The organism is Nonomuraea sp. NPDC004702, assembly GCF_053601695.1.
Genome location: NZ_JBSGCE010000006.1, coordinates 1 through 57,048 on the forward strand (window position 1 = coordinate 1; position 57,048 = coordinate 57,048).

48 protein-coding genes (1 of these 48 only partly in view) are annotated in these 57,048 nt (G+C 72.3%); 30 read left to right on the top strand and 18 right to left on the bottom strand.

Annotated elements, in window-relative coordinates:
* Positions 1-1,137, top strand: a 1,137-nt coding sequence (locus ACWEJ6_RS10025; protein ID WP_452422780.1) for an alpha,alpha-trehalose-phosphate synthase (UDP-forming), incomplete at its 5' end; no start/stop codon positions are given.
* Here the strand turns inward: ACWEJ6_RS10025 and ACWEJ6_RS10030 are convergent.
* Positions 1,070-1,354 (bottom strand): DUF4235 domain-containing protein, encoded by a 285-nt coding sequence (locus tag ACWEJ6_RS10030; RefSeq protein ID WP_352324039.1) that lies wholly within the window; start codon positions 1,352-1,354, stop codon positions 1,070-1,072. The two genes, ACWEJ6_RS10025 and ACWEJ6_RS10030, sit on opposite strands and share 68 nt — an antisense overlap.
* 107 nt (positions 1,355-1,461) lie before the next feature.
* Here ACWEJ6_RS10030 and valS point away from each other — a divergent pair, with 107 nt between their 5' ends.
* The 9 genes from valS to ACWEJ6_RS10075 all read left to right on the top strand — a co-directional run bounded on the left by valS (position 1,462) and on the right by ACWEJ6_RS10075 (position 9,450).
* Positions 1,462-3,939 (top strand): valine--tRNA ligase, encoded by a 2,478-nt coding sequence (valS, locus tag ACWEJ6_RS10035; protein WP_452422783.1) that lies wholly within the window; start codon positions 1,462-1,464, stop codon positions 3,937-3,939.
* A gap of 110 nt (positions 3,940-4,049) precedes the next feature.
* Positions 4,050-5,213 (top strand): AI-2E family transporter, encoded by a 1,164-nt coding sequence (locus ACWEJ6_RS10040; RefSeq protein ID WP_452422785.1) that lies wholly within the window; start codon positions 4,050-4,052, stop codon positions 5,211-5,213.
* Positions 5,214-5,288: 75 nt separating this feature from the next.
* Positions 5,289-5,843 (top strand): PaaI family thioesterase, encoded by a 555-nt coding sequence (locus tag ACWEJ6_RS10045; protein WP_352324042.1) that lies wholly within the window; start codon positions 5,289-5,291, stop codon positions 5,841-5,843.
* Positions 5,840-6,280: a dUTP diphosphatase gene (gene dut / locus ACWEJ6_RS10050; protein WP_352324043.1), complete on the top strand. Its 441-nt coding sequence runs from the start codon at positions 5,840-5,842 to the stop codon at positions 6,278-6,280. The genes ACWEJ6_RS10045 and dut overlap by 4 nt, the downstream gene beginning before the upstream one ends.
* 59 nt (positions 6,281-6,339) lie before the next feature.
* The gene (locus ACWEJ6_RS10055; protein WP_387663947.1) at positions 6,340-6,978 is read left to right on the top strand and encodes a DUF3710 domain-containing protein; all 639 of its coding nucleotides are present in this window, start codon (positions 6,340-6,342) and stop codon (positions 6,976-6,978) included.
* Between the two features lie 101 nt (positions 6,979-7,079).
* On the top strand, positions 7,080-7,466 hold the full coding sequence (locus tag ACWEJ6_RS10060) for an OB-fold nucleic acid binding domain-containing protein (protein WP_352324045.1): 387 nt from the start codon (positions 7,080-7,082) through the stop codon (positions 7,464-7,466).
* 4 nt (positions 7,467-7,470) lie between these two features.
* Complete coding sequence (locus tag ACWEJ6_RS10065) at positions 7,471-8,142, top strand: DUF3159 domain-containing protein (protein WP_387663949.1); 672 nt, start codon at positions 7,471-7,473, stop codon at positions 8,140-8,142.
* A 3-nt stretch (positions 8,143-8,145) separates the two neighbouring features.
* Positions 8,146-8,700: a Uma2 family endonuclease gene (locus ACWEJ6_RS10070; protein ID WP_452422788.1), complete on the top strand. Its 555-nt coding sequence runs from the start codon at positions 8,146-8,148 to the stop codon at positions 8,698-8,700.
* Between the two features lie 267 nt (positions 8,701-8,967).
* Positions 8,968-9,450, top strand: coding sequence for an NUDIX domain-containing protein (locus ACWEJ6_RS10075; protein ID WP_387663953.1), 483 nt, complete (start codon positions 8,968-8,970; stop codon positions 9,448-9,450).
* Here ACWEJ6_RS10075 and ACWEJ6_RS10080 read toward each other — a convergent pair.
* The 3 genes from ACWEJ6_RS10080 to ACWEJ6_RS10090 are packed head-to-tail and all read right to left on the bottom strand — an operon-like array spanning position 9,416 to position 11,150.
* Positions 9,416-9,823: a TIGR03668 family PPOX class F420-dependent oxidoreductase gene (locus ACWEJ6_RS10080; protein ID WP_452422790.1), complete on the bottom strand. Its 408-nt coding sequence runs from the start codon at positions 9,821-9,823 to the stop codon at positions 9,416-9,418. The genes ACWEJ6_RS10075 and ACWEJ6_RS10080 overlap by 35 nt on opposite strands.
* 2 nt (positions 9,824-9,825) lie before the next feature.
* Positions 9,826-10,485: a potassium channel family protein gene (locus ACWEJ6_RS10085; RefSeq protein ID WP_352324051.1), complete on the bottom strand. Its 660-nt coding sequence runs from the start codon at positions 10,483-10,485 to the stop codon at positions 9,826-9,828.
* On the bottom strand, positions 10,485-11,150 hold the full coding sequence (locus ACWEJ6_RS10090; protein ID WP_352324052.1) for a potassium channel family protein: 666 nt from the start codon (positions 11,148-11,150) through the stop codon (positions 10,485-10,487). Before ACWEJ6_RS10090 ends, ACWEJ6_RS10085 begins: the two co-directional genes overlap by 1 nt.
* A gap of 101 nt (positions 11,151-11,251) precedes the next feature.
* Here ACWEJ6_RS10090 and ACWEJ6_RS10095 point away from each other — a divergent pair, with 101 nt between their 5' ends.
* Positions 11,252-13,297: an APC family permease gene (locus ACWEJ6_RS10095; protein ID WP_452422793.1), complete on the top strand. Its 2,046-nt coding sequence runs from the start codon at positions 11,252-11,254 to the stop codon at positions 13,295-13,297.
* On the opposite strand, the gene ACWEJ6_RS10100 is transcribed toward ACWEJ6_RS10095, so the two are convergent.
* The gene (locus ACWEJ6_RS10100) at positions 13,284-14,924 is read right to left on the bottom strand and encodes an alpha/beta hydrolase (protein ID WP_452422795.1); all 1,641 of its coding nucleotides are present in this window, start codon (positions 14,922-14,924) and stop codon (positions 13,284-13,286) included. The two genes, ACWEJ6_RS10095 and ACWEJ6_RS10100, sit on opposite strands and share 14 nt — an antisense overlap.
* A gap of 97 nt (positions 14,925-15,021) precedes the next feature.
* On the opposite strand from ACWEJ6_RS10100, the gene ACWEJ6_RS10105 reads away from it, so the two are divergent.
* The 3 genes from ACWEJ6_RS10105 to ACWEJ6_RS10115 all read left to right on the top strand — a co-directional run bounded on the left by ACWEJ6_RS10105 (position 15,022) and on the right by ACWEJ6_RS10115 (position 17,974).
* Positions 15,022-16,272 carry a class I SAM-dependent RNA methyltransferase gene (locus ACWEJ6_RS10105; protein WP_352359183.1) on the top strand — a complete coding sequence of 417 codons (1,251 nt, stop codon included), beginning with the start codon at positions 15,022-15,024 and terminating at the stop codon, positions 16,270-16,272.
* A gap of 82 nt (positions 16,273-16,354) precedes the next feature.
* Positions 16,355-16,762 carry an STAS domain-containing protein gene (locus ACWEJ6_RS10110; protein ID WP_452422797.1) on the top strand — a complete coding sequence of 136 codons (408 nt, stop codon included), beginning with the start codon at positions 16,355-16,357 and terminating at the stop codon, positions 16,760-16,762.
* Between the two features lie 69 nt (positions 16,763-16,831).
* Positions 16,832-17,974 (top strand): DUF418 domain-containing protein, encoded by a 1,143-nt coding sequence (locus ACWEJ6_RS10115; RefSeq protein WP_452422799.1) that lies wholly within the window; start codon positions 16,832-16,834, stop codon positions 17,972-17,974.
* 32 nt (positions 17,975-18,006) lie between these two features.
* Here the strand turns inward: ACWEJ6_RS10115 and ACWEJ6_RS10120 are convergent, their stop codons facing one another.
* From ACWEJ6_RS10120 to ACWEJ6_RS10135, 4 genes are read right to left on the bottom strand one after another with little or no spacing between them, the layout of a single operon-like run.
* Positions 18,007-18,606, bottom strand: coding sequence for a response regulator transcription factor (locus tag ACWEJ6_RS10120; protein WP_125646369.1), 600 nt, complete (start codon positions 18,604-18,606; stop codon positions 18,007-18,009).
* Entirely contained in the window at positions 18,603-19,703 is a 1,101-nt protein-coding gene (locus ACWEJ6_RS10125; protein ID WP_387663965.1) for a sensor histidine kinase, read from the bottom strand. Before ACWEJ6_RS10125 ends, ACWEJ6_RS10120 begins: the two co-directional genes overlap by 4 nt.
* Positions 19,700-20,818, bottom strand: a complete 1,119-nt coding sequence (locus ACWEJ6_RS10130) for a sensor histidine kinase (RefSeq protein ID WP_452422801.1) — start codon at positions 20,816-20,818, stop codon at positions 19,700-19,702. Before ACWEJ6_RS10130 ends, ACWEJ6_RS10125 begins: the two co-directional genes overlap by 4 nt.
* A 38-nt stretch (positions 20,819-20,856) precedes the next feature.
* A complete protein-coding gene (locus tag ACWEJ6_RS10135) occupies positions 20,857-21,855 on the bottom strand; it encodes a hypothetical protein (protein ID WP_452422803.1) in 999 nt (332 codons plus the stop codon).
* A 118-nt stretch (positions 21,856-21,973) separates the two neighbouring features.
* On the opposite strand from ACWEJ6_RS10135, the gene ACWEJ6_RS10140 reads away from it, so the two are divergent.
* The 8 genes from ACWEJ6_RS10140 to ACWEJ6_RS10175 all read left to right on the top strand — a co-directional run bounded on the left by ACWEJ6_RS10140 (position 21,974) and on the right by ACWEJ6_RS10175 (position 41,352).
* Positions 21,974-22,888 (top strand): LLM class F420-dependent oxidoreductase, encoded by a 915-nt coding sequence (locus ACWEJ6_RS10140; protein WP_358284659.1) that lies wholly within the window; start codon positions 21,974-21,976, stop codon positions 22,886-22,888.
* A gap of 42 nt (positions 22,889-22,930) precedes the next feature.
* Positions 22,931-24,508, top strand: a complete 1,578-nt coding sequence (locus ACWEJ6_RS10145) for a 3' terminal RNA ribose 2'-O-methyltransferase Hen1 (protein WP_452422805.1) — start codon at positions 22,931-22,933, stop codon at positions 24,506-24,508.
* Positions 24,492-26,951, top strand: coding sequence for a polynucleotide kinase-phosphatase (locus tag ACWEJ6_RS10150; RefSeq protein ID WP_452422807.1), 2,460 nt, complete (start codon positions 24,492-24,494; stop codon positions 26,949-26,951). The genes ACWEJ6_RS10145 and ACWEJ6_RS10150 overlap by 17 nt, the downstream gene beginning before the upstream one ends.
* A 25-nt stretch (positions 26,952-26,976) precedes the next feature.
* Positions 26,977-27,102 (top strand): hypothetical protein, encoded by a 126-nt coding sequence (locus tag ACWEJ6_RS10155; protein ID WP_452422809.1) that lies wholly within the window; start codon positions 26,977-26,979, stop codon positions 27,100-27,102.
* A gap of 85 nt (positions 27,103-27,187) precedes the next feature.
* Positions 27,188-28,588 (top strand): sugar porter family MFS transporter, encoded by a 1,401-nt coding sequence (locus tag ACWEJ6_RS10160; protein ID WP_387663977.1) that lies wholly within the window; start codon positions 27,188-27,190, stop codon positions 28,586-28,588.
* Between the two features lie 31 nt (positions 28,589-28,619).
* Positions 28,620-29,153: a G/U mismatch-specific DNA glycosylase gene (gene mug, locus ACWEJ6_RS10165; RefSeq protein WP_452422811.1), complete on the top strand. Its 534-nt coding sequence runs from the start codon at positions 28,620-28,622 to the stop codon at positions 29,151-29,153.
* A 112-nt stretch (positions 29,154-29,265) separates the two neighbouring features.
* Positions 29,266-39,099, top strand: a complete 9,834-nt coding sequence (locus ACWEJ6_RS10170; RefSeq protein WP_452422813.1) for a hypothetical protein — start codon at positions 29,266-29,268, stop codon at positions 39,097-39,099.
* Between the two features lie 15 nt (positions 39,100-39,114).
* Positions 39,115-41,352, top strand: a complete 2,238-nt coding sequence (locus ACWEJ6_RS10175) for a hypothetical protein (protein ID WP_452422815.1) — start codon at positions 39,115-39,117, stop codon at positions 41,350-41,352.
* Positions 41,353-41,391: 39 nt separating this feature from the next.
* Here the strand turns inward: ACWEJ6_RS10175 and ACWEJ6_RS10180 are convergent, their stop codons facing one another.
* The 4 genes from ACWEJ6_RS10180 to ACWEJ6_RS10195 all read right to left on the bottom strand — a co-directional run bounded on the left by ACWEJ6_RS10180 (position 41,392) and on the right by ACWEJ6_RS10195 (position 44,474).
* Complete coding sequence (locus ACWEJ6_RS10180; protein ID WP_452422817.1) at positions 41,392-42,261, bottom strand: CAP domain-containing protein; 870 nt, start codon at positions 42,259-42,261, stop codon at positions 41,392-41,394.
* A gap of 166 nt (positions 42,262-42,427) precedes the next feature.
* Entirely contained in the window at positions 42,428-43,108 is a 681-nt protein-coding gene (locus ACWEJ6_RS10185) for a DUF6879 family protein (RefSeq protein WP_352359210.1), read from the bottom strand.
* A gap of 93 nt (positions 43,109-43,201) precedes the next feature.
* Positions 43,202-43,684, bottom strand: a complete 483-nt coding sequence (locus ACWEJ6_RS10190; RefSeq protein WP_358284683.1) for a DUF1707 SHOCT-like domain-containing protein — start codon at positions 43,682-43,684, stop codon at positions 43,202-43,204.
* Positions 43,685-43,739: 55 nt separating this feature from the next.
* Positions 43,740-44,474, bottom strand: coding sequence for a PadR family transcriptional regulator (locus tag ACWEJ6_RS10195; RefSeq protein WP_364328582.1), 735 nt, complete (start codon positions 44,472-44,474; stop codon positions 43,740-43,742).
* 311 nt (positions 44,475-44,785) lie between these two features.
* Between ACWEJ6_RS10195 and ACWEJ6_RS10200 the strand changes: the two genes are divergently transcribed.
* The gene (locus ACWEJ6_RS10200; RefSeq protein ID WP_452422820.1) at positions 44,786-45,514 is read left to right on the top strand and encodes a metal-dependent hydrolase; all 729 of its coding nucleotides are present in this window, start codon (positions 44,786-44,788) and stop codon (positions 45,512-45,514) included.
* A gap of 145 nt (positions 45,515-45,659) precedes the next feature.
* On the top strand, positions 45,660-48,389 hold the full coding sequence (acnA, locus tag ACWEJ6_RS10205; protein ID WP_452422822.1) for an aconitate hydratase AcnA: 2,730 nt from the start codon (positions 45,660-45,662) through the stop codon (positions 48,387-48,389).
* Between the two features lie 153 nt (positions 48,390-48,542).
* On the opposite strand, the gene ACWEJ6_RS10210 is transcribed toward acnA, so the two are convergent.
* Both ACWEJ6_RS10210 and ACWEJ6_RS10215 read right to left on the bottom strand, forming a co-directional pair.
* Positions 48,543-49,337 carry an ABC transporter permease gene (locus tag ACWEJ6_RS10210; RefSeq protein ID WP_387663992.1) on the bottom strand — a complete coding sequence of 265 codons (795 nt, stop codon included), beginning with the start codon at positions 49,335-49,337 and terminating at the stop codon, positions 48,543-48,545.
* A 14-nt stretch (positions 49,338-49,351) separates the two neighbouring features.
* Positions 49,352-50,302: an ATP-binding cassette domain-containing protein gene (locus ACWEJ6_RS10215; RefSeq protein WP_452422824.1), complete on the bottom strand. Its 951-nt coding sequence runs from the start codon at positions 50,300-50,302 to the stop codon at positions 49,352-49,354.
* A gap of 70 nt (positions 50,303-50,372) precedes the next feature.
* On the opposite strand from ACWEJ6_RS10215, the gene ACWEJ6_RS10220 reads away from it, so the two are divergent.
* Positions 50,373-51,053, top strand: a complete 681-nt coding sequence (locus ACWEJ6_RS10220) for a TetR/AcrR family transcriptional regulator C-terminal domain-containing protein (protein ID WP_397163561.1) — start codon at positions 50,373-50,375, stop codon at positions 51,051-51,053.
* Here the strand turns inward: ACWEJ6_RS10220 and ACWEJ6_RS10225 are convergent.
* A complete protein-coding gene (locus tag ACWEJ6_RS10225) occupies positions 50,990-51,712 on the bottom strand; it encodes a neutral zinc metallopeptidase (RefSeq protein WP_452422826.1) in 723 nt (240 codons plus the stop codon). The genes ACWEJ6_RS10220 and ACWEJ6_RS10225 overlap by 64 nt on opposite strands.
* Positions 51,713-51,954: 242 nt before the next feature.
* Here ACWEJ6_RS10225 and ACWEJ6_RS10230 point away from each other — a divergent pair, with 242 nt between their 5' ends.
* Positions 51,955-52,662, top strand: a complete 708-nt coding sequence (locus ACWEJ6_RS10230; RefSeq protein ID WP_452422828.1) for a sulfite exporter TauE/SafE family protein — start codon at positions 51,955-51,957, stop codon at positions 52,660-52,662.
* Positions 52,663-52,683: 21 nt separating this feature from the next.
* Here the strand turns inward: ACWEJ6_RS10230 and ACWEJ6_RS10235 are convergent, their stop codons facing one another.
* Complete coding sequence (locus ACWEJ6_RS10235) at positions 52,684-53,223, bottom strand: DinB family protein (RefSeq protein WP_387664002.1); 540 nt, start codon at positions 53,221-53,223, stop codon at positions 52,684-52,686.
* A 50-nt stretch (positions 53,224-53,273) separates the two neighbouring features.
* Between ACWEJ6_RS10235 and ACWEJ6_RS10240 the strand changes: the two genes are divergently transcribed.
* The gene (locus ACWEJ6_RS10240) at positions 53,274-54,317 is read left to right on the top strand and encodes a hypothetical protein (protein WP_452422830.1); all 1,044 of its coding nucleotides are present in this window, start codon (positions 53,274-53,276) and stop codon (positions 54,315-54,317) included.
* A 27-nt stretch (positions 54,318-54,344) separates the two neighbouring features.
* On the opposite strand, the gene ACWEJ6_RS10245 is transcribed toward ACWEJ6_RS10240, so the two are convergent.
* Positions 54,345-54,659 (bottom strand): hypothetical protein, encoded by a 315-nt coding sequence (locus ACWEJ6_RS10245; RefSeq protein ID WP_452422832.1) that lies wholly within the window; start codon positions 54,657-54,659, stop codon positions 54,345-54,347.
* A gap of 230 nt (positions 54,660-54,889) precedes the next feature.
* On the opposite strand from ACWEJ6_RS10245, the gene ACWEJ6_RS10250 reads away from it, so the two are divergent.
* The 3 genes in view from ACWEJ6_RS10250 to ACWEJ6_RS10260 are tightly spaced (at most 60 nt apart) and all read left to right on the top strand, a layout consistent with a single transcriptional unit that may run on beyond the window.
* On the top strand, positions 54,890-56,008 hold the full coding sequence (locus ACWEJ6_RS10250; RefSeq protein WP_358284711.1) for a sugar ABC transporter substrate-binding protein: 1,119 nt from the start codon (positions 54,890-54,892) through the stop codon (positions 56,006-56,008).
* A 60-nt stretch (positions 56,009-56,068) separates the two neighbouring features.
* Entirely contained in the window at positions 56,069-56,833 is a 765-nt protein-coding gene (locus ACWEJ6_RS10255; protein WP_352365555.1) for an ATP-binding cassette domain-containing protein, read from the top strand.
* On the top strand, positions 56,830-57,048 hold the beginning of the coding sequence (locus tag ACWEJ6_RS10260) for a sugar ABC transporter permease (RefSeq protein WP_358284713.1). Its footprint extends 1,044 nt past the window's final position; only the first 219 of its 1,263 coding nucleotides appear in the window; its start codon is at positions 56,830-56,832; its stop codon lies off the right edge, out of view. Before ACWEJ6_RS10255 ends, ACWEJ6_RS10260 begins: the two co-directional genes overlap by 4 nt.

Here is a 57,048-nt window from a genome sequence, read left to right on the forward strand (position 1 = left end):
GTGGTGGCGCCGCCGGTGTTCGAGCGGGAGATGTGGGAGACCTACCGTTCGGTCAACGAGCGCTTCGCCGCGGCCGCCGCCGAGGCCGCCGAGGAAGGGGCCGTCGTCTGGGTGCAGGACTACCAGCTCCAGCTCGTGCCCGCGATGCTCCGACGGCTGCGGCCCGACCTGCGGATCGGCTTCTTCCTGCACATCCCCTTCCCGCCCGTCGAGCTGTTCTGGCGGCTGCCCTGGCGCAAGGAGCTGGTCGAGGGGCTGCTCGGCGCCGACCTGGTCGGCTTCCAGCTGCCCGGCGGCGCCTCGAACTTCCGCAGGCTGTGCCGGCGGCTGCTCGGGCTGCCGTACAAGGGGAACGAGATCTTCCTGGACGACCGGGTGGTGACCACGCAGGCGTTCCCGATCTCGGTGGACTTCGGGCAGCTCGACACGCTGGTGCGCGAGCCGCACGTCGTGGCGCGGGCCAAGGAGATCAGGGGCGAGCTGGGCGATCCCGAGCACGTGCTGCTCGGCGTGGACCGGCTCGACTACACCAAGGGCATCGGCCAGCGTCTGGAGGCGTTCGGCGAGCTGCTCAAGGACGGCAGCCTGCGCCCGAACGAGGCGGTCTTCGTGCAGATCGCCACCCCGAGCCGCGAGCGCGTGGACGAGTACCGCAAGCTGCGCGACGACATCGAGCTGCAGGTGGGCCGGATCAACGGCGAGCACGCCCAGATCGGGGTGCAGCCGATCCAGTACTTCCACCAGTCCTACGGCCACGACGAGCTGGCCGCGCTCTACCTGGCGGCCGACGTCATGGTCGTCACGCCCCTGCGCGACGGGATGAACCTGGTGGCCAAGGAGTACATCTCCTGCCACCACGACCTGCACGGCGCGCTGGTGCTCAGCGAGTTCACCGGAGCGGCCGACGAGCTGCGGCAGGCGTACCTGGTGAACCCGTACGACATCGAGGACGTCAAGCGGCAGATGATCGCCGCCATGCGGGCCACGCCGCACGAGCTGGCCCGGCGGATGCGCACGATGCGCCGCCGGGTGGCCACCTACGACGTGGACCGCTGGGCGAGCGAGTTCCTCAGTGCCCTTGAGTCACCTGCTTCACAGACTTCCACGCGTCGTAGCGCTTCTTGGCGGTCCGGTTGACCACGATCTGCGCCACGGACATCCCGACGCCGGTGAGGATCGCGTAACCGATCGCCTCACCCATGCTCACCTCGGGCGAGTCGTCGTCGAGGGGCGGCTCCTTGCCGGTCGCCTTGACCCAGACGAACCCGAGGAGCTTCCTCATCCCCCAGGCGGTCGCCATGCCCACCAGACCACCGATGACGCGCCAGGCGATGTCGGGTTTGTCCTCCGCCATGCCAACTCCCTTCCCCTATGTAACGAACACTAGTCTCTAACGCTTGCCGGGCCCCCGAAGCCGTACCATAAGGAGGCATGACTCAACAGCGACTACGCCATGCATCCATGCCGGAAAAGCCGACCCTCGACGGCTTGGAGCAGGTATGGGTAGCTCGCTGGCAGGAGGAGGGCACCTACCGCTTCGACCGGTCCAAGCCGCGCGAGCAGGTCTACTCCATCGACACGCCGCCGCCGACCGTGTCCGGCTCCCTCCACGTCGGTCATGTCTTCTCCTACACCCACAGCGACATCATGGCCCGCTACCAGCGGATGATCGGCAAGTCGGTGTTCTACCCCATCGGCTGGGACGACAACGGCCTGCCTACCGAGCGGCGGGTGCAGAACGTCTACGGGGTGCGCTGCGATCCGTCGCTGCCGTACGATCCTGACTTCGTTCCACCGGACAAGCCGGGCAAACGTGAGATCTCGATTTCGCGGCGCAACTTCGTCGAGCTGTGTCACCAGCTCACCGCCATCGACGAGAAGGCGTTCGAGGAGGTCTGGCGCCGGGTCGGCCTGTCGGTCGACTGGGACCTGCTCTACACCACGATCAGCGACGAGTCGCAGGCGGTCTCCCAGCGGGCGTTCCTGCGCAACCTCGGCCGCGGCGAGGCCTACCTCGCCGAGGCGCCCACGCTGTGGGACGTCACCTACCGCACCGCGGTGGCCCAGGCCGAGCTGGAGGACCGCGAGTGGCCCGGCGCCTTCCACCGCATCTCCTTCTACGGCGAGCGCGGGCCGATCTGGATCGAGACGACCAGGCCCGAGCTGATCCCGGCCTGCGTCGCGCTGGTCGCCCACCCCGACGACGAGCGCTACAAGCCGCTGTTCGGCACGTCCGCGCTCACGCCGCTGTTCGGCGTCGAGGTGCCGATCCTGGCCCACCACCTGGCCGAGCCCGACAAGGGGTCCGGCATCGCGATGATCTGCACGTTCGGCGACGTCACCGACGTCACCTGGTGGCGTGAGCTGCACCTGCCCACCCGGCCGGTCATCGGCTGGGACGGCCGGCTGCTGCCCGAGCCGCCCGACGGCGTGGAGCCGGAGCCGTACAAGGAACTGGCCGGCAAGACCGTCCACAGCGCGCGCGAGCGCATCGTCGAGCTGCTGCGCGAGTCCGGCGACCTCGACGGCGACCCGCGTCCGGTGCAGCGCCCGGTGAAGTTCTACGAGCGCGGCGACAAGCCGCTGGAGATCGTCACCACCCGCCAGTGGTACATCCGCAACGGCGGGCGCGAGCAGGCGCTGCGCGCCCGGCTGCTGGAACGCGGCAGCGAGCTGGCCTGGCACCCGCCGCACATGCGGGTGCGCTACGACAACTGGGTCGAGGGCCTGACCAGCGACTGGCTGATCTCCCGCCAGCGCTTCTTCGGCGTGCCGTTCCCGGTGTGGTATCCGCTGGACGAGGCCGGCAACCCGGTCCACGACGCGCCGATCCTGCCGGCCGAGGAGTCGCTGCCGGTCGACCCGTCCTCCGACGTGCCGCCCGGCTACAGCGAGGAGCAGCGGGGCGTGCCCGGCGGGTTCATGGCCGACCCCGACGTCATGGACACCTGGGCGACCTCGTCCCTGACGCCGCAGATCGCCGGCCGCTGGGCGAGCGACGACGACCTCTACCGGCGCGTGTCCCCCTACGACCTGCGGCCGCAGGCGCACGAGATCATCCGCACCTGGCTGTTCTCCACGGTGGTCCGCTCCCACCTGGAGTTCGACGCGCTGCCGTGGACCGACGTGGCGATCTCCGGCTGGATCCTCGACCCCGACCGCAAGAAGATGTCCAAGTCCAAGGGCAACGTGGTCACCCCACTCGACCTGCTGGAGCAGCACGGCTCCGACGCCGTCCGCTACTGGGCCGCCAACGGCCGCTACGGCGTGGACACCACGTTCGACGTGGGCCAGCTCAAGATCGGCAGGCGGCTGGCGATCAAAATCCTCAACGCCTCGAAGTTCGTGCTCGGGCTGGCCGGCAGCGACGGCGAGGTCACCGAGCCGGTCGACCTGTCGATGCTCGCCGCCCTGTCCGACATGGCCCGCGAGGCCACGCAGGCGTTCGAGTCCTACGACCACACCCGCGCGCTGGAGGCCGTCGAGCGGTTCTTCTGGTCCTTCTGCGACGACTACCTGGAGCTGGTCAAGGCGCGGGCGTACGAGTCCGGGCCGGCCGCCGCCTCGGCGCACGCGGCGCTGCGGCAGGCGCTCGACGTGCTGCTGCGGCTGTTCGCGCCGGTGCTGCCGTTCGTGACCGAGGAGGTGTGGTCCTGGTGGCGCGAGGGCTCGGTCCACCGCGCCGCCTGGCCGGCTCCCGAGCGCGGCACGGGCGACCCGGCGGTGCTGACCGTGGCCTCGGAGGTGCTGCGTCGGATCCGCAAGGCCAAGTCGGAGGCCAAGTTGTCGATGCGGGCCGAGGTGTCCAGGCTGACCGTCACGGGGCCCGAGGCCGATCTCGTCCGGCAGGCCCAAGACGACCTGTGCGCGGCCGGAGTCGTCGAGGAGTTCGTCCTCGACGGCGGCGACGTGCTGACCGTCGAGGTGCACCTGGGCTGAGGCACGGCCGTCCGGCACGGGCGGTGAGGGGCGCCTCCCTCACCGCCCGTCCGGCATCCCGGCGTTTTATCGGTGCGCATCCCCGGCCCGGACGTGCCAGTCTTGAACACGTGCAGATCGACCGCCCCACCACACTCGTACCGCCCGTGCTGGCCAAGATGGCCGCATGGTGCGGGTGCCTGATCCTCGTCGGCGTGGTCGTCTACTTCTTCGTCCAGGCGATCGCCCGGCTCACCTTCGTGGCGCTGCCCGTGGCGATCGCGCTGCTGCTGACCGCGCTGCTGTTCCCGCTGACCAAGAGCCTGCGGCGGGCGGGCCTGCGGCCCATCTACGCCACCTGGCTGACCATGCTGGTCGCGCTCGCCGTCCTGGCCGGCACCGGCTGGCTGGTCGGCGCGCGGGCCAGCGAGGAGTTCCCCAACCTGGTCACGCAGGTGCAGGCCACCGCGCGTTCGGTCCAGGAGTGGCTGATCACCGGCCCGCTGCACCTGAAGCAGGCCCAGATCACCGGCTACGTCGACGAGATCGCCACGATGGTCAACGCCCAGCGCACCGCCATCACCGGCACGGTGCTGTCGGCCAGCGCCGTCGCGATCGAGGTGCTCGCGTCCATCGTGCTGCTGCTGTTCGTGACGTTCTTCCTGCTCAAGGACGGCGACCGCATCTGGTCGTGGTTCCTGCGCGCCTTCGGCTCGATGTCGCCGCGGGTCGACCGGGCGGGCCGGGCGGCCTGGACCACGCTCTCCCACTACGTCCAGGGCACCGTGGCCGTGGCCGCCGTGCACGGCCTCATCATGGGCATCGTGCTGGCCGGCATGGGGGTGCCGCTGTGGGCGCCGCTGGCGGTGCTGATCTTCTTCGCCAGCTTCATCCCCATCGTCGGCATCTTCTTCGCCGGCACCGTCGCCACCCTCGTCACCCTCGGCGCCAAGGGCCTGGTCTACGCACTGATCTTCCTCGGCATCCTCATCGTCGAGCAGCAGCTGGAGAACCACGTGCTCCAGCCGCTGATCGTGGGCAGGGCGCTCAACTTCCACCCGCTGGCGATCATCCTGGTGCTGTCGGTCGGCGGCATCCTGGCCGGCATCGCGGGAGCGGCCGTGGCCGTGCCGGTCGCGGCGGTGATCTACCGGGCGCTGCCCGAGCTGCGCCACAAACCGCCCGCCCTGCCACCACCGCCCCACCACGAGCCGCCGGCGGAGGAACCGCCGTCCGGAGGCGCCCCTCCCGCCGGCGAGCCGCCGTCCGGGGGTGCGGTTGCCGCGGCGGGGTGACGTGAGGCGGGCCGGGTGGTTCCGATCCGGTGTCGAGGGCGAGTCCAGGGGCCGCAGCGAGTAACCTCGTCACCCGTGACGCGTTCCTCCCTCACCACCCCGCCGCCGGACGCCTCGGCGCCCGCGGCCCATCCCGGCGCCCCGGCGCCGGGCAGTTCCCTCGGCTCCCACTACAGCCGCTGCTTCGGCTGCGGCGGCGACCACCCGACCGGCCTGCACCTGAAGGCCGCCACGCCGGACGGCGTCACGGTCGAGGCCGAGTTCACCGTGGGGGAGGCCCACCAGGGCGCGCCGATGCTCGCCCACGGCGGCGTGCTGGCCGCCGCGATGGACGAGGTCATCGGAATGTCGGTCTACCTGTTCCACAAGCCCTATGTGACGGCCCGGCTGGAGACCGACTACCTTCTCCCCGTTCCCGTGGGCACGACACTCCACCTGCGCGCCTGGTGCAACGGGATCACGGGCAGGAAGGCGTACCTTGAGGCTGAGGGGCGCGTCGGCGCCCCCGACGGACCGGTCGCCGTCCGCGCGGCGGCGCTGTTCATCGAGGTGAGCATGGAACACTTCGCTGAGCACGGCGACCTTGCGGCCATCGCCGCCGAACACCAGGACTTCGAGGTGAACCCGTGAGCGACGTGGAGGTCCTCATCCAGCGGCTCGACACCGGGCTGCCGGTGCCGTCCTACGCCCACCCGGGCGACGCCGGCGCCGACCTCTACGCGGCCGAGGACGTCGAGCTGCTGCCCGGCGAGCGGGCCGTGGTCGGCACCGGCGTGGCGATCGCGCTGCCCGACGGCTACGCCGCGTTCGTGCACCCGCGCTCCGGCCTGGCGGCCCGCCACGGCGTCACGCTCGTCAACGCCCCCGGCACCGTCGACGCGGGCTACCGGGGCGAGATCAAGGTGACGCTGATCAACACCGACGCCAAGGAGCCGTTCCGCCTCCAGCGCGGCGACCGGGTGGCCCAGCTCGTGGTCCAGCGGGTCGAGCGCGCGGCCTTCTACGAGGTCGAACGCCTGCCCGGCTCGGTGCGCGGCGCCAACGGATTCGGATCGACGGGCCGCTGAAGCGGCCGGCCCGAAGCAAGCCTGGGGCTCCGGCCCCGCGAACAGGGAGAGTGAGGAACGTGTTCCGACGTCGTCGTCGTGAGCAGCCGGAGACGGTGGCCGAGCAGGAGTCCCCGGCCCCTACCCGCGAGTCCGGCCCGTGGGACGCCGACGAGCCCCACCCCGACACGGACAGGATCGACCTCGGCGGCCTGCGGCTGCCGCACAACCCCGACTTCGACGTGCGCCTGGCCTCGCTCGGCGACCAGCACGTCGGTGTCGTCGTCCTGTACGAGGACAGCTCGCTGCAGCTCCAGGCGCTGGCCGCGCCGCGCTCGGGCGGCCTGTGGGACGACGTCAGGACCAAGATCGTCGCCCAGGCCAAGACGCTGGAGGAGCGGGAGGGCCCGTTCGGCGTCGAGCTGGCCGGCGAGGTCGCCATGGAAGGCGGCAGCCGGGCGGCCCGCTACATCGGCATCGACGGCCCGCGCTGGTTCCTCCTGGCCGCCATCACCGGCCCCGGCGCCCTCGACGAGCGCGTCTCCGGGGCGTTCATCGACTTCGTCAAGGACGTCGTGGTCGTGCGCGGCGACGAGCCGATGGCCCGCGAGGAGCCCATCACGCTGAGCCGTCCGCACGAGCGGCAGGCCGGCGAGCAGGACGAACGCCCGGCGTTCAGCCCCTTCAAGCGCGGCCCGGAAATCAGCGAGACCCGCTGAGCGTCACCTCTCCGGGCCCCGCCCGGCCCAGCCCGGCGACATTCCCAAGACCCCCCATCGGCTATTCGCTGACGGCTTACCATCACATAGGCTGAACCATCATGAGTACGGCAGAGCCTCCGAAACGCGGGGGATTGCGCGGCTTCTTCAGCCGGCTGGCCACGACCCAGTCGGAGATCGAGGCCCAGGAACTGCGGGAAGACGCCGACGAGGTCGGCGCGACGCCCATCGTGTCGTGTGGCGGGCGCCGCAGGTTCTGTGTAGCGGGTACGCTACGTACGGTGACATTGCGCCCGCGGGGCGGCGCCCCCGCCCTGGAGGCCGAGCTGTACGACGGGTCCGACGTGATCGACCTGGTGTGGCTCGGCCGCCGCAAGATCGTCGGCATCGAGCCGGGCCGCACGGTCAAGGCCGAGGGCCTGGTCAGCATGCAGGACGGGCGCAAGGTGATGTTCAATCCGCGATACGAACTGCGCCCAGGGAGTTGATCAGGTGAGTGCTGAGGCGGAAGAGGCCGCGCACGAGACCGTCGAGGCGGCGGTGCGAGCCCAGCTCGCCAAGGCCTTCGGCGGCGTCCGCGGCATCATCGAGGCCGCGGTGCCGACGATCGCCTTCACGGTCTCGTGGATCGTCACCGAAGACCTGAAGACGTCGCTCATCGTCAGCATCTCGCTCTCGGTGGTGCTCCTGCTGGTCAGGGTGGTCCAGCGGTCCACGCCGCAGTTCGTGATCAACAGCCTGATCGGCATCGCCATCGGGGCGTTCTTCGCCAGCCGCACCGGCAACGCGAAAGACTACTTCCTGCCCGGCATCCTGTGGAACGGCGCGTACTCGCTGGGCATGTTGCTGTCCATCGTCACGCGCTGGCCGGTCGTCGGGTTCCTCATCGGCTCGGTCACCAACGACCCGGTGGGCTGGCACAAAGACGCGGGCGTCGTCCGGCTCTGCACGCGGCTGACCTGGCTGCTCATGGTGCCGTGCGTGGTGCGGGTGGCCGTGCAGGGCCCGGTCTACCTGTTCGGCGGCGGTGACGAGGCGGTGGCCGCGCTCGGCTTCGCCAAGATCGTGATGGGCTGGCCCCTGCAGGTGGCGGCCCTGGCCGCGATGCTCTGGCTGCTCGGCCGCGGCCGCACCCCCATCAAGCCCCCGGTCGCCCCGGCCTGACCCGTGCCGGAGGACGGGCGGGTCGCGCCTGGGGGGCTCGTCGCGGAAGACCTCGACCTTCTGCCTGACCTGCCCGCGCGTACGGAACTGATCGACGGAAGGCTGGTCTGCGCGGGCCCCCAGTCGTCCTTCCGCTCGACCGTGGTCGATCTGCTCGTCGCCGGCCTGCGCCGGGCCGTCCCCCTGGAGTTCCGGGTGCGGCGGGGGATGAGCGTCATTCTGGGCGCCCGCCAGCGCCCGCAGCCGGACGTCAGCGTGGTCAGGGCGGGCGCGGTGCGCGACGACGGCGGCGAGACCTTCTATCGTGCCCAGGATCTGCTGCTGGTCGCCGAGGTCGTCCCGGCCGAGTACCGCGACCGTAAGCCGGCTCTCTATGCCGCGGCCGGGATTCCGCACTTCTGGCGGGTCGAGGACGACGGCGGCGAGCCCTTCGTATACGTCTACGAGCGGGACCCCACCACCCGCGCCTACGCGCTCACCGGCATCCACCACGACAGGCTCAAGCTGACCGTCCCCTTCGACCTCGACGTCGACCTTAGCCAGATTCATCGCCTCTGACCTCTCGGCCCGCCATGATGCTCGAACGAGCCATGGACGAGGGTCCCTGGCGGGGCCAGTGGCGGTGGTGACCGGGGTGAGCCGCCGGGCGGGCATCGGGTTCGCGGTGGCGCGCGAGCTGCCGGCGCCCGCCGCGCGGGTTGCGGTGCGGTCCTGCCCCCCGCACGACCCCGGCCCGCCCTGGCGCAGCGACCCGGCGGGCTCGACATGCCAGGCGGGGACGGAGCGGGGGAGCGGGAGGTCGGTGGGCGTGGGAGTCTGGGGGAGATGAGGGGGAATGTGGTGGGCTGGGTGGTGGCGCGGGTGTGGAAGGCGCTGGGCGGGCGGCTTCGCTGGCGGGTGTTGTGGCTGACCCACGCCACCTTCATGGTCGGCGTCACCGGCCTCGTACGCGACTCCGACGGCCGGGTGCTCGTCCTGCGTCACCGTCTGTGGCAGGAGGGGCGGCAGTGGGGCTTCCCCACCGGGTTCGCCAGGCGGGACGAGACGTTCGAGGGCACGGTCGAGCGCGAGGTGTTCGAGGAGACCGGCCTGCGCGTGCGCACCGGCCGGCTGCTGCGCGTGCGCAGCGGGTTCGGGCTGCGGGCCGAGGTGGCCTACGAGGCCAGGCTCGTCGGCGGCACGCTCAGGATCGACCCGCTGGAGATCCTCGAAGCCCGCTGGGTCACCGCCGACGACCTGCCCGAGGGGCTGCAGGGCGCCCACCGCGACCTGCTCATCCCGAGTACGCCCACCCCGACCACCGACTGACCGCGACCACGATCACCGGCCCTTCGGGTGGCCGCCGCCGGTACTGGTCGTACTTGCCGGCCAGCGCCCGCAGGGCGGCGTCGTGGCCGTCCTCGCACACCGTCGCGGTGCCGTCGGCGCGCGCCCACCACAGCCTGGTCCAGTCGTCCTCGTAGTGGTCGGCGAGCAGGCTGACCCGCGGGTTCGCCCGGATGTCGCGCAGCCGCGCCAGGTCGTGGGTGCTCTTCGGCTTGTGGTCGACGGCGGTGACCACGTCGTTCCCGAGGACGGCGAAGGTGACGGGCACCACGCGCGGCACCCCGGCCGCGTCGGCCGTCGCCAGGCGGGCGACGCGGGCGCCCTCGAACAGCGACCGGGCGCGGCCGGCGTCCATGCTCAGCGCTGCGAGAGCAGGTGGGCGAGCTCCTCCTCGACCTCCTGGCTGGCCACGAACAGCAGCTCGTCGCCCGCCTCCAGGGGGTCGTCGGCGGTGGGCACCAGCACCCGGCCCTCGCGCAGGATCGCCACCAGCGCGGAGTCGACCGGCCACGGCACCGACCCGGCGCGCTGGCCCACCACCGGGGCGTCCTCGGCCAGCGTCAGCTCGACCAGGTTGGCCTGGCCCTGGCGGAACGTCATCAGCCGCACCAGGTCGCCGACGCTGACCGCCTCCTCCACCAGCGCGCTCAGCAGCCGCGGCGTCGAGACGGCGACGTCGACGCCCCACGACTCGTTGAACAGCCACTCGTTGTTGGGGTGGTTGATGCGGGCCACCACGCGCGGCACGCCGTACTCGGTCTTGGCCAGCAGCGACACCACGAGGTTGACCTTGTCGTCGCCGGAGGAGGCCACCACGACGTGGCAGTTGCCGAGCCCGGCCTCGTCGAGCGAGGCGATCTCGCACGCGTCGGCGAGCAGCCACTCGGCGCGCGGCACGCTGTCGATCTTGATCGCCCGCGGGTCGACGTCGATGAGCAGGACCTCGTGGCCGTTCTCCAGCAGCTCGGAGGCGATGGAACGGCCCACGGCGCCCGCGCCGGCGATGGCGATGCGCATCAGTCGTCCTGTTCCGGCGCCGCGGCGAGCACCTTGTTGATCCGGTCCATGTCGTTCTCGGCCGCGATGACGTGGAGCAGGTCGCCCTCCTGCACCACGGTCTCGTCCGTGATGGTCAGGGCCTCGCCCATGCGGTTGATGAAGGCCACGCGGGCGCCGGCCCGGCTCTCCAGGTCGACGACGCGGGTGGCGATCCAGGCCTGGTTGGCGGCCACCTCGGCCAGCACGACCGTGCCCGTGGGGTCGCGCCACAGCGGCTCGGCGCCCTCGGGGAGGATGCGGCGCAGGATCTGGTCGGCCGTCCAGCGGACGGTGGCCACCGTGGGGATGCCCAGCCGCTGGTAGACCTCGGCACGCCGGGGGTCGTAGATGCGGGCCACCACGTTGTCGACGCCGAACGTCTCGCGGGCCACGCGCGCGGAGATGATGTTGGAGTTGTCGCCGCTGGAGACGGCGACGTAGGCGGCCGCCGACTCGATGCCGGCCTCGGTGAGCACGTCGCGATCGAAGCCGACGCCCGTCACCCGCCGCCCCCGGAACCCCGCGCGCAGGCGGCGGAACGCCTGCGGGTCACGGTCGATGATGGCGACGGAATGGCCGCTGTCCTCGAGGATGTGGGCGAGGGTCGAACCGACCCTGCCGCATCCCATGATCACAATATGCATACTCCCCCGCACTTCGCGGTCGGCCGGTTGCTCGACACCAGTATGGCCCGATGGGGGAGCGCCGCGTTTAGGGCATCGGCATGCGGCTAGCATCTCGTTACGTGGCGAAGGTAACGGATCTTGTCAAACGCGTGCTCGTGGGACGTGCCCTGCGAAGCGGGCAGCTCCACGAGCAACTCCTGCCCAAACGCATCGCCCTGCCGGTCTTCGCCAGTGACGCGCTGTCCTCGGTGGCCTACGCCCCGCAGGAGATTTTGGTCATCCTGTCGCTGGCGGGCGTCTCGTTCTATTCCTACAGTCCGTGGATCGCCGTCGCCGTCGTGGTGGTGATGCTCACGGTCGTGGCGTCGTACCGGCAGAACGTGCACGCCTATCCGAGCGGCGGCGGCGACTACGAGGTGGCCACCACCAACCTGGGCAAGAACGCGGGGCTCACCGTCGCCAGCGCCCTCATGGTCGACTACGTGCTGACCGTCGCCGTGTCGGTGGCCAACGGCGTCGACTACGTCGGCGCGACCATCCCGTTCGTGGCCGAGCACCGGCCCGCGATCGCCATCATCATCGTGATCCTGCTCACGGTGGTCAACCTGCGCGGCATCCGCGAGTCCGGCGCCGCCTTCGCCGTCCCCACGTACGCGTTCATGTTCGCGGTGATCGGCCTGGTCGCCTGGGGCGGCATCCGGCTGCTGGTGTTCGGCGACGAGCTGAGGGCGCCCAGCGCCGGGTTCACCATCCGGCCCGAGCAGACGAACCTGGCCTCCTTCGCCGCGGCCTTCCTGATCCTGCGCGCCTTCTCCTCCGGCTGCGCCGCGCTGACCGGCGTCGAGGCCATCAGCAACGGCGTGCCCGCCTTCCGCAAGCCCAAGAGCAAGAACGCCGCCACGACCCTGCTCATGATGGGCCTGATCGCCATCACCATGTTCGGCGGCATCATCGCGCTGGGGCTGGCCTCCGGCGTGCGGGTGGCCGAGCCGAGCGTCGTCGCACACGACCTGCTCAGGCCCGACGGCACCCCGGTCGGCGAGGGCTACTACCAGCAGCCGATCATCTCGCAGGTGGCCGACGCGGTGTTCGGCGGCGGCTCGCTGCCGTTCGTGGTGATCTCCGCGGTGACCGCGCTCATCCTGTTCCTGGCCGCGAACACCGCCTTCAACGGCTTCCCCGTGCTCGGCTCGATCCTCGCCCAGGACCGCTACCTGCCGCGCCAGCTCCACACCCGCGGCGACCGCCTGGCCTTCTCCAACGGCATCATCATCCTGGCCCTCGGCGCCTGCCTGCTGCTGTGGGGCTTCCAGGCCGACGTCAGCCGCCTGCTCAACCTCTACATCGTCGGCGTGTTCGTCTCCTTCACGCTCAGCCAGACCGGCATGGTCATCCACTGGACCCGTCACCTGAAGACGGAGACCGACCGCCAGGTCCGCCACCAGATGCACCGCTCGCGCGTGATCAACTTCTTCGGCGCCATCATGACCGGCCTGGTGCTGATCGTCGTGCTGCTGACCAAGTTCCTGGTCGGGGCGTGGATCGTGGTCATCGCGATGCCGGTGCTGTTCCTCATGATGAAGGGCATCCGCCGCCACTACGACAAGGTCGCGACCGAGCTGGAGATCACCGACGACTACGAGCCCGCCATGCTGCCGGCCCGCAACCACGCGATCGTGCTGGTCTCCAAGATCCACAAGCCGACCATGCGGGCGCTCGCCTACGCCCGCGCCACCCGGCCGTCCTCGCTGGAGGCGATCACGGTCGGCGTCGAGGGCGAGGAGGCGCGCCAGCTGCAGGAGGAGTGGGAGCGGCGCGGCATCCCGGTGCCGCTCAAGATGCTCGACTCGCCCTACCGCGAGATCACCCAGCCCATCCTCGACTACGTCAAGACCCTGCGCCGCCGCTCGCCGCGCGACGTGGTCACCGTCTTCATCCCCGAGTACGTCGTCGGCCACTGGTGGGAGCACCTGCTGCACAACCAGAGCGCGCTGCGGCTGAAGGCCAGGCTGCTGTTCAAGCCGGGCGTCATGGTGACCAGCGTGCCCTGGCAGCTCCACTCCTCCGACCGGCTCAAGGGCCGGCCCGAGCCGTACGCGCCGGGCGCGGTGCGCCGTCCCTGGCACCAGACCGTCAAGGACGAGGGAGAGATCAAGGCGCGCTGACCAGCGTCCGCAGCCGCCACGTGTCGGACGCCGTCCAGCCCGGCGGCGCGGCGACGGCGGCCCACCCGTCCACGATGTTGGCGCCGTAGCGGTGGCCGTGGCCGGGCGGCACGGACATCGCCGCCGTCATGTCCACCAGCACCTGCCAGAACGTCACCAGCGGGAACCAGTTCATCTGCGGGTTCACCCCGGGCCCCCGCGGGCCCTCCAGCCAGGCGGGCCGGTGGTAGATCAGCGCGGGCGACCACCACACGACGGGGTCGGTGGCGTTCTGCAGGTAGACCACGCGCGGCGGCGGCCACGGGCTCTGGGGGCGCCACAGGTCGGCCGGGTGCTGGGCGAAGCGGGCCGTCCTGCCGCCCTGGTAGACCGGCCGCCAGACGGGGGTGCCGGGATCGCGGTGGGCGGTGAGGCGGTCCCAGATGTGGTTGGCGTTGGGCGGGCCGACGAACAGCGCGCCGTCGGTCCGGGCGACCAGGTCGGTCAGGTCGCGGAAGGCGTTCTCCAGCTCGTAGGAGCCGAGGCTCTCACCGGCGACCAGCAGCCGGGGCCGGTGGCCGGGCGGGAGCCGGTCCCACCTGGCGCGCACCGCCTCGAACAGGGCCCGCCCGGCGGCCGCCGCCTTGTGCCGGTCGGCCAGGAACGACACCCAGCTCGGCAGGTAGGAGTACTGCACCGCGACCATGGCGGTGTCGCCGTTGTACATGAACTCCAGCGAGTCGGCGATGTGCTGGTCGACCCAGCCGGTGCCGGTCGTGCCGAGCACCGCGAGCACCGGACGGCCGAAGCCGCCCGTCCGTTCCAGCTCCCGTACGGCCACCGCGGCCTGCTGCCGGGGCGAGGAGGTGGCGCCGAGGCCGACGTACACGCGGATGGGCTCGGTCGCCGGCCGGCCGGAGAAGGCGGTCAGCTCGGAGACCGTGGAGGCGGTGCCGGTGAAGCGGCGGCCCTCGCGGCCCAGGGAGTCCCAGGCCACCAGCGACCCGGGCCCGCCGGACACCTTGGCCGAGCCGGGCCGGCGCACGCCCGGATGCGTGCCCTGGTTGGTGACCGAGGAGACGTCGCTCATCGTGTTGAGGAACCCCGAGAACAGCACGTCGTCGGCGAGCACCGCGACCACGGAGGCGACGATCAGCACGCCGGCGATGTGGCCCACGTAGGCGGGGACGTACCGGTCGAGCCAGTCGATCAGTCCGCGCCCGGCCAGCCGGACGAGACGGGCCAGCAGCAGGCACAGCGCGAAGAGCGTGACCGCCACCGCGAGGATCACCGGCGGGAACCAGGTGATGCGGGTGTCCATGCCCATGAGCGCCCGCACGTCGCGCTGCCAGTCGATGCTGTACCAGAGCGCCACGACGGTCAGCCCCGAGCAGCCGCCGATCATGATCTGCCAGGCGGCCCGCCTTCCCCGCTCCGGCAGCCGGTACGGGATCGCCGCCCGGCCCAGCGCGCCCGCCGCGGCCCCCACGCCGTAGCCGAGGATGCCGGTGACCGCGCCCATCACGCCCTGGAACAGCCACGTGCGCGGCAGCAGCGACGGCGTCAGCGAGGCGCAGGCGAACAGCACGGCCAGCAGCGTGCCCCCGAATCCGAGCCGCCGGCGCACCACCCGACCTCTGTCCATCATCACCCACAGTAGTGACTCAAGTCCGGAAAGTGGCTGTCCGGGGCGCGAGGCGGGGGACGAGGACGTCGCCCGTGGCGGCTCACCATAGGGTGGGGGTGTGGAACAGGCATCTCTGGAGCTGACGGTCGGTCCGGTCGCGCATGGCGGCTGGTGTGTGGCACGCCATGAAGGGCGGGTGGTCTTCGTCCGGCACGCGTTGCCCGGCGAGCGGGTGATCGCCGACGTGACCGAGGAGACCAGCCGGTTCCTGCGCGCCGACGCCGTGGAGATCCTGGAGCCCTCGCCCGACCGCGTCGTCCCGCCCTGCCAGTACGCCGGCCCCGGCCGCTGCGGCGGCTGCGACTGGCAGCACGCCACGCTTGAGGCGCAGCGCCGGCTCAAGGCCCAGGTCGTGGCCGAGCAGCTGCACCGCTTGGCGGGCATCGAGCGCGAGGTCGTCGTGGAGGAGGTGCCCGGCGCCAAGGACGGGCTCGGCTGGCGCACCCGCGTGCAGTTCGCCGCCACGCCCGCCGGCGAGCTGGGCTTCCGCCGGCACCGCTCGCACGAGATCGAGGTCGTCGACGCCTGCCTGATCGCCCACCCCGAGGTCGAGGCGGTCGCCGCCGAAGACCACGAGTGGCCCGGCGCGGCCGGCATCGAGGTCATCGCCTCCGCCGGCGGCGACCGTGCCGTGGTGGTCTCGCCGCGCCCGCGGCGCAGTGTGAGCGTGCCCGAGCTCGACGCGCCCGCCTCGATCCTGCTCGACCAGGGCAAGGGCCGCACGGTGCCGCGCCGCGGCTCCGGCGTGCTGCACGAGCACGTGGGCGACCGCGAGTTCCGGGTCGCGGGCAGCGGCTTCTGGCAGGTGCACCCGGGGGCGGCCGAGACGCTGCTCGACGCGGTGCTGGCCTACGCCGCGCCCGAGCCGGGGGAGTGGGCGCTCGACCTCTACTGCGGGGTCGGCCTGTTCGCGGCCGGGCTGGCCGAGGCGGTCGGGCCTGAGGGCGCGGTGTTCGGGCTGGAGTCCGACGCGGCGGCCGTCCGTGACGCCCGCGCCAACCTGCGCGACCTGCCGCAGGCCAGGGTCGAGCGCGGCCGGGTCGAGGAGGCGCTCGACCGGTTCCAGATCGAGCGCGCCGACCTCGTCGTGGTCGACCCGCCGCGGTCGGGCCTCGGGCGCGAGGTGGTGGAGCGCGTCGCGGGGCTGGAGGCGCTGCGCATCGTCTACGTCTCCTGCGACCCGGCGACGCTGGCCAGAGACCTCAAGTGGCTGGGCGAGCTGGGCTACGAGCTGACCGACCTGCGCGCCTTCGACGCCTTCCCGATGACCCACCACGTCGAGTGCGTGGCGCTGCTGGTGAAGCGCTGACCGCCGCCGCCCGGCCAAGGCGTGACCTCATCGTGACGGTTTGCCGGAACCCCGGGCGGGTGAAGCTGTCTATCGTGCATCCATGGTCGCCTCCGGAGGCGCGGGCCGCCCAGGATCGGACAGGCCGCCGATGACGCCGCTGACGATGAGCCATTGGCACCTGCCCGGCGTGACCGTGATCGAGGTGTGCGGTGAGGTCGACGCCACCAACCACACGCGATTACGGGAGCACGTCCGGCAGGCCAGGGCGCGTCCGGCCGATCACGTGGTGTTCGACCTGAGCGCGATGACGTTCATGGACAGCTCGGGGCTGCACGCCCTGCTCGCCTGCCACCAGGAGGCCCGCACGCACGACGCGCGGGTCTACCTCGCGGCCCCGCAGGGCGCCCCGGCCCGGCTGCTGGAGATCACCGGGGTCGACGCTCACCTGCCGGTCTACCCCACCGCCGATGCCGCCGTGGCCGCCGCCGCGGCCGATCCGCCCGGCTGAGCCTTTGGTCACGCCCGTCCAGACCAAGGACGGACGCGCCGCGCGGGGAGGCGTCCCTAGCGTCGGGGCATGACGCAAACCACCCTCGCCGGACGCGTCCAGGAGATCGACGCCGTACGCGGGTTCGCGCTGGCGGGCATCCTGGTCGCGAACATCGGCTTCCTGGCCGACCCGGGGTACGCGCTGTCGGGCGCCATGCCCATCCCCGACGGGCCCGTGGCTCTGGCGATCACGGCGTTCGTGCTGACGAAGTTCTACATCATCTTCTCGTTCCTGTTCGGGTACTCCTTCACGCTGCAGATGCGGGCGGCCGAGCGGGCGGGGGCGAGCGTGCGGGCCAGGACGTTGCGCCGCTGCCTGGTGCTGTTCGTCATCGGGCTGGCCCACGGTCTGCTGCTGTGGATCGGCGACATCCTCACCCTGTACGCCGTGCTCGGCCTGGTCCTGCTGGCCCTGCGCGGGCTCAGACCGAGGACGGCCGTCATCGCCGGCTCCTCGATCATCGGCGTGCTGACCCTGTTCTGGCTGGCCCTCGCCTGGCTGTCCACCCTCGACCCGGCCGCCGGGCAGCCCGCCGCGGCCGACCCGGCGGCGGCCGCCCGCGTGCTGGCCCTGGCCACCGGCGGGCCGCTGGACTTCCTGACGATGCAGACCGAGCTCTACCCGCCGCTGGTGGCGATGATCTGGCTCTTCCAGGGGCCGACCGCGCTGGCCATGTTCCTGTTCGGGCTCGCGGCCGGCAAGTCCAGGCTGCTGGAGGGCCTCGGGCAGCGGCCCCGCCTGCTGGCCCGCGTCCAGTGGGCGGGCTTCGGCGTCGGCCTGCCCGGCGGCCTGCTGTACGCCTGGACGTCCGGCCGGACCGGCGCGGTCGAGCTGCTCGGCGGCGCGGTCAACACGCTCACCTCGATCCTGCTGGCCGCCGCCTACGTCGCCACCCTGCTCCGGCTGATCGGCCGCTTCCCGGCGGCGGGCCGCGTCCTGGCCGCGCCGGGACGGGTGGCCGCCTCCAACTACGTCGGCCAGTCGCTGCTCATCGCCCTGGTCTTCACCGGGTACGGGCTCGCCCTCGCGGGCAGGCTGTCACCGATCGCGGTGATGGGCGTCGCCCTGGTGATCTATACCGTGCTCGTGTGGGCGAGCGGACGCTGGCTGCGCACCCACCGCCACGGCCCGGTGGAGTACGTGCTGCGCCGGATCACCAACTGGCGCTGAGAGGGCCGGGGCTGAGGACGCCGGCGCTGAGGTCAGAGCCAGCCCATGCGCTGGGCGGTGCGGATCGCCTCCAGCCGGTTCTGGGCGTTGAGCTTGGTCATGGCGCTGGACAGGTAGTTGCGCACCGTGCCCTCGGTGAGGTGCAGCTCGCCGGCGATCCTGGAGATCGTCGCCCCGTCGCCCGCCAGGCGCAGCGCGTCGCGCTCCCGTTCGGTCAGCGGGCTGTCGCCGGCGGCCATCGCGGCGGCGGCCAGCTCGGCGTCCAGGTAGCGGCCGCCGGCCATGACCTTGCGGATCGCCATGGCCAGCTCCTCGGCGGAGGCGTCCTTGCCCAGGAAGCCGCTCACGCCGGCGGCCATCGCCCTGCGCAGGTAGCCGGGGCGGCCCAGGCTGGTCAGGATGACGATCTTGCACTGGGCGCTGATCCGCTCGGCGGCGCTCAGGCCGTCCATGCCGGGCATCTCGATGTCCAGCACGGCCACGTCGGGGCGGTGTTCGGCGACCGCGTCCACGACCTCGTCGCCCCGGCCCACCTGGGCCACGACCTCGATGCCGTCCTCCAGGTCGAGCAGGGCGGCGATCGCGCCGCGGATCAGGTGCTCGTCGTCGGCGAGCAGCACGCGGGTGGTCATGCCGGCACCGCCGCGCGCAGCAGGTAGCCGCCGTCGGACGTCGGCTCGGCCCGCAGCACGCCGCCCGCCGCGCCGACCCGCTGGGCCAGCCCCGCCAGCCCGTTGGCCGCGTGCTCGCCCACCGGGCCGCTCACCCCGTCGTTGGACATCTCCAGGACCCCGTTCTCGATCGTGATCGTGCAGCGTTCGGCCTTGCTGTGCTTGAGCACGTTGGTGGCGCCCTCGCGGACGACGGTGGCGAGCAGGGTGCGCGCCTCCGGGGCCAGCGCCGTGGTGTCGGCCCGCACCGTGCAGCGGACCTCGGCCGCCTCCAGCACCGCCCGGACGCCGGCCAGCACCTCGTCCAGGTCGAGCGCCCGGTAGTTCTGCACCACGGTCCGCACCTCGCGCAGCGACCGCCTGGCCAGGTCGCGCACCTCGAACATGGCCCGCTCGGCGGCGGCCGGGTCGCCGGGCAGCGAGCCGGCGGCGCGGGCGGTCCTGGCCGAGACGTCGGCCAGGCTCTGCCCGAGCAGGTCGTTGAGGTCGCGGGCGAAGCGCAGCCGTTCCTCCGAGACCGCCAGCCTGGACCTGGCCTCCTGCCCTTCGTGCGCCTCCTTGGCCACCCGCCACAACCACAGGTTCGCCAGCACGCCGCCCACGCCGATCCCGGTGAACACGGCCAGCACCACGACCGCCGACAACATCTCCACGGGCAGGCCCATGGTCAGCGCGAGGACGACCACCAGGACGGCGATCCAGCCGACCGACAACGTGACGATCGTCCGGCGGCGGACGAAGGGGGCCAGCATCGCCAGCCACACCGGCACGGTGTACAGGATCGTGCCGGCCGCGAGGACCAGGGCGAGCACCCCGGAGACGGCCAGCAGCGCCGTCGGGCGGGGTCCGCCGCGCACGGCGATCCGGAACGGCCGCGTGGCCAGCGCCATGAACACCAGCAGCAGCACGCCGGCGGCCACGAACACCTGCCGGGGCAGGTCGACGTTCTGCCCGAGCAGGTACAGGTTGTAGAAGCCGGTCGCGGACACCAGCAGGATGATGTCGGTGGAGTAGACGATCAGCCAGCGGACCTTGTCCAGCCGGGTCGGCCGCCTCACGCGGGCACCGCCGCGCGCAGCAGGAACTCGCCGGTGGGCGTCGGGGCGGCCGAGAGCGAGCCGCCCGCCGTGGTCAGGCGCTCCGACAGGCCGCGCAGGCCGCTGCCCGGGGCTGCGGAGAGGTCCTTGACGCCGTCGTTGCGCATCTCCAGCACGCCGCCCTCGATCGTGATCGCGCAGGTGGTGGCCGAGCTGTGCTTGAGCACGTTCGTGCCGCCCTCGCGCACGACCCACGCCAGCAGCGCGCGCCCGGCGGGGGACAGGTCGCCGGCCCTGGTCTCGATCAGGCAGCGGGCGCCGGCCGCCTCCAGCGCCGACCGTACGCCGGCCAGCTCGGTGTCCAGGTCGAGCGTGTGGTAGCCGTCCACGGCCAGTTGCACCTCGGCCAGCGAGTCGCGGGCCAGTTCGCGCACCGCGTCCATCTCGGCGAGGGCCCTGGCCTGGTCCTTGGCCGACAACTTGGCCGCCAGCTCGCTCTTCAGCGTGATCACCGACAGGCTGCGGCCGAGCAGGTCGTGCAGGTCGCGGGCGAAGCGCAGGCGCTCCTCGGCGATGGCCAGGCGCGCCTTGGCCTCCTGGCCGTCGTTGGCGTCCCTGATCGTCCACCACAGCCAGCGCCACAGCAGCATGGCCGCGACCATGAGCGCGCAACTGGCCGCCTCGGGGATCAGCGTGCCGGCCCAGGACCGGTCGGTGATCAGCACGACGTACGCGCTGACCAGGACGGTCACGGCGGCGCCCAGGCAGGCCGTGGCCCACAGCGGCAGGTAGAACGCGACCACCGACACCCACAGGACGCCGGTCTCCAGCCAGGTGGCCGTGCTCGCCATCTCGTCGTGCGGCAGCAGCAGCACCGAGCCGGCCGCGCACGCCCCGGACACCAGCAGCTTCGCCGTGGGCCGCGGGCGGTCGTCGAAGGCGGCCCGCAGGACGGAGGGGAACAGCGTGAACTGGCCCGCCAGGAAGGCGATCGCGAGCAGCGCCTGCGGGACGCCCATCAGGCCGCGCGCGGTGTAGATGAGGACGAGGGTGACGAACACCAGGCCCAGCAGGATGATCATGGCGTCCATCCAGTGGATGAGGATCTTGCGCGCGCTCGCGGCACGGCTCGCCATCGTCGTCCTCACCCCCTGGATTCGGGGAAAATCCTATGTCAGGAGTGGGTCTTCCAGAGAATGCGGGATATTTCCGGTTTGGGGGGTGTGCCGCGCAGCGACAACCAGGCCAGTCCGTGCCGGACGGCGTACTCCGACAGCTTGCGGGCCTCCGGCTCGTCCAGATCGCCGGGCCTGGCGAGCACCGGGGTCAGGGCGAGCCGCTCCCAGACCTGCTCCTCGCCGGGCAGGCCGTAGGCCCGCGCGAGCTGCCCGGCCGCCGCCCGCACGGCCGATCCCAGCCTGCGCAGCCGCCCCTGCGGCCCGGTGCGCGGCTCCATCTCGGCCAGCAGCTCGACGGCGTCCACCCGGACGCCCTCCCGCCGGGTCGCGCGCAGTGCCGCCAGGTCGGCCGCGTCGAGGCCGTCCGGTGTCAGGCGCAGGGTGAAGAAGACCCGCAGCGGCCGTTCCCCTTGGAGGGCGTGCAGCGCCCGCGCCCTGCGCAGCGCGGCGGCCGGGTCGGCGTCGCGGATCTCGAACCCCGCCGCGGCGGCCCCGAACGCGCCGACCGCCCTGCGGTAGGCGGTGGCCAGGCCGCCCGGCCTGGTGCACGTGACGGCCGGGTCGTCCCCGCCGGGCCCGCCGAACACCGGGAAGGCGTCGCCGCCCGCCGCCCTCAGCCGCCCGAGCCCCGCGGCCACCGGGTCGCCCGCCGGCCGCGGCGGCCCGGCCCACCGGACGAGGCAGCCGTCGTCGCCGGCGACGAGATGGCCGAGCGCGTACCGGGCGACGCCGGTGGCGCGCGACTCGGCCGCCAGGTCGAAGCCCGGGTCGCGGGCGGTGTCGACGAACCCCACGAACGAACGCGGCGGCTGCCGGACCGCCGCCGGCCGCTCCGGCGGCGCGAAGCGGACGGGAGCGGCGCCCGACGGCGGCGCGGGCTCGGCGCCCGCGGGCAACATCCGGATCGCCAGGGCCGTGGCTCCGGCGAGCGCGAGCGCGGCGAGCACCGCCAGCGGGCGGGGGAGCGTGCCGGACTCTCTTGCTTTCCGCGACATATGCCACCCATCGTGATCGATCGGCTACTTTCAGCGGTTGCTGGTGAAGGTAGCAAGCGTTCGCCGACGGCGCGGGGCTTTTCCGGTCGCCGTCCGATGTGGGCGGATAATGAGCCTCATGAAGCTGCGGATCTTCACCGAGCCCCAGCAGGGCGCCACCTATGACGACCTGCTCGCCGTCGCCCAGGCCGCGGAACGCCTGGGGTTCGACGCCTTCTTCCGGTCCGACCACTACCAGCGCATCGGCCCCGGCGACCCCGGCGCCGGCTCCACCGACGCCTGGGTGACGCTCGGCGCCCTGGCCAGGGAGACCTCCACGATCAGGCTCGGCACGCTGGTGACGCCGGCCACGTTCCGGCTGCCCGGCCCGCTGGCGATCAGCGTGGCCCAGGTCGACCAGATGAGCGGCGGCCGGGTCGAGCTGGGCTTCGGCACCGGCTGGTTCGACGGGGAGCACTCCGCGTACGGCATCCCGTTCCCGCCGCTCGGCGAGCGGTTCGGCCGGTTCGAGGAGCAGCTGGAGATCGTCACCGGTCTGTGGACGGCGAAGGACTCCTACTCCTTCGAGGGCCGCTACTACCGGCTGGTCGACTCGCCGGCGCTGCCCAAGCCGGTCCAGCGGCCCCGTCCGCCGGTGATCATCGGCGGCTTCGGCGCCAAGCGCACGCCCCGGCTGGCGGCCACGTACGCCGACGAGTACAACGTGCCGTTCCGCACCCTGGCCGACACCGGGCAGGCGTTCACGCGGGTCCGGGAGGCGGCCGACGAGGCGGGCCGCGGCCTGATCCTGTCGGCGGCGCAGACCGTCGTCGTGGGCGCCGACCAGGCCGAGATCGAGCGGCGCGCCGCCGCCATCGGCCAGGACCCCGGCGCGCTGAGCGAGGGCGGCCTGTGCGGCACCCCCGACGAGGTGCTGGCCAAGCTGGGCGCCTTCGCCAAGCTCGGGGCCGAGCGCGTCTACCTCCAGGTCCTCGACCTGGCCGACCTGGAGCACCTGGAGCTCATCGCCGCCGAGGTCCTGCCGCACGTGTAATTCCGTTGGCGGTGCTTCGTCCGGCTACGGCACACTTGGGACGTGCTGCTGACGATCACGACCACCGCCACGCCGGCCACCGACCTGGGCTTCCTCCTGCACAAGCATCCCGAGCGCGTGCAGGAGTTCGGCCAATCGTTCGGCACGGCCACGGTGTTCTATCCGGAGGCGGGCGAGGAGCGCTGCACGGCGGCCCTCCTGCTGGAGGTCGACCCGATCGCGCTGGTCCGCTCGCGCGGCCGGAACTCGCCCGACTTCAGCCTGTCGCAGTACGTCAACGACCGCCCGTACGCGGCCTCCTCGCTGCTGGCCGTCGCGCTCGCCGACGTCTTCCGCACCGCGCGGGCGGGCCGCTGCAAGGCCCGTCCGGAGCTGCCCGGCACCCCGCTGCCGCTGGAGATCCAGGTGCCCGCGCTGCCCTGCCGGGGCGGCCCGGAGCTGGCCCGGCGGCTGTTCGAGCCGCTGGGGTGGGCGGTGGAGGCGCAGACGCTGCCGCTCGACGAGGGTTTCCCCGAATGGGGCGAGTCCCGGTACGTGCGGCTGACCCTGCGCGGCACCGTCCTGCTGGCCGACGCGCTCAACCACCTCTACGTGCTGCTCCCCGTGCTCGACGACGGCAAGCACTACTGGATGGCCTCCGACGAGATCGACAAGCTGGTCAGGGCGGGGGCGGGCTGGCTCGGCGGTCATCCGGAGCGCGGCCTGATCGCCCGGCGCTACTTCGGGCGGCGCTGGGCGCTGGCCCGCACCGCGCTGACCAGGCTGGCCGAGCTGGGCGACGAGACCGAGGAGGAGCTGGAGCCGGCGCTCGCCGAGGAGGCCCCCGCCGGGGAGACCGCGGCTGACGAGGCCGCCTTCGCGGAAGCCGCCGCCGAAGCCGAAGCCGTCGCCGGGGCCGCCGCCGAAGCGGGGACCGCCGCATCCGGTGCCGATGGCGAAGGTGCTGCGGAAGGCGGCGTCCAGGGCGACGTCACCGAAGGCGGGGGTGAGGAGGCGGGCGCGGCGCGGAAGGCGCGGCCGCTCAGCACGCTGCGGCGCGAGGCCGTGCTGCGCAGGCTCGAAGAGCTCGGCGCGACGAGCGTGATCGACCTGGGCTGCGGGCAGGGCGAGCTGGTCGCCGCGCTGCTGGCCAGGCCCAGGTTCGCGCGCGTCGCCGGCATGGACGTCTCCTCCCTGGCGCTCACCATCGCCGCCCGCAAGCTGCGCCTGGACCGCATGCCCGACAGCAAGCGGGCCCGGCTCACGCTGTTCCAGGGCGCGCTCACCTACACCGACAAGCGCCTGGCGGGCTACGACGCCGCCGTGCTCATGGAGGTCGTCGAGCACGTCGACCCGCCGCGCCTGGCCGCGCTCGAACGCGTCGTGTTCGGCCGCGCCCGCCCGGGCCATGTGCTCGTCACCACCCCCAACATCGAGCACAACGTGCGCTACGAGTTCCTGACCGGCCTGCGCCACCCCGACCACCGCTTCGAGTGGACGCGGGCCGAGTTCGCCGCCTGGGCCGCCCGGGTGGCCGCCCAGTACGGCTACCACGTCGCCGTCGAACCCGTCGGCGAGGACGACCCCGAGGTCGGCCCGCCCACCCAGATGGGAGTCTTCACCCGTGATCAGCGTTCCTGAGCTGTCCCTCGTGGTGCTCGTCGGCGTCTCCGGCAGCGGAAAGTCCACCTTCGCGCGCCGGCACTTCAAGCCCACGCAGGTCATCTCCTCCGACTTCTGCCGCGGCCTGGTGTCCGACGACGAGAACGACCAGGCCGCCACGCCGGCGGCGTTCGACCTGCTGCACCACATCGTCGGCGTGCGCCTGGCCAGGGGGCTGTTCACCGTCGTGGACGCCACCAACGTCCAGTACCCCGCCCGCAAGAGCCTCATCGAGCTGGCCAGGAAGCACGACGTGCTGGCCGACGCCATCGTGCTGGACACGCCCGAGGAGGTGGCGATCGAGCGCAACGCCGCGCGTCCGGACCGCGACTTCGGCCCCGGCGTGGTGATCCGCCAGCGCAAGGAGCTGCGCCGCTCGCTGTCCAAGATCTCCGCCGACGGCTTCCGGCGGGTGCACGTGCTGCGCGGCCTGGAGGAGATCGACAACGCCGAGATCACCTACGAGAAGGCGTGGTCGGACCGGACCGAGCTGACCGGCCCGTTCGACATCATCGGCGACGTGCACGGCTGCCGCTCGGAGCTGGAGACGCTGCTGGCCAAGCTCGGCTGGCAGGGCCTGACTCACCCCGAGGGCCGCACCGCCGTGTTCGTCGGCGACCTGGTCGACCGCGGGCCCGACACGCCGGGCGTGCTGCGCCTGGTCATGGACATGGTCGAGGCGGGCACCGCGATCTGCGTGGCCGGCAACCACGAGCAGAAGCTCGTGCGGGCGATGAACGGCCGCAAGGTCACCGTCGCCCACGGCCTGCGCGAGTCGCTGGACCAGCTCGCCGCCGGGCCGCCCGAGTTCGCCGAGCGGGCCCGGACGTTCATGGACGGCCTGCTCAGCCACTACCGCCTGGACGGCGGCCGGCTCGTCGTCGCGCACGCCGGGCTGAAGGAGTCCTACCACGGCCGCGCCTCCAAGCGCGTGCGCGCCTTCGCCCTGTACGGCGACACCACCGGCGAGACCGACGAGTACGGCCTGCCGGTCCGCTACCCGTGGGCCGACGAGTACCGCGGCCGGGCCATGGTCGTCTACGGCCACACGCCCACGGTCACCCCCGAGTGGATCAACAACACGATCTGCCTGGACACCGGCTGCGTCTTCGGCGGCCACCTGACCGCGCTGCGCTACCCCGAGCGCGAGATCGTCCAGGTGCCGGCCGAGCAGGTCTGGTACGAGCCGACCAAGCCGCTCGGCGCCCCCGCCCGCGAGCCGGGCATGCTCGACGTCGGCGACGTGATCGGCACCCGGCACGTCGAGACCCGCTTCGGCGGCCGGGTCAAGGTGCTGGAGCAGAACGCGGCCGCCGCGCTGGAGGTCATGAGCCGGTTCGCGGTCGACCCGAGCTGGCTGGTCTACCTGCCGCCGACGATGGCGCCGCCGGAGACGTCCAGGCTCGACGGCTACCTGGAGCACCCGCACGAGGCGTTCGAGGAGTTCGCCGCGGCGGGGGTGAGCGAGGTCGTGTGCGAGGAGAAGCACATGGGCTCGCGGGCCGTGGCCGTGCTGGCCAGGACGCCCGAGGTCGCCGCGGCCCGGTTCGGCGTGGCCGACGGCAGCACCGGCGCGGTCTACACGCGTACCGGGCGGCCGTTCTTCCGGGACATGACGCCGCTGGTCGAGGCGGTGCGCGCGGCCTGCGAGCCGCTGTGGGAGGAGCTGGGCTCCGACTGGGTGGTGCTCGACTGCGAGCTGCTGCCCTGGTCGGCCAAGGCGGGCGAGCTGATCAGGTCGCAGTACGCCTCCGTCGGCGCCGCCGCGCGGGCCGCGCTGCCGGAGGCCGTCACGGCTCTGGAAGCGGCGGCCGGACGCGGGCTGGATGTGGGTGGGTTGTTGACCCGCACCCGACGCCGCTACGACAACGCTGCCCTGTTCCGCGACGCCTATGCGCGCTACTGCTGGCCGTTGGACGGTCTCGACGGGATCAGGCTGGCGCCGTTCCAGATCCTGGCCTGCGAGGGGCGGGCCACCGCGCTGGAGCCGCACGCCTGGCACCTGTCCACGCTGGCGCTGCTCGACTCGCCGCTGATCGCGCCGACCAGGAACGTGACGGTCACCCTCGACTCGCCGGAGTCCAGGGCCGCGGCCACCGCGTGGTGGGAGGCGCTGACCGCCGCCGGGGGAGAGGGCATGGTGGTCAAGCCGGCCGCGTACGTGCCCGGCCGGGTGCAGCCCGGCGTGAAGGTGCGCGGCCGGGAGTACCTGCGGATCATCTACGGGCCCGACTACACCGAGTCCCTCGACGTGCTGCGCCGCCGTTTCCTCGGCAAGAAGCGCTCGCTCGCGCTGCGCGAGTACGCCCTCGGCCTGGAGGCGCTGTCGCGCCTGGCGGACGGCGAGGCGGGCTGGCGGGTGCACGAGCCGGTCTTCGCGGTGCTCGCCCTGGAGTCCGAGCCGGTGGACCCGCGCCTGTGACCCCGTCACTCCGAAGGAGCCTGTGATGACCGCCGACCGTCACCGTCCCGGCTACGTCCGGCGCGCTCTCGGGCGCGCGCTGCTGCGGTACGCCGTGGCGGTGGCGGTGGCGGTCGTCGTGATCGCGGTCTTCTGGCTGACCCGGACCTGACGTCCGGTTTGTGGCAAGGTTGGGTAAGCGCCGCGCTACACAGGTGATCTCCGGGTAGGTCCCCGATCACGGGGAAGGGACCTGTATGGCAACTCGGTACACCCATCAGGAGCATCTGGGCCACGTCGTCTTCATCACCGCGGCGGCGGCCATCGGCGGGTTCCTGTTCGGATACGACAGCTCGGTCATCAACGGCGCGGTCACCGGCATCCAGCGGCACTTCGACGTGGGAGCGGTCCAGATCGGCTTCGTCGTGGCCATCGCGCTGCTCGGGTCCGCGCTCGGGGCCTGGATCGGCGGCGGGCTGGCCGACCGGTGGGGGCGTACCCGGTCGATGCAGGTGGCCGCCGGTCTGTTCACCGTCAGCTCGATCGGGCAGATGTTGCCGTTCGCCATCTGGGACCTGGGGTTGTGGCGGGTCATCGCGGGCTTCGCGATCGGCATGGCCTCGGTGCTCGGGCCGGCCTACATCGCCGAGGTGGCGCCGCCCGCCTACCGGGGGCGGCTGGGCTCGTTCCAGCAGCTCGCCATCGTGCTCGGCATCGCGGTCTCGCAGCTCGTCAACTACCTGATCGCCGAGCTGGCCGGCGGCGACGTCAACAACCACCTGTGGGGGCTGCAGGCGTGGCAGTGGATGCTGGGCGCCTGCGCCGTCCCAGCCCTGCTCTACCTGCTGTTCGCCTCCACCATCCCCGAGTCGCCGCGCTACCTGATCATGTCGGGACGGTCGCGGAAGGCCCGCGAGGTGCTGGCCGAGGTCGAGGGCGAGGACGTGGACCTCGACGCCCGGATCGCCGAGATCCAGCACGTGCTGCGGACCGAACGCGTGCCGGGGCTGAAGGACCTGCGCGGCAGCGCGCTCGGTCTGCTGCCGATCGTCTGGGTCGGCGTCATCCTGTCGGCGTTCCAGCAGCTCGTCGGCATCAACGTGATCTTCTACTACTCGTCGGTGTTGTGGCAGTCGGTGGGCATCAACCAGAGCAACTCGCTGCTGATCAGCTTCTCCAGCTCGATCATCAACATCATCGGCACGTTCATCGCGATCGCGCTGGTCGACCGGATCGGGCGCAAGCCGCTGCTGCTCGTCGGCTCGGCCGGCATGGCGATCGCGCTGGGCACCGCGGCCTGGGCGTTCAGCGCGTCGCGGGAGGTCGGCGGCGTGGTCTCGCTGCCCAGCCCCCAGGGGCCGATCGCGCTCGTCGCGGCCAACGTGTTCGTGCTGTTCTTCGCCCTGTCGTGGGGCGTGGTGGTCTGGGTGCTGCTCGGCGAGATGTTCCCCAACCGCATCCGCGCCGCCGCGCTCGGCGTCGCCGCCGCCGCGCAGTGGATCGCCAACTGGCTGATCACCGTCTCGTTCCCGGCGCTGTCGGAGTGGAACCTGCCGCTCACCTACGCCATGTACGCCCTGTTCGCCGCGCTGTCCTTCTTCTTCGTCAGCAAATGGGTCAAGGAGACCAAGGGCCGCAAGCTGGAAGACATGGGCTGACCACGCCGCGGAGTGGGCTAACCTCCGGCACGTGCTTGTCGACGTGCTCGGTCCCGGCCTGAACGTGCTCTTCTGCGGCATCAACCCCGGCCTGATGTCGGAGGCCACCGGCCACCACTTCGCCCGGCCGGGCAACAGGTTCTGGCCCGCGCTGCACCTGTCCGGCTTCACGCCGCGCCTGCTGGCCCCCGCCGAGCAGCACCTGCTCCCCTCGTACGGGCTGGGCATCACGAACATCGTCCCCCGGGCCAGCGCCAAGGCGGCGGAGCTGACCAGGGACGAGCTGATGGCGGGCGGCCGGCAGCTCGCGGAGAAGGTGGCCGGGCTGGGGCCGCAGGTGCTGGCCGTGCTCGGCATCTCGGCGTACCGGACGGCCTTCGCGCGGCCCAAGGCGGTCATCGGCCCCCAGCCCGAGCAGGTCGGCGGCGCCCGCGTGTGGGTGCTGCCGAACCCGAGCGGGCTCAACGCCCACTGGACCGTCGCCACGATCGCCGAGGAGATGGCCCGCCTGCGCGCCTCGCTGCGCCCGGGCCCGGAACCGACGGTCTCTGACCTGCGCTTGTAGACGGATCCAAGTCACGCACAAGCCTTGATCGCTAGATACGTACCCGGTTCGTTGTGTCTTCGCACTGGGGGGTCTGGTGGCAAGCCGGCGATTGTCGCGCGTGGTCTGCGCATTGGCGTTGTTAGTGGGTCTGGTCGCGGCCGTGCCGCCGCCGGCCGTCGCGTCCGCGGCACCGGACGCCGAGACCGCGGCGCTGCTGTCCGCGGTGGAACGGTTCACGGCCGCCGGCGGCGGCCTGGGCACGCTCGGCCCGATGGGCGAGCAACTGCCGTTCGTCGGCCTGGTGCCCGGCGGCGAGGACGCCCTGGGCCTGGCCGACCTGTTCCAGGTGGCCGTCCACGACAAGCTCAAGGGCCTCACCACCCTGGACGACCTCCAGGACGAGTACGAGCTGTCCGGCCCCCGCGCCGGAAAGCTCCTGGCCAAGGCGAGCACGCAGAACGGGATCAGGCGGCTCGACCTGACCCTGGAGGTCACCAGGACGGCGGCCGGCCGCCCGATCTCCGTCAGCAGCGCCCAGCCCAAGGTCTCGCTGACCACCTCGGGCGGCGTGGACGTCACGCTGAAGCTCACCGCCAAGCTGCCCTTCGCCTACGACCCGGCCACCAAGTCCGCCTGGCTGGCCAAGGACGCCGGGATGACCGTGCGGGCCGAAGGCAGGCTCGCCGCCGGGGCCAGGCCCACCGCCGCCTTCGGCATCCTCGGCGTCGACCTCTCGGCGGCCTCGACGCTCTCCGTCGACGCCGAGTTCGCCGCCACCGCCGCCGACCCGGACGGCAACGGCAGGCTGGACACCTCGGAACTCGGCTCGGAAAACCTGTTCAGCTTCGCCCGCAAGGGCTCGGCCGCCGCCCGGCTGCAGGTCACCGCGCAGCCGTTCGCCGGCGCCCAGGTCGAGGGGGCCGCCGCGACCATCGACGCGAGCTGGCCCGACCTCGCCACCGGCGGGCCCGCCGTCAGCGTGACCCAGGCCGACCTGGACCGGCTCGGCCGCTTCCAGACGCTCACGCCCAAGGACCTGCTCGACGGCCTGACCCACCTGGCCAACGCCGTCACCGCCGCCCAGCGCGCCCGCTGGGACGGGCAGGGCGACCTCGACCTGCCGTTCATGCGCGGCTCGCTGGCCGACGCCGTGCAGGTGTCGGAGGCGATCCACGCCTTCGCCGCCGCCAGCGTGGACCGCAACACCGGCCGGCCCACCTTCACCTCGATCCAGGACCTGTTCGCCGCGCTGGGCAAGGCCCGCGGCCTGCCCGGAGGCGCGATCATCAAGGTCGCCGACGCCGGTTACGACGACGCCGCCAAGAAGATCGCCTTCACCCTCGTCGTGGACCGGACCGTCAACCCGGCCCCCGAGCCGCTCAACCCCGCGGGCCAGACCGTCAGCGGGACGGGCGCGGGCGTCACGTACGCGGCCAGGACGCTGCGGCACGCCGGGCAGAAGTGGACCCCGGGGCAGTTCGCCGGGCGCACGGTCACCGCCGGAGCGTCGAGCGGCATCGTGGCCGACAACACCGCCGACACCGTCACCCTCGCCGAGGAGGGATGGCGCGGGGGCGTGCCCGCCGCGGGCGCGCCGTACCGGATCTCCGCGAACGACCCCATGATCGGGCAGATCGCCTTCGGCGACACGTTCAAGGCCGCCGCCGGGCTCGACCGCGCCAACGCCACCGCCGCCGTGGCGGGCGTCATGCGCGGATACCACGCCTCGGCTACGGTCGTGCTCGACCTGAGCGACCCGGTGACGGGCCAGGGATGCGCGCAGCGGCCGGACGGGCAGCAGAAGGCGTGCCCGTACAAGCACGTCAACGCCGACGGCAGCGCCACCGTGGTGAACGAGCTGCCCAGGGCCGCGGACCGGATCATGTTGCGGACCGGCCGCGACCTGTTCGGCGCCCGCGTGTCGGTGCTCTCCTCGGTCAACGTCAACGCCGTCGCCGGCTACCTGGGCGTCCAGCTCACCGGCGACCTCACCATGGGCAGCAGGAACGGCGGCGACCTGGTCAAGGTCGGCCTCAAGGACCTCGGCGACGTGCCGCTGACCAGGCTGTTCGAGCGGCTGGCGAGCAAGCCGGGCGACGTCCTGACCTCCCAGGTGGACGCGGTGGCCAAGGCGCGGCTCACGCTGGGCGTGCCGGGCTTGGCCGACTTCTTCGGCGGCAGGGTCTCCGGCGAGGTGGAGATGCCGGACCTCGCCAAGCCCGCCACCGTCAGCTTCCGCGGTTTCGACCAGATCGGCCGGGTCAAGGACTTCGCCTTCGACCCCGACAACCCGCAGGCGCTGTTCGGCGCGCTGATCAAGTCCCTGGGCGCGGTGGCCACCTACCTCGACGGCGTCAAGGGCACCGGGCCGGTCAACGATGCGATGACGGCGAAGCTGCCGCTGCTCGGCCGCTCGCTGTCCGACCTGGTGGCCGCGGAGGAGACGGGCTCGGGCCCCGGCGTCGTCTACGGCGACGGCGCCTGCGGCAACGAGAACGCCTACGTCACCGACCCTTCGCGCACGTTCACCCAGGCGCACGTCGGCCGTCGCGTCGCCGTCGGCACCCGGGTGCTGACCGTCGCGACCGCGTGCGGCGAGCACACGTTGTCCTTCGCCGAGAAGTTCGGCCAGGCCGTGCCCGAGGCGGGCGCCGCCTACGCGCTGCGCTCGCCGCTGCGGGACGCGATCGACCGCCTGACCGCCGCGCCGCCGGACACCGTCCAGGCGCTGGTGGCCGAGCTGAACAAGGCGCTGGGCGGCCAGGTGCGCATCGGCTACGAGGACGGCGCCCTGCGGCTGTCGCTGGCCTACGACAAGAAGGCGGCCGTGCAGGAGCCGCTGCGCTTCGCCTTCGGCGACAGCAGCCTGGTCGCCGCCAAGGGCTCGGCCACGCTGGACGCCGCCGTCGAGGGCGAGGTGCGCCTCGGCCTGCGCGTGGCGCTCAAGCGCGGCTTCGACCCGGCCCGCGACCTGCTCATCGAGACCGACTCCGGACTCGACCTCCAGGCGAAGGCGCAGCTCGACGGCACGGTCCAGGCCGACGTCGGCCCGCTGCCGCTGGCGATCGGCAAGGAGGGCGACGACCCGCTGCAGGCCAGGCTCGGATACGGCGTGAGCCTGCGCTACGGCGGCGAGTCCCAGGACGCGGTGACCCCCGCCGCGTTCTTCTCCGGGCTCGACCTGGCGCTGAACGAGACGAGCGAGCCCGTCGCCTGCGACCGCGACCCGCACCGCGACGACACCGACCTCGCCCTGTGCGCCGTCCTGCCCGCCTACCTCAACGGCGCGCCGCTCACCGCGGACGGCAAGCACGCGCTCGTGCTGCGGCTGCCCAGGGCCGCCCCGCTGGCCGAGATGTTCGACCTCACCAAGAAGCTGCCCGGTGACGTGAACCGGCTGGAGCTGCCCTCCTTCGACTTCTCCACCCTGCCTCCGGGCCTGGAGCTGGACTGGGCCAACCTGGGCGACGGCATCGACCGGTACCTCACCGCCCTGGAGACCGGCATGCGCATGGCCTCCGGCAAGGGCAGGTTGCCCATGGTCGGCGCCGACCTCCAGCAGGGGGCCGACTTCGTCGGCGCCAAGCGTCAGGAGATCAAGGCCGCCCTCGCCAAGCTGCCGAACGGCGGCAAGGTGCCCACCGGCGGCGACCTGCGCAAGTGGTACAACGACGAGCTCGCGCCCAAGGTCGGGCCGGGCGTGCAGCCGGTGATCACCTGCGTGCAGGCGCCCGTCCCCGACCCCGCCAAGCCCGAGGCCTGCGACGCGGCCAAGGGCACCGAGCTGACCGGCATCGCGTTCAAGGTCAGCGTCGGCAAGGGCGACGTCGATCCCGAACAGGGCTGCGTCAAGGACTGCCTGGGCGTGGAGCGGCCGCTCGACGTCGGCGTCCCCGGCCTCGCGCTGAAGCAGGGCAAGGGCAAGGGCGTGCGGGCCGAGCTCGGCTGGCACGCCGAGGTCATGGTGGGCCTGGACCGGACCAGCGGCTTCTACGTCGACGCCGGCGAGGCCAACCGGCCGCGGGCGACCGTCGGCGTGAACGTCTCGCTGCCCGAGGAGATCAACGCCCGGCTGGCGATCCTCGACGTCACGCTCAAGAACCGCGAGCAGAACGCCCCCGACCTGTTCGCGGGCGCCTTCACCATCGGCTTCAAGCCGGTCGGCCGGATCGGCCTGGACCAGCTCGCCGACGCCGGCGGCCTGGTGGAGACGTCACTGAACGCCAAGGTCGCGGTGGACTGGCGCTTCAAGGTGACGGCCGGCTCGGCCATGTTCCCCGGCCTGTACGGCGATTTCGACCTGGACTGGGACCTCACCAAGGGCGGCTCGCCCGACCCGGCGAACCTCAACATCGCCTTCAACAACGTGAACCTGGAGGCCGGCGACTTCTTCCGGAGCGTCCTCGGGCCGGTGGTGACCCAGGTCAAGAAGGTCACGGACCCGGTCAAACCGGTGATCGACCAGCTCTACGCGCCCATCCCCGTGCTGTCGGACCTGAGCAGGGCCGCGGGCGGCGGCGAGGTGAACCTGATGACGATCGCCAAGAAGTACAACACGGTCGCCGGCGGCGGCACGACCAAGTTCATCGAGCGGATGATCGAGGTCGGCAGGCTGGTGACGTCGCTGCCCGACTGCCAGGGAGAGCTGCACATCCCGATCGGCAGCTTCACCGTGGCCGGTGACCGCGCGCTGGACACCGAGAACTCGCCCGACGTCGCCGACTCGCTGATCAAGGACGTGGCGCCCGCCACGGACGACCTTTTCGCCGCGCTCGACCAGGGCGCCAGGTCGTGCGGAAAGGCCAAGACCGCCGCCGCCGACGCGCAGGGGCCGATGGAGCACTCCGCGAAGGCGGGCTTCAGCTTCCCCGTGCTGCAGAACGCCGGACGGTCGATCTTCAGCCTGCTGATGGGCAAGGACGTGGAGCTGGTCGCGTTCGACTCCGGGCCGCTGCGCCTCGGCTTCTCCTACAGCCAGTCCTTCGGCCCGGTCTGGTCGCCGCCGCCGATCATGGTGGTCATCTCCGGCACCGCCGGGGTCGAGGCCCAGATCAGGGCGGGCTTCGACACGTACGGCATCCGCAAGGCGATCGAGCAGGGCAAGGTCGACCTCCAGGTCTTCGACAGCCTCTACCTGAAAACCACCGACGACCAGGGCCGACCGCTGCCGGCGATCTCCCTGACCGGGCGGCTGGAGGCGGGCGCGGCGGTCGACGTGGTGCTGGTCAAGGCGGGCGTGAGCGGCGGCATCTTCCTCACCGTCGCCATGAACTGGCTCGATCCCACCAATGACGGCAAGTTCCGGTTCTTCGAGTTCGCCGACGTCCTGCTGCGCAACCCGCTGTGCCTGTTCTCGCTGGACGGCGAGCTGAAGGTCTACCTGAAGGCGTGGGTCGAGGTGGGCATCTCGATCTTCAAGAAGCGGTTCGACTGGACCATCGTCGAGGCCAAACTGCTCGACTTCTCCGTCCGGCCCAAGTGCGACGAGGACCCGCCGAAGCTCGCGACCGAGGCGGGCGACGCCCTGGTGCTGCACGTCGGCGGGATGCGCAAGGCCAGGGGCGGCAGCACCGCCAAGCCGGGCGACGACGCCGAGCAGTGGACCGTCAGCCAGCTCCCCGGCGACGAGGGCTTCGTGGTCAGCGCGCTGGGCGTGCGCGAGGAGCACCGCGCGTCCGGCCTGACCCGGGTGCTGGCCGACGGCCGGGGCGCGAAGGGCGCGCTGCGGCTGGTCTTCCAGGGGTACGGCGACGACACCGCCGGAGCTCACCCGTTCGACCGGACGGTGGTGGCGTTCGGCGGCGACGGCGACGACCTGATCCTGGCCGGCGCCGGCCGCAACGTGATCGACGGCGGCAAGGGCGACGACCAGATCACCAGCGGCGACCAGTACGACGGGCCCGCCGCGATCGTGGCCGGCGGCCCCGGCGACGACTACGTCACCACGGGCGGCGCGGGCGGCTGGGTGGCCGGTGACGGCCGCCTGACCCCCGCCACCCGCAAGGTCGGCGACGTCGACGTGGCCGACTGGACCGGCGACGACCTGCCCGGCGCGCCGGACGACGGCCCGGCCGACGGCGGCGACCGCATCGCGGCCGGTCTCGGCGAGAACCGGCTGTACGGCAACGGCGGGAACGACACCATCGCCGTCGCCTCCGACAGCCCGCTGGCCGCCACCGACCCCTCGCCGCGGTTCCGCGCGCAGCCGAGCCTGCTGGTCGGCGGCCCCGGCGCGGACACCCTGACCGGCGGCTCGGCGGCCGACGAGATCTACACCGGGCCGCGCGCGGAGATCGGCCGCGACGAGGCGGGGCCCGCCGACTCCGGGCCGAACTACGTCGACACCGGCGCGGGCGCCGACAAGGTGTACGGCGGTCAGGCCGTCGACCTGGTCGCCGGCCACTCGGCGCCCGGCGAGGCCGTGCAGATCATCGGCGGTGGCGGGGACGACGTCCTCGCGGGCGGCCACGGCAAGGACGACATCTCCGGCGGCCCCGGCGACGACTGGGTGATCGCCGAGCCGTCCGACGTCGGCGAGGCCCAGGGCCGCGACGACTTCGGCCCGGCCCGGCTGGTGCGTCACCTGCCGCTGCCGGCGGGCGTCCAGCCCTCGGCCAAGGAACTGTCCGGCGGCGACGGGAACGACCACGTCATCGGCGGCGACGGAGGCGCGACCGTCTTCGGCGACCGCCGGCGGGACGAGCCGTGCGAGGAGCACGACGGCGACGCCGACGGCCGGGACCTGATCATCGGCGGCGCGGGCAAGGAGACCGTGTCGGCCGGCGGCGGCGCCGACCGGGTCGAGGCCGGCGGCGGCCAGGACGTGGTCTGCGGCGAACGCGGCGACGACCGCCTGGCCGGCGGCTCGGGCGACGACCGGGTCTCGGGCGGCTCCGGTGACGACACGGCGCTCGGCGACGACGGCGCCGACGAGGTGACCGGCGGCTCCGGCGACGACACCCTGTACGGCGGCGCGCACGACGACACCGTCGCGGGCGAGTCCGGGCAGGACCGCGCGTTCGGCGGCGACGGTGACGACCTGGTCATCGGCGGCGCCCGCACGGCGGGCAAGGACGACAAGGGTGACTTCCTGTACGGCGACGCCGGGGCGGACCGGCTGATCGGCGACAACGGCGACGCCGGCGGCCCGTTCGACCTCGACGGCACCCCGCAGGAGGCCGGCGGCCCGGACGTGATCCACGGCGGCGACGGCGCCGACCGGGCTCACGGCGGGATCGGCGCCGACGAGGTGCACGGCGACGCGGGCGACGACCACCTGGAGGGCGGCGTCGGCGGCGACGAGGTGTACGGCGAGGCGGGGGAGGACGAGCTGGTGGGCGGCGCTTCGGGCGCGTACCCGGACGGTGGTGACACGCTGCTGGGCGGCGACGGCCCGGACGTGATCGCCGCCGACAACGCCACCCTGACCACCACCGCCACCCCGTCCGGCACCCCATCGGCCACCCCGTCCGGCGTTCCGTCCGGCGGTCCGTCGGCCACCCCGTCCGGTGCGGCCAGCCCGTCCGGCACGGTGACGCCACCGGTTGCGGCAGCGGCCACGCACAGCGCGGGCGCTTCCGGATCCGGCACGCCTTCCGCCAAGGAGGGCCCGTCGGCCGCGGAAGGCCCGTCGGCGACGGGAGAGCCGTCGCCCACGGGAGGCCCGTCACCGACCGGAGGCCCGTCTGTGACTGCGAGCCCGTCTGTGACTGCGAGCCCGTCTGGGACTGCGAGCCCGTCTGTGACTGCGAGCCCGTCTGGGACTGCGAGCCCGTCTGTGACTGCGAGCCCGTCTGGGACTGCGAGCCCGTCTGCGACTGCGAGTCCGTCTAAGGCGGGGAGCCCTTCGGGGACGCCGTCCGGTGAGCCGGCGGCCGGTGCGGAGGCGGCCGACCCGGCGAGCTCGGTCGCCGTGCGGCCGGGCCAGGCGGCCGTGCACCAGGTGAAGCTGCTCGCGGGCGGCTTCGGCCCGGACGTGGCCGACGGCGGCGCGGGCAACGACGCGATCTTCGGCCAGGGCGGCCCCGACCGGCTGCGCGGGCAGGAGGGCGACGACTACGCCGAGGGCGGCGCGGGCGTGGACTGGGTCGAGGGCGACCAGGGCGACGACGACCTGGTCGGCGGCACCCACACCGCGGCCGACGACGCCGCCGACGCGCTCTACGGCGGCCCCGGCGACGACGTCGTGGCCGGCGACAACGCCGTGGTGACGCTGACGGGCACCCCGGCCAGGGCCACCGTCCGCATCGGCTCGGCCGGCACCCCGATGACCCCACGCGCCGTCACCCTTCTGGCCGACGGCCCAGGCGAAGGCTCAGGCTCTGGTGGCGGGGCCGGGGCGGATCGGGTGTCCGGTGGGGGTGGCGTGGACGTCCTGTGGGGGCAGGGCGGCGACGACCAGATGTCCGGCGGCGGCCAGGGCGACCACGCCGAGGGCGGCGACGGCGCGGACCAGATCCGCGGCGACCTGCCGCTGACGGCCGAGTCCACCCGCACCACCACGCGACCGCTGGCCGACCCCGGCTGGAGAGGCGACGCCAGTGGCCAAGCCGACCTGGAGGGCGACGACACCCCCGGTCAGGACGACCTGATCGGCGGCTCGGCCAAGCAGGCCGCCGCCGACGAGGCCGACGCGATCGAGGGCAACGGCGGCGCCGACGTCCTGCTCGGTGACAACGGCTCGCTCGTCCGCACCGTGACGGGCAACGCCGAGAAGGTCTACACCGAGCGCTACCCGGCGGGCCAGGCGCCCGCGGACGCCACCCGCGTACGCAGCCACGACCCGGCCCTGCCGGGCGACTCGACCAGGTTCTGCACCCAGGCCCAGGCCACCTGCGAGCCGGCCGGCTCCTACGGCGCCGACCACCTGTACGGCGACGACGGCGACGACGCGCTGTGGGGCCAGGACGGCGACGACGAACTCCACGGCGGCCAGGGCGACGACGACCTGTTCGGTGAGCTGGGCGACGACGACCTGTCCGGCGGCGCGGGCGAGGACGCCATGCTCGGCGACCGCGGCGGCGTGCTGAACGAGCGCATCGACGCCTCCGACGCCCAGCGGCTCGGCTTCACCGTCAGCCTCAACGCCCCGCCGAAGGAGACCTACAAGGGCTTCCAGCCCGGCACCTACGACCGCCGCACCGACCTGCTGCACGACACCGACGGCGACACCTGGACCGCCGCGTCCATGCCGCACGACGGTTTCGCCAAGGGCGGCGCGGACCGCATGCGCGGCGGCCCCGGACGCGACAGCATGCACGGCGGCGCCGGCGACGACCTGGTCAACGGCGACAGCGGCGGCGACGAGGTGTTCGGCGGCGACGGCGACGACCTGCTGTGGGGCGGAAAGGGCTGCGACCCGGCCCTGGACGCGGCCACCGCCGACTGCCTGTCCGGCGGCGTGTTCGACCCGGCCGCCCGCGGCACCGGCGACCGCTTCGTCGACCACGTCTTCGGCGGGGCCGGCGCGGACCTGCTCGACTACAACCCGCGCGGCTCCTACCCCGGCTCGTGCGCCCCCGGCAAGATGCCGGAAGGCGAGCTGACCACGGTGGTGGACCCGTGCGCGTGGTTCCGCATGACCGACAAGGACAACGCCGTCACCGCCGACGACCAGCACCACCAGGGCGTGGACTGGCAGTACGGCGGCGCGGACCGCGACGTCCTGCAGGGCGACCGCACGGCCAACGGGCCCAACCCCGGCGACAAGATGATCGACTGGAACGGCGGCTTCAACCTCTACACCCACTGCGGCCCGGCCAACGGCGGGCACAACATCGTCCGCCAGCACTCCCCGGCGATGCTCGACTTCCTGGCCAAGGTGGCCTGGGGAGCGGGCGCGGGCCGCAGCGCGGGCGACCCGTCGGGTTCGCGGGAGGTGGCCGTACCGGTCTCGGGCGACAGCGGTTCGCCCTATCCCACCTCACCTGGCCACTTCGACTCGCCCGTGGCCTGCGCGGGCTGATCAGGAGACATGCCGATGTCACGCCGACTGATGGCGACCACCCTGGCGGGGGTGCTGGCGGCCGTGGGACTCACCACGGCCCCGGCCCACGCCGCCGCCCCGGGACAGCCGTCCTGCGTCCCGGGGGACTGTTTCACCGTCGACGTCTCGCTCGACCGCGCCCCCGCCGTGGGGCAGAGCGCGAAGCTCACGGTCGAGGTGACCCCGAAGCAGGACCTGCCCGACGCCACCACGATCATCGAGCTGCCGGACACCCTGAAGTGGGCGACCCCGCCCGCCGGGCTCGACCGCCCCGCCGCGACGATCGGCCGCAGCCCGGTGGACCGGGCCACCCGGACCTGGCGGGCCCGTGCGGGCCGGACGGTCCAGTACGAGGGCGTCGTCACGGCGGTCGGGCCCGGCCCCGCCTCCATCCGCGTCCAGGCCCGCGACGGACGCCCCGGGCCGAGCTCGAACGGGCTCGCCTACGTCACCGTCGGCGCGCGGTCGTCGGTGTTCGGCATGCCGCGCGAGGGCCGCGGGCGCCGTACGGAGAGGACCGCGAGGGCGGCGGCGGCCGGCGACACGTGCGTGCAGGGCCGCGTCACCTACTTCAAGGCGGACGGAACCGTCGGCGGCGTGCCCATGGCCGAGGTGGACGCGTTCGACACCGACACGAACGGCCGGCAAAGTCTCGGCTGGGCCGAGACCGACGCCACCGGCGCCTACAAGCTGTGCTTCCCCGGCACCGAGGAGGACGGCACGGGCCAGGACGTCAACATCGAGGTCAGCCCGGTCAGCAATTACTGGTCCGTGGGCATGTCGGAGAAGGCCGGCGACATCTACACCGACGCCGGCCCGACCACGCCGGACGTCCCTCCCGGCACGTCGGCCACCGTCATCGACTACCGCAGCGCGGCCGGCGACCCGATGGAGGGGGCGTTCCGCCTGCACTCGGCCGCCTACGACACGTGGAGGGCCTACACCGGCTGGCTGAACGACCCGGCCGACGACTGCTGGAAGCCGGGCGAGGCGAACTGCCAGTCCGTGACGCTGATCTGGCGGCCGGACAAGGTGCTGCCCGCGTCGTACTACTGCCCGAGCACCGGCCCCGACTGCCTGGGCCGCTTCCAGATCAACCTGGACGCCTCGATACCGCTGGAGAAGATGACGCTTCCCCACGAGCTTGGGCACTTCATCATGGACTACACCGGCGTGACGCCGTCGACGGGTGGAGCCTGCGGACAGCACTACATGAAGGCGCCGATGATCAACCCGGCCTGCGCCTGGATCGAGGGGTGGGCCGACTGGGTAGCCGTCCAGACCTACGACGACACCCACTACCGGTGGTCCACCTCCGCGATCGACCTGGAGAGCCCGCGCTGGTTCAGCGACGGCTGGCCGACCGGGGCGGACGCGGGCAGGACCGAGGGCCGCGTGGCCGGGGTGCTGCTCGACCTGGCCGACTCCGGAACGCGCGACGAGAAGTACTGGGACCTCGGCGGCGCCGGGCCCGAGACCGTCGTGGCCGCGTTCAGGAAGGCGGCCGCCCAGGACATCGACCACTTCCTGACCCTGCTCGACCCGCAGCACCACGACCTCGCGGAGGCGGCGCTGTTCCAGAACGCCGTCTCCACCCAGCACGTGGAGGACCTGGCCGACCGGCATCCGATCCGCCGGCCCGCCAACGTCCCGCTGCAGACGGCCTTCGTCACCACGCCCGGCAAATGGCACGTGGTGGCCGCCGTCACCGGACCGGACGGCGCGGACGTCGACCTCGCCACGACGCCCAACGGCGGCGGCGTCACCGTCAGGAGCGCCGACTGGACCGCCACCAACATGGACTTCGTCGCCGTGCAGCCCAGCTCCGCCACCCGCAACTGGTTCGTCAACTCGGTCAGCTCCGACGCCGACTACGAGGAGTACGCGATGGAGGTGTCCGAGGCGGCCGCGGGCAACCTGGAGGCCGGCACGCCGCAGGAGTTCCCCATGGCCGCCGGCCGGCTGGCCGAGGTGCGGACGACGTGGATCGAGAAGGGCGTGCCCGCCACGCTCACGGTCGTGCCGCGCAACGGGCAGGACCTCGACCTCTTCGTGATGGCGCCCGACTCCGCCGCGTGGGGCCTGCCGCGTTCCGCCGCCCGCAAGTCCGCGAGCGGCGGCCCGAACAAGATGGAACGCCTGACCATCAGCGACCCGAAGGTGACCGGGCTGTACGCGGTCATCGTGGTCAGGAAGGCCGGCGACGGGAACGTCCTGCTGACCCGCGTCTGACCCTGGGTGCCCCGCGACGCGCGGGGCACCCGTCGAGGGCTACCTGGCCGCGAAGTCCTGCGTCCAGTGGACGGGGCCCTGGCCGTTCCTGGCCGCGCCCACGCCGATCACCGTGTACCGGCAGTTCATGATGTTGGCCCGGTGACCCGAGCTGTTCATCCAGGAGTTCATCACGGCGGCCGGGGTGGCCTGACCCTTGGCGATGTTCTCGGCGAAGGCGGTCCCGCCGGTGAAGCCGGCCGCCCTGATGCGGTCCATGAAGCTGCGGCCGTCCTTCGAGGTGTGGTCGAAGTAGCCCTTGGCGGCCATGTCGGCGGAGTGGCCGTACGCCGCGGCGCGCAGCTGGGCGTCGTGCTTGAGCGGCTGGCAGCCGCCCTTGGCGCGCTCGGCGTTGACCAGGCGCAGGACCTCGTTCTCCTCGGCGGTGCCCACCGTGCCGGCGGGGCCGGTCGCGCTCGGCTGAGGGGCCGGGGTGGCGGTGGCCGTCGGGGTGGGCTTGGGGGTCGCCGTGGGCGTCGGGGCCGGGGCGCAGGTCAGCCGGACCGCCCTGGAGGTCGCGCCGCGGCCCCGGTGGTCGGTGGCGACCGCGTAGTAGACGCCGGGCGCGCAGGGGAGGGTGAGCGCGACGCTGCCGGACCGGGTGGAGCCGCTCTTGACGACGGGGTCCGCGCCCGGGACGGCGCGCTTGAGCCGGACGCGCAGGAGCGCGTCCGTACGGCAGCCCTGACGGGCGGCGGAGGAGACGATCTGAGCGGTGTCGTTGACGCGAGGCGTGGCCACGGTGACCCGGCAGCGGCCGGCGGCCTCGCTGCCGGCCGCGGCTGCCGTCGCGGCGTTCGCCGGGGTCGTCGGCATACCGAGTGCAGCCAGGCTCACCAGGCCGGCGAGTACCCCTAGGGGTCTGCGCATGGGGGCTTCCTCCAGTTGCGATGGACGCTGGATCGCACCGCATTCTGGTAGGACCGCAACCCTCGTGTCACGAAATTTGCGAAATTTCCCTGATGTCTGGGTAAACCAAAGTGTCAGGAGATGCGTCGTGGCCCGTTCCAGCCGCGGGCCGGAACCCCGGGCGCGCTCAGACCCGGAACTCCTCCGTCCGGTGGGCGTACGGGGGCACCGCGGCCCGCATCTCGTCGGTGACCGACGGCGGCGGCAGCGGCACGATCTCCCGCCGGTGGAAGTCGCGCACGTCCTCGCCCTCGGCGAACAGCTCCTGGACCGCCCGCAGGCAGGGGCCGATCACGCCGGGATCGGTGATGCGCCGGCCGCCCCGGCCGCCGCCGTACTCGTCGTAGAGGACCTCGTACATCAGGACGGGGGAGAAGATCACCAGCTCGGGCACCGGTTCGAGGGCGGCCACGCGCGCCGCGGGCACCACCCGGCAGGGGGAGCCAGCCCTGGCCCGCATGTCCAGCAGGTGCATCTCCCACTGCAGGTACGCGCTGACGGGGAACTCCACCACGCGCACCCGGCTCACCGGCATCCGGTGGCGGAAGTAGCCGGCCACGAGCGGCGCCATCTGCTCGGCCAGGGAGAGGGAGCCGGCCCAGTCGCCGTCCATCATGGCCCGCCAGCTCGCCACGTCCGGCTCGTAGAAGCTCTGGGCGCGCTCCAGCTTCCACAGGGGGACGACGCAGTCCGCGTGGTCGCGCTCGAAGGCCGCCAGGTAGCCGGGCGCGTCCAGGACGAGCGCGTCGGCGCCGCCCACCGCGGCGAACGGATTCGTGACGGCCACCACGGAACCCGGCTCGGTCATACGACGCCCCTTCGTTCGGTGAGATCCGCCCGCCAGATCATGAAATGTCAGTTGATTCTGGTCAAGGCCCAACGTCACGAAGGGACGCGAAGGTCACCCGCGGTAGTGAAAGCGGCGGTGCACCAGGTTGAACACGGTGGCCACCAGGAAGACCGCCAGCAGGATCTTGAAGAGGCCGAACCCGAAGACCAGCCCCAGCACCCCGAAGACGATCAGGAGCGGGAGGAGGCCGGGACCGCGGTGGCCGCGCCAGTGACGGCGGGAATGGTCGTGCCAGGGACGGCCGGCCTGCGCGTGGCGCATGGTCTGCATCTGGTGGCGGTGCGCCCTCATCGCCTGCCGCCATGCGTCCCGGTCGAACTGGGGCATCTGCTGAGGGTGGGCGTAGGAGGGGGACGAGCCGGGCAGGTCGGCCGTCACCTGGGACAGGTCGCGGACCGTCTTGGAGGCCAGCGCCCGGTCGAGGCGTTCGTCGAGCTCTTCGTGGGTCAGGCGGCCCTGGGCGAAGTGCTCGCGCAGGGCCGCCATCGTCTGCTCGCGCTCGGCGTCGCCGATGCGGAGATCGTTGTGGTCCATGTCTGGTTCCTCGCTCTCCCCGAACCGGCCTGTCGCTGCGGAGCCGGTCACCTGGTTACTCCTCGCCCGGTTCGCCGTCGGCCAGGATCTGGTAGAGCTTGCGCCGGGTCTCAACCAGAGTCTTACGCGCTTCGCGGATTTGTGCGTCGTTTCCGGTCTGAAGAACCTGCATCATGGCGAATGCCGACTGTCGGGCGATGTGCCAGAGATCGGCGGTGTTGTCGTCGATGTCCGGACGCATCTCGTCCCAGGGGGCGCGGACCTCGTCGGCGTGCGCGTCGATGTAGGCGCGGCCCTCGTCGGTCAGGCGGAAGGTCTTGCGGCCCTCGTTCTCCTCGGCGATCACCAGGCCCTCGTCGGTGAGCTGCTGCAACGCCGGGTAGACGGCGCCGGGGCTGGGCTTCCAGCCGCCCTCGCTGCGCTCGGCGATCTCCTGGATGATCTGGTAGCCGTTGCGCGGCTCCTCGGACAGCAGGGCCAGGATCGCGGCGCGGACGTCGCCCCGCTTGGCCTTGCGGCCCCGGCCGCCGCCCCAGCCGTGGTGCCCGCCCCAGGGCCCGCCCGGGCCGAAGGGGCCGCCGCGGCCGAAGTCGAACGGGAACGGTCCGCCCGGCCCGCCGCGCCGGCCGCGTTGCCTGCGCTCGCCCGGCCCGCCGCCGCCCCGGTGATGGTGGTGATGGCCGCCCATCTGCTCGAAGGCGTCGGCGATGGCCCTCAGCTTCTCGCGGGCCGCGCGCAGGTTCTCCCGCGGGCCGAACCACTGGTCGCCCGCTGCGTGTGCGTAAGTCATGCTCTTTCTCCCTATATCGCGATCTGTTCTCGATGCGTCAACGATATATCGCTACTGTTTCGTTGGCAAGGCAGGGCGCAGAGTGAGCCAGATCACGAAAAAGTTGCGGAATTGGGGAACAGTCTTGGGATGTCCGCCGTTGAACAGAGCAGACGAGGTCGTTCCGCGTCGGCAGGGCTGGGGGGTGCTGTCGCCGCGGAGACGACCTCGTCTGCGTTTGCGGGTGTTTTCGGGCGGACCGTTCCAGCGTCAGCAGAACCTGGCGGCCGGGATCTCCGCGTAAAGCGGCTCTTTGCAATACAGTCCCGATCATGATGGGGCACACGCACGCGATGACCGGGGCGATCGCGTGGCTGGCGCTGGCGCCGCCGCTCGCCGCACTGCCGCTGCTGAACGAGAGCTCCCGGTTCATCGAGACCGGCATCATGGCCGGCGCGCTCGGCCCGGCCGAGCTGATCGCCGGCGCCCTGGTCTGCGCGGGGGCGGCCATGCTGCCCGACCTCGACCATCCCAGCGCGACCATCGCCCAGACCTTCGGCCCGGTCACCTGGCTGCTCAGCAAGTTCGTGTCCTGGATCAGCGGCGGCCACCGCGGCATGACGCACTCGCTGGCCTTCGCGGCGGCGCTCGGGTTCGGCGTCCACTGGCTGGTCAACTCCTATCCGATCGCCCGTGACATCACGGTCGTGCTGATGATCGGGCTGGCCCTGCGGGCGATCGGCATCGGCATCCCGGGCAACAAGGCCGGGTCCATCATGATCAACATCGGCATGACGGCCGGGCTCTACGCCGTGTTCCTCTCCCTGAACGTCGGCTACGCCTGGCTCGGGCTGGCCGTGGGCGTCGGCTGCCTGATCCATGTCGTCGGCGACTGCATGACGGAACGGGGCTGCCCGGTGCTGTGGCCGCTCAGCGCCAAGTTCGTGCTGCCGTGGAAGATCGGCATCAAGACCGGCAAGAAGTTCGAGCAGAAGATCCTCGCGCCGATCCTCTCCGTCGCCATCATCGGCCTGCTCTTCTGGCGGCTCGCCCCGCTTTAACTTGATGTCGAGATACCGTAGTAATATCTTGACGTCGAGACATCCGCCGCGAGCCCCGCAAGTTAGGTTCACCTAACGTACGTGTCGTTCCGTGGGTGCGGCAGGATTCAACTGAGCAATTGTCTGATGGAGGAGGCGAATCACCGTGTCCGCGAACAGCTTCGGCAGCCGTGACACGCTACGCGTCGGCGACGCGTCGTACGAGATTTTCCGGCTTGACGCCGTCGAGGGCGCCGCACGCCTCCCGTACAGCCTGAAGATCCTGCTGGAGAACCTCCTCCGCACCGAGGACGGCGCCAACATCACCGCCGACCACATCCGGGCGCTCGGCGGCTGGGACCCGGCCGCGACGCCCAGCGTGGAGATCCAGTTCACCCCGGCCCGCGTCATCATGCAGGACTTCACCGGCGTCCCCTGCGTGGTCGACCTGGCCACCATGCGCGAGGCCGTGCGCGACCTGGGCGGCGACGCCGCCAGGATCAACCCGCTCGCGCCCGCCGAGATGGTCATCGACCACTCCGTCATCGTCGACTACTTCGGCCACCCCGACGCCTTCCAGCGCAACGTCGAGCGCGAGTACGAGCGCAACCGCGAGCGCTACCAGTTCCTGCGCTGGGGCCAGACGGCCTTCGACGAGTTCAAGGTCGTGCCGCCCGGCACCGGCATCGTCCACCAGGTCAACATCGAGCACCTGGCCCGCGTCGTCATGATCCGCGACGGCAAGGCCTACCCCGACACCTGCGTCGGCACCGACTCCCACACCACGATGGAGAACGGCATCGGCGTGCTCGGCTGGGGCGTCGGCGGCATCGAGGCCGAGGCCGCCATGCTCGGCCAGCCGATCTCCATGCTGATCCCGCGCGTGGTCGGCTTCAAGCTCAGCGGCAAGCTGCCCGCTGGCGCCACCGCCACCGACCTGGTCCTGACGATCACCGAGATCCTGCGCAAGCACGGCGTGGTCGGCAAGTTCGTCGAGTTCTACGGCGAGGGCGTCTCCTCCGTGCCGCTGGCCGACCGGGCCACGATCGGCAACATGAGCCCCGAGTTCGGCTCCACCTGCGCCATCTTCCCGATCGACGGCCAGACCGTCGACTACCTGCGCCTGACCGGCCGCTCCGAGGAGCAGATCGCGCTGGTCGAGGCGTACGCCAAGACCCAGGGCCTCTGGCTCGACCCGCAGGGCCCCGAGCCGGTCTTCTCCGAGTACATCGAGCTCGACCTCGGCACGGTCGTGCCGTCGATCGCCGGCCCCAAGCGCCCCCAGGACCGCATCGAGCTGTCGGCGGCCAAGGACGCCTGGCGTCGCGACGTCCAGAACTACGTGGCCGACGGCGTCGACGAGGAGGGCGAGGAGTCCTTCCCGGCCTCCGACGCGCCCGCCTCCAACGCCCGCGCCGACGGCGGCCGGCCGCACAAGCCGGTCCCGGTCACGCTGGCCGACGGCACGTCGTTCGAGATCGACCACGGCATCGTGTCGATCGCCGCGATCACCTCGTGCACCAACACCTCCAACCCGTACGTCATGCTCGGCGCCGCGCTGCTGGCCCGCAACGCCGTCGAGAAGGGCCTGACCCGCAAGCCGTGGGTCAAGACCTCGCTGGCGCCGGGTTCGCAGGTCGTCACCGGCTACTTCGAGCGCTCCGGGCTGCAGCCGTACCTCGACAAGATCGGCTTCAACCTGGTCGGCTACGGCTGCACCACCTGCATCGGCAACTCGGGCCCGCTGCCCACCGAGATCTCCGACGCCATCCAGGCCAACGACCTCGCGGTCACCGCGGTCCTGTCCGGCAACCGGAACTTCGAGGGCCGCATCAACCCCGACGTCAAGATGAACTACCTGGCCTCGCCGCCGCTGGTCGTGGCGTACGCGCTGGCCGGCACGATGGACATCGACCTCGACAACGAGCCGCTCGGCATCGGCTCCGACGGGCAGCCGGTGTTCCTGCGCGACGTCTGGCCCGCGCCGGAGGAGATCGCCGCGGTGGTCAACTCCTCGATCGGCCGCGACATGTTCGAGCGCGACTACGCCGACGTGTTCAAGGGCGACGACCACTGGCGTTCGCTGCCGATCCCGACCGGCGACACCTTCGAGTGGGACCCGTCCTCCACGTACGTGCGCAAGGCCCCCTACTTCGAGGGCATGCCGGAGAAGCCGGAGCCGGTGACCGACATCTCGGGCGCCCGCGTGCTGGTCAAGGTCGGCGACTCGGTCACCACCGACCACATCTCCCCGGCCGGCTCGATCAAGGTCGGCACCCCCGCGGCCCAGTACCTGCAGGCCAACGGCGTCGAGGTGCGCGACTTCAACTCCTACGGCTCGCGGCGCGGCAACCACGAGGTGATGATCCGCGGCACGTTCGCCAACATCCGCCTGCGCAACCAGATCGCGCCGGGCACCGAGGGCGGCTACACCCGCGACTTCACCCAGCCCGACGGCCCGGTGTCGTTCATCTACGACGCCTCGGTCAACTACGCCGAGGCCGGCACGCCGCTGGTGGTGCTGGCGGGCAAGGAGTACGGCTCGGGCTCCTCGCGCGACTGGGCGGCCAAGGGCACCGCGCTGCTCGGCGTGCGCGCCGTGATCGCCGAGTCCTACGAGCGCATCCACCGCTCCAACCTGATCGGCATGGGCGTGCTCCCGCTGCAGTTCCCCGAGGGCGCCACGGCTGCCTCGCTCGGGCTGACCGGCGAGGAGACGTTCGACATCACCGGCGTCGAGGCGCTCAACGGCGGCGGCATCCCGTCCACCGTGCACGTCAAGGCCGGCGACGTCGAGTTCGACGCGGTCGTCCGCATCGACACGCCCGGCGAGGCCGACTACTACCGGCACGGCGGCATCATGCAGTACGTCCTGCGCTCGCTGCTGGCCAAGTAGAACTTCCCGCGCCCGCGCCCGGTCAAGAGCCGGACGCGGGCCGGGGACGGGGCGCGGATCCTCACGCGCCCGCATCGGGGGTTTCACCCGACCCGTGAGAGCCGCCCGGCGGAACACCCTCCGCCGGGCGGCTCTCCGCTGTCCAGCGGCGTCTCAGCGGCTGGACGTGCGGTAGCGGTGGGTCGCCAGCGGGGCGAAGACGGCGATGAGCGCCGCCGACCACAGCAGGCTCGCCGCGACCGGATGTTGCAGCGGCCAGACCGACCCGGCCGAGGTCGGGTTGCCGAACAGGCGGCGGGCGGCGGCCACGGTCGCGCTCATCGGGTTCCAGTCGGCCACCGGCCGCAGCCAGGCGGGCAGGCCCTCGGTGGGCACGAACGTGTTGGCCAGGAAGGTCATCGGGAACAGCCAGCCGAACGTGGCCGCGTCGGCCTGCGTGCCGCTGCGCACGTACAGGCCGATGCAGGTGCCCACCCAGATCATCGCCAGGCCGAACAGCGCCAGCAGGCCGAACGCCGCCGCCGTCTGGCCCGGGGAGCCGTGCGCACGCCAGCCGGCCAGCAGCACGGCCGCCGCGACCATGGCGGCCAGCGACATCAGGTGCATCGACAGGTCGGCCACGCTGCGCCCGATGAGCACGGCGCTGCGGGCGATGGGCTGCGCGCGGAACCGGTCGATGATCCCGCGTTCCATGTCCTCGGCCACCGCCGTGGCGGCCGCGGTCGCCGTCATGGCCATGACCTGCATGAAGATGCCCGGCATGAGGAAGCTGCGGTAGTCGCCGCCGCCGGGCAGGGTGATCGCGCTGCCGAAGACGTACCCGAACAGCACGGTCATGATGACAGGGAACACCAGGAACCCGGCGATCTCCCCCGGTTGGGCCTTCCACCGCGAGTACGTGCGGCCCGCGATGGTCAGGGAGTCGGTGACGGTCCAGCGCAGGTTCATGCTCGTGGCTCCTGTCATGCGGTCAGGTGGAGGAAGACCTCGTCGAGCGTCGGACGGCGGAGCGCGAGATCCTCGACGGCGATCCCGGCAACGTCGAGGGCGCGGGCGACGCGGACCAGCGACTGGGCCCCGTCGGGCGCCGGCAGCGTCACCAGGGTCCCGCCCGGCTCGAAGGCGAGCCCGGACGTGGGCCCGGACGTGGGCCCGGACGTGGGCCCGGACGTGGGCCCGAGCGTTCCGAGGGCCGCCGCCGCGTCGCCGGGGTGGCGGAAGACGATCTGCACGCGGTCGCCGCCGACCTGCCTCTTGAGCGCGCCGGGGGAGCCCGCCGCCGCGACCCGGCCCTCGCGCAGGACCACGACCTGGTCCGCCAGGTGGTCCGCCTCGTCGAGGTACTGGGTGGTCAGCAGCAGCGTGGTGCCCTCGCGGACCAGGTCGCGCAGCGCGTCCCAGAGCTCGCGGCGGCTGCGCGGGTCGAGCCCCGCGGTCGGCTCGTCCATGAACAGCACGGGCGGCGCGACGATCAGGCTCGCGGCCAGGTCGAGCCGCCGCCGCATGCCGCCCGAGTACGTCCTGACCAGCCGCCGCCCGGCCGCGGCCAGCCCGAACCGCTCCAGCAGCTCCTCGGCCCTGCTCCTGGCCCGCGCCCTGGACAGGTGGTAGAGGCGGCCGAACAGCTCCAGGTTGCGCCGGCCGGTCAGCAGCTCGTCCACGGCGGCGTGCTGACCGGCCAGGCCGATGCGGAAGCGCAGCCGGGCCGCGTCGCCCACCACGTCGAGGCCGGCGACCTCGGCCCGGCCGCCGTCCGGGCGGAGCAGGGTGGCCAGGATGCGCACGGTCGTCGTCTTGCCTGCTCCGTTGGGGCCGAGCAGCCCGCACACCGTGCCGGCCGGGACGTCGAGGTCGATGCCCTTGAGCGCCTCCGTGGCCGCGTACCGCTTACGCAAACCCTCCGCGCAGATCATCGCGAGGCTCCTTAACGGCGTTAAATCTAACAGCGTTAAGGATGCATTGAACGTTGTTAAGCTGTCAACCGTGGCACTTGAGAAGGGCACCATCGTGGCCGCGGCGCTGCGGCTGCTGCAGGAGACCGGGCTCGACGGGCTCACGCTGCGGCGGCTCGCGGGCGAGCTGGGCGTGCAGGCGCCCGCGCTCTACTGGCACTTCACGAACAAGCAGGAGCTCCTCGACGCGATGGCCGAGGCGATGACCGCCGCCCACATGACCCGCCCCGCGCTCACCGAGCCAGCCGCCTGGCGCGAGTGGATGAGGGACCACGCCCATCGCGACCGGGCGATGCTCAACTCCTACCGCGACGGCGCCCGGCTGGTGGCCGGCACCCGGCCGTCACCGGTGCTGTTCGAGGTGGTGGAGCGGTCGGTGGCGGCCCTGGAGTCGGCCGGGTTCGCGGTGGGCGACGCCGTCCGCGGGCTGTTCGCGATGAGCGTGTACGTCGCCGGGTTCGTGCTGGAGGAGCAGGCCGACCGGACCCGGCCGGACGCCGACGGCGCCATGCCGGACATGGCCGCCTTCCAGCGGGCCCACCCCCGGCTGACGGCCGGGCTGGCGGAGGTGGGCGACCCGCAGGGGGAGCGGTCGTTCGAGGACGGGCTGCGGCTCATCCTCGACGGCATGCAGGCCCGCCTCGACCGTCAGGAGACCTGCGAGGCGGGGGCCGACCAGGTGTCGCAGGCCGCCGGCGAGACCGCCCGGTAGCCGCGTTCCAGCCAGCGCACCCGGTTGGCGCCCGTGCCGTGGCTGTGCTCCTCGCCCTCGTCGCCGGCGGCCCTGGTGGCGTCGAGCAGCGCCGTCCAGTCCTGCCGGGTACGGCTCAGCGACGGCCACACGCTGCCCAGGAACGCGCCGGCCAGGCAGTCGGCCTGGAGCTCGAAGCGCCGGCTCTGCGCGCCCTTGCGCACGCCGAGGAGGCTCTGCACGTGGTGGCCGTACTCGTGGGCGGCGACCTTGAACGGGTAGAGGTCGGTGCGGCCCTCGATCCAGGCGCCGGTCAGCGGGAGGACGAGGGTGTCACGGCCGATGCAGTAGAAGGCCGCCGCGTGCTCGGGCCAGGCGAACCCGCACACCTCACGCACCGGCTCGTCGTAGTAGCGGACGACGGGCTTGCGGAACGTCCGGCCGGTGCGCCTGAAATGGGCGGACCACGACTTGTCCAGGCACTTCAGAACCGCTGTGAGGTATTCGCGGCTCCTGGGGATCCCGCCTGAGCTCATCGGCGTCTCGGGGCAGGCCGACCGGGCGAGCCTTGGCGCCGCGACGGCCTCCACGGGCCCGGCCTGAAGGACGACCGCCAGCACCGACAGGGCGACGAGGGCGACGATGGCACGCGGAGCGGGGGAGTGCACGGTGAGCAGCATAGAGCTTCCCCGACCAACGCACCCGCCCCCGCACCCCGACCAACGCACCCGCCCCCGCACCCCGACCAACGGACTCAGGTCAACGCACCCCGCACCCCCGCCCCCGCCCCCGCCCCCGCACCCGCACCCCGCACCCCGCCCCCGCACCCCGCCCCCCGTGGCCCGCTCGCCCGGTGGGGCTGTCCATCAGGGGTGACGCTGGGTGAGGGTGGTTGACTTTCGGCGTGAGTGATGCGGGATTTGTGTTGCTTGTCGGGAGTTTGGCGGTTTTTCTGGGTGCGGTCGTGCAGGGGAGTGTGGGGTTCGGGCTGGGGCTGGTGGCCGCGCCCGTGCTGACGATGCTCGACCACAGCCTGATGCCCGGCGCGATCCAGGTGGTCAACATGACGCTGCCGCTGTTCACGCTGGCCGCCGAGTGGCGGCGGGTGGACTGGCGGGGGCTCGGTTTCGCGCTGCTGGGCCGGGTCCCCGGCAGCGCCGTCGGCGCCGTCATCGTCGTGTACGTCTCCGTCCAGGCGCTCGGCGTGCTGGTCGGGGTGATGGTGCTGCTGGCGGTCGGGCTCACCGCGCGTACGGTCAGCGTCGTCCGCAACGGCGCGACGATCACCGGCGCGGGCTTCGTGTCCGGGATCACCGGCACCGCCACGGGCATCGGCGGCCCGCCCCTGGCGCTGGTGTACCAGAGTGCCAAGGGGCCGCAGATCCGGGCCACCCTGGCGATGTTCTTCTTCCTGAGCGCCGCGCAGTCGATCGCCATTCTGGCGTTCGTCGGCCACCTGCCCGCCCGCGCCCTGGCCACCGGCGCGACCCTGATCGTGCCGATGATCCTGGGCTTCCTGGCGTCGCGGCCGCTGCGCCGCCACCTGGACGGCGGCAAGGTGCGGACGGCCGTCCTGGTCGTGGCGACCGCGTCGGCGCTGGCCCTGATCGTGCAGAGCCTGCTGACCTGATCCGCCGGGCTGCTCGCCGGGTTACTCGCCGGTCTGCCCGTCGACGGACTCGCGGATGAGGTCGGCGTGGCCGTTGTGCCGGGCGTACTCCTCGATCATGTGGACGAGGATCCAGCGCAGGTGCGGGCGGCGGCCGTCCGGCCAGGGACGCTGGGCGGGCTGGTCGAGGCCGCCCGCGGCCAGCGCCTCGGCGGTCAGGGCGCGCGAGCGGGCCACCGCGTCCCGCCAGAGCGCGCGCAGCTCGTCGGGGGAGTCGTGGGCGGCGGAGTGCCAGTCCCAGTCGGGGTCGGCCGTCCAGTCGACGGTGTCCCACGGGGCGTGCGGGTCGTTCCCGTGCAGACGGCGGGAGAACCAGTGGTCCTCGACGTAGGCCAGGTGCTTGAGCATGCCGCCGAGCGTCATCGAGGAGGCGGCGGTGGTGGCGCCGAGGCCCGCCGCGTCGAGGCCGGAGCACTTCCACTCCAGGGTGGCCCGCAGGAAGTCGAGGAAGCCCAGGAGGGTCTCGGTCTCGTCGCCCATGAAGGGCGGTTCCGGGCGTCCCTGCTCGTCGAATTCGGTCATGGTCGGGCAGTCTAGCGATGGGGCGATTCCCGGTCCTTCGGTACGTTCGCATGATGATCAATGTGGTGGAGTGGACCAGGTTGGAGCCGTGGCGGGTCGCCCGCGCCCGTACCGACCGCGACGAGACCGTGATCATCAAGTGGACCGGGCCGCACGTCTCCCGCGTCCGCGACGAGCCGTGGCGGCTGCGCACGGAGGCGGCCGCCCTGCGGTTCCTGTCGGAGGACCTGGGAGCGGCCCTGGCGCCGCGCGTGCTGGCCGTCGACCTGGCGGAGGGCCGGCTGGTGCTGGAGGACCTCGCGCCGCGCACCGCGCTCGACGGGCTGCTGCGCCGCCACGGCGCCGCCGCGCACGCGGACCGGCTGACGGCCGCCGCCCGCGCCCGGGGCGAGCTCGGCGCGCTCACCGCGGGCCACGCGGAGGCGTACTACCGGCGGCGGGGCGCGCTCGGGCCGGTCGATCCGGCCGCCGACCGGCTCGGACGGGTCGCCCGGCAGCGTGAGTCGGGGATGCCGTCGCTGCTGGGGGTGCCGGTCCCGGGCGGGGTGGAGCGGGAGTTCGGGACGGCGCTGGCCGAACTGGCCGAGCCCGGGCCGTTCCTGGTGCTCAGCAACGGCGACGCCGAGGCCAACAACGTCCTGGTGCACGCGGCGGGGCCGGCCGACGCGCGGCTGATCGACTTCGAGTTCGCCGGCTTCACGCACGCGCTGCACGACGCGGTCCCGCTGCACGTGCCGGGTCCGGGCTGGCTGTCGCTGGGCGGCCCGGCCGAGGGCGAGGTCTACCGGCGGGCGCTGGCGGCCGGGGTCCCGCAGGCCGAGGACGACGGGCGTTACGGGAGGGGGCTGGCGGCGGCGTGCGTGTCGTACGCGCTGGCCCGGCTGACCCGGCTGGCCGTGCTGGACGGCCGCCCGGCGGGGGACGACAGCCGGGCCCAGCTCGTCGCGACCCTGGAGGCGGCCGCCCGTACCGCCGAGGGGCCGCTGCCCCGGCTGGCCGGCTGGTGCCGCCAGGTGGCCGCGGCCCTGCGGCGCCGGTGGCCGGACGCGGACGTCGACTTCGGGGCGCTGGCTCCGTACACCCCACGCCGCTGACGCCCGGTCGGCGCGCACAAGGATCGGCTATGCCACGGAGAAGCTTCCCGACCCGGCCGGGACGTGGCTGCCGTAGCCGGGCTGGACCGTGACGGACGACCCGAAGCAGAACGGGTCGCCGTAGATGCGGACGACCTGATCGGTCTGGTTGTTGAGCACGTGCGCGGCGGCGGGCAGCTTCGTGCAGCCGCCGGGGTCGTCGTAGATCTCCAGGGGCAGCGGCTCGACCTGGAAGACGACGACCTGACCGGTCGCGGCCTGGGCGGGCAGGGGCGCGAGGAGCGCGGCGGTCGCGGAGGCGAGGGCGAGGCTCAGCGCGGCCAGGCGGGCACGGTGGCGCATGGGCGGGGTTCCTTTCGTTTCGAGGGCCTCTCCATCCTCACGTGCCTCATCCGTCACGCACAGTAACCAAACAGTTACTGCCAGTTACCATCCCTCGCTCCCACGTTTCTGGATTGTTACCGGAAACAACAAACTGCCGGACGGAAGGGTCTTCCAAAGCAGGCCGCGGCGGAATACGTTGCCGCAAACAACATTCATCCGGGCCCCTCCGGAAGAAAGGACCCTGCATCATGCGCAAGGGGATCCTCAGCCTGACCGCCGCGGCGGCGACGCTCGCCCTCGGTCTCACCGCCTGCGGGGGCGACAGCGGTCAGACCGGCACCACCTCCACCTCCTCCGCCTCGGCGACGCAGGCCGCGAAAGCCGGCAAGATCGGCGTCATCCTCCCGGACAGCAAGTCGTCGGCGCGCTGGGAGACGGCGGACCGCAAGTACCTGGAAGAGGCGTTCAAGGCCGCCGGCGTCCAGTACGACATCCAGAACGCCCAGAACGACAAGACGGCGTTCCAGACCATCGCCGACCAGATGATCACCAACGGGGCCACCGTCCTGATGATCGTCAACCTGGACAGCGGCAGCGGCAAGGCCGTCATCGAGAAGGCCAAGTCGCAGGGCGTGGCCACCATCGACTACGACCGCCTGACCCTGGGCGGCGGCGCCGCCTACTACGTCAGCTTCGACAACACCAAGGTCGGCACGCTCCAGGGCGAGGGCCTGAGCAAGTGCCTGGCCGACAAGAAGGCCGACAAGCCCATCGTCGCCTACCTGAACGGCTCGCCGACCGACAACAACGCGACCCTGTTCAAGAACGGCTACGACGGCGTGCTCAAGCCCAAGTTCGACGCCGGCGAGTACGTCAAGGGCCCCGACCAGGCCGTGCCCGACTGGGACAACACCCAGGCCGGGACGATCTTCGAGCAGATGCTCACCCAGCAGCCGAAGATCGCCGGCGTGCTGGCCGCCAACGACGGCCTCGGCAACGCCGCCATCACCGTGCTGAAGAAGCAGAACCTCAACGGCAAGGTGCCGGTCACCGGCCAGGACGCCACCGTCCAGGGCCTGCAGAACATCCTGGCGGGCGACCAGTGCATGACGGTCTACAAGGCGGTCAAGAAGGAGGCCGACGCCGGGGCCAAGCTCGCCGTCGCGCTGGCCAAGGGCGAGAAGCCCACGGCGAGCGCCAGCGTCAAGGACCCCGAGACCAGCCAGGACGTCCCCTCCGAGCTGCTGGAGCCGCAGGCCATCACCTTCGACAACGTCAAGGACGTCGTGGCCGACGGTTACGTCACCAAGGAGGAGCTCTGCACCGCCGACTTCGCCAAGAAGTGCACTGAGGCCGGAATTCAATAGCATGGACGGGCGCGGCCGGGTGCCACCGGCGCGAGGCCGCGCCCCTCTTTAGGGAGCCCCATGACCCCCCTCCTCGAAGTGCGCGGGATCGACAAGAGTTTCGGTCCGGTGAAGGTGCTGCACGAGGTCGAGTTCTCCGCCTACCCCGGCGAGGTCACGGCGCTGGTCGGCGACAACGGCGCCGGCAAGTCGACGCTGGTCAAGTGCATCGGCGGCATCTACCCCATCGATTCTGGCCAGATCCTCTTCGACGGCCGCCAGGTCGCCGTCCACACCCCCCGGGACGCGGGCGAGCTCGGCATCGAGATCGTCTACCAGGACCTGGCGCTCTGCGACAACCTCGACATCGTCCAGAACATGTTCCTCGGCAGGGAACGCAAGAACGGCTTCCTGCTCGACGAGGACAGCATGGAGGAGCTGGCCGAGAAGACGCTCAGCAGCCTGTCCGTGCGCACGGTGAAGTCCATCAGGCAGCAGGTCTCCAGCCTGTCCGGCGGCCAGCGGCAGACCGTCGCGATCGCCAAGGCCGTGTTGTGGAACAGCAAGGTCGTCATCCTCGACGAGCCCACCGCGGCCCTCGGCGTGGCCCAGACGGCGCAGGTGCTCGAACTCGTGCGCAGGCTGGCCGACACGGGCCTCGCGGTCGTCCTCATCTCGCACAACATGAACGACGTGTTCGCCGTCTCCGACCGGATCGCGGCGCTCTACCTCGGCAGGATGGCCGCCCAGGTCAAGACCGCCGACGTGACGCACGCCCAGGTCGTCGAACTGATCACCTCGGGTCGCAGCGGCGAACTCGGCCTCAAGAACGGGGTCACCCCATGAGCAAGGTCAAGGAACTCCCGGGCGAGGCCATCGTCGTCGCCGCGCAGTCCCCGTCGATCGCGCACAGCGTGCGGGCGTACTGGGAGCGCGTCCGGGGCGGCGACATGGGCGCGCTGCCCGCCGTGCTCGGCCTGATCGTGCTCTGCACGGTCTTCGCCCTGGCCCGGCCCGCGTTCGTCACCTCGATCAACTTCGCCAACCTGTTCACCCAGGGC

What these genes read in the sequence shown, in the direction of transcription:
- ACWEJ6_RS10030 (WP_352324039.1), bottom strand. Translation starts at nt 1,354, where the DNA reads ATGGCGGAGGACAAACCCGACATCGCCTGGCGCGTCATCGGTGGTCTG.
- valS (WP_452422783.1), top strand. Translation starts at nt 1,462, where the DNA reads ATGCCGGAAAAGCCGACCCTCGACGGCTTGGAGCAGGTATGGGTAGCT.
- ACWEJ6_RS10060 (WP_352324045.1), top strand. Translation starts at nt 7,080, where the DNA reads ATGAGTACGGCAGAGCCTCCGAAACGCGGGGGATTGCGCGGCTTCTTC.
- ACWEJ6_RS10075 (WP_387663953.1), top strand. Translation starts at nt 8,968, where the DNA reads ATGAGGGGGAATGTGGTGGGCTGGGTGGTGGCGCGGGTGTGGAAGGCG.
- ACWEJ6_RS10080 (WP_452422790.1), bottom strand. Translation starts at nt 9,823, where the DNA reads ATGGACGCCGGCCGCGCCCGGTCGCTGTTCGAGGGCGCCCGCGTCGCC.
- ACWEJ6_RS10085 (WP_352324051.1), bottom strand. Translation starts at nt 10,485, where the DNA reads ATGCGCATCGCCATCGCCGGCGCGGGCGCCGTGGGCCGTTCCATCGCC.
- ACWEJ6_RS10090 (WP_352324052.1), bottom strand. Translation starts at nt 11,150, where the DNA reads ATGCATATTGTGATCATGGGATGCGGCAGGGTCGGTTCGACCCTCGCC.
- ACWEJ6_RS10100 (WP_452422795.1), bottom strand. Translation starts at nt 14,924, where the DNA reads ATGATGGACAGAGGTCGGGTGGTGCGCCGGCGGCTCGGATTCGGGGGC.
- ACWEJ6_RS10110 (WP_452422797.1), top strand. Translation starts at nt 16,355, where the DNA reads ATGGTCGCCTCCGGAGGCGCGGGCCGCCCAGGATCGGACAGGCCGCCG.
- ACWEJ6_RS10115 (WP_452422799.1), top strand. Translation starts at nt 16,832, where the DNA reads ATGACGCAAACCACCCTCGCCGGACGCGTCCAGGAGATCGACGCCGTA.
- ACWEJ6_RS10120 (WP_125646369.1), bottom strand. Translation starts at nt 18,606, where the DNA reads ATGACCACCCGCGTGCTGCTCGCCGACGACGAGCACCTGATCCGCGGC.
- ACWEJ6_RS10130 (WP_452422801.1), bottom strand. Translation starts at nt 20,818, where the DNA reads ATGGCGAGCCGTGCCGCGAGCGCGCGCAAGATCCTCATCCACTGGATG.
- ACWEJ6_RS10135 (WP_452422803.1), bottom strand. Translation starts at nt 21,855, where the DNA reads ATGTCGCGGAAAGCAAGAGAGTCCGGCACGCTCCCCCGCCCGCTGGCG.
- ACWEJ6_RS10140 (WP_358284659.1), top strand. Translation starts at nt 21,974, where the DNA reads ATGAAGCTGCGGATCTTCACCGAGCCCCAGCAGGGCGCCACCTATGAC.
- ACWEJ6_RS10155 (WP_452422809.1), top strand. Translation starts at nt 26,977, where the DNA reads ATGACCGCCGACCGTCACCGTCCCGGCTACGTCCGGCGCGCTCTCGGG.
- ACWEJ6_RS10160 (WP_387663977.1), top strand. Translation starts at nt 27,188, where the DNA reads ATGGCAACTCGGTACACCCATCAGGAGCATCTGGGCCACGTCGTCTTC.
- ACWEJ6_RS10175 (WP_452422815.1), top strand. Translation starts at nt 39,115, where the DNA reads ATGTCACGCCGACTGATGGCGACCACCCTGGCGGGGGTGCTGGCGGCC.
- ACWEJ6_RS10180 (WP_452422817.1), bottom strand. Translation starts at nt 42,261, where the DNA reads ATGCGCAGACCCCTAGGGGTACTCGCCGGCCTGGTGAGCCTGGCTGCA.
- ACWEJ6_RS10185 (WP_352359210.1), bottom strand. Translation starts at nt 43,108, where the DNA reads ATGACCGAGCCGGGTTCCGTGGTGGCCGTCACGAATCCGTTCGCCGCG.
- ACWEJ6_RS10190 (WP_358284683.1), bottom strand. Translation starts at nt 43,684, where the DNA reads ATGGACCACAACGATCTCCGCATCGGCGACGCCGAGCGCGAGCAGACG.
- ACWEJ6_RS10195 (WP_364328582.1), bottom strand. Translation starts at nt 44,474, where the DNA reads ATGACTTACGCACACGCAGCGGGCGACCAGTGGTTCGGCCCGCGGGAG.
- ACWEJ6_RS10200 (WP_452422820.1), top strand. Translation starts at nt 44,786, where the DNA reads ATGATGGGGCACACGCACGCGATGACCGGGGCGATCGCGTGGCTGGCG.
- ACWEJ6_RS10210 (WP_387663992.1), bottom strand. Translation starts at nt 49,337, where the DNA reads ATGAACCTGCGCTGGACCGTCACCGACTCCCTGACCATCGCGGGCCGC.
- ACWEJ6_RS10215 (WP_452422824.1), bottom strand. Translation starts at nt 50,302, where the DNA reads ATGATCTGCGCGGAGGGTTTGCGTAAGCGGTACGCGGCCACGGAGGCG.
- ACWEJ6_RS10225 (WP_452422826.1), bottom strand. Translation starts at nt 51,712, where the DNA reads ATGCTGCTCACCGTGCACTCCCCCGCTCCGCGTGCCATCGTCGCCCTC.
- ACWEJ6_RS10235 (WP_387664002.1), bottom strand. Translation starts at nt 53,223, where the DNA reads ATGACCGAATTCGACGAGCAGGGACGCCCGGAACCGCCCTTCATGGGC.
- ACWEJ6_RS10240 (WP_452422830.1), top strand. Translation starts at nt 53,274, where the DNA reads ATGATGATCAATGTGGTGGAGTGGACCAGGTTGGAGCCGTGGCGGGTC.
- ACWEJ6_RS10245 (WP_452422832.1), bottom strand. Translation starts at nt 54,659, where the DNA reads ATGCGCCACCGTGCCCGCCTGGCCGCGCTGAGCCTCGCCCTCGCCTCC.
- ACWEJ6_RS10250 (WP_358284711.1), top strand. Translation starts at nt 54,890, where the DNA reads ATGCGCAAGGGGATCCTCAGCCTGACCGCCGCGGCGGCGACGCTCGCC.
- ACWEJ6_RS10255 (WP_352365555.1), top strand. Translation starts at nt 56,069, where the DNA reads ATGACCCCCCTCCTCGAAGTGCGCGGGATCGACAAGAGTTTCGGTCCG.